Raw genomic sequence first — 57,671 nt, forward strand, 5'->3', positions numbered from 1 at the left:
CACGCGTCGTCGACAAGCTTGCCCGCGTTCAGCTGCTCATTCTGGACGACTGGGGTACCCATAGTCTCAACGATCAGCAACGCCTTGATCTGCTCGAAATCTTCGAGGAACGGTATCGCCGCAGATCCACGCTCATCACCGCCCAGCTCCCCGTGGCGGCCTGGCACGAAATGATCGGCGAGCCCACGATCGCCGATGCTATCCTCGACCGCATCGTCCACAATGCCCATCGCATCACGCTGAAAGGAGACAGCATGCGGCGACAAAAAGCTCCGCATGGCTTGACCCAGGAAGCAAATATCGAAATCACTCAACCCTGACAGCAACCAGGCATCCACTGCCTACACCAGCTGTCCCGGATTTACTGAAGCGCTTGTCCGGGATTTAGCGAAGCAGCTGTCCGACTTTTGCGAAATACGCAGTCATGGCAGACAGCGGCCACTACAGCATCGATAGCACCACCGTTCGCGCCCATGTGTCGGCAGCGGGCGGAAAAGGGGGACTCATCGACGCGCTCTTGGCCGCTCGCGGGGCGGGTTCTCCAGTAAGCTTCACTGCCTGGCTGATGCCCTCGGGCGACCGCTCGCCTTCCATCTGACAGCCGGCGAGGCGGCAGACTGCAAGGCCTATGACGCCCTGATCGGTCGTAAGCGCCGACGGAAGGTGGCGTTGACGCGGCCTGTCAGGCTTTCCGGCGTGTTCGCGGCGCCCATTTTTTCGCGAGCGCTTCCAGCCTTGCCTCGATCAGGGGGATATCGGGCTGGGCGTTGGGATCATGGTCTTCGCCGAGGGTATCGAGCGCTTCTTCATGATACTCATGCTGGGGGTCGCCGAGCGCTTCGAGCTTTTCGGCGTAACCCCATGGGCCGCCACAGTCCTCTGGAGGCCGCATGCCTACTGCGTCGAGGATGAGTGGATATGTCAGGTGCGGGCTGGCCGGGCTGACGCGCTCGATCTTGACGCTATGCTCCCAGGCGTCGCCAAAGTCATAGAGATATCGGAAGGTCTTGCGCCTCGTATCCGCCAGGACCTGGGCGAGAGTGGCCTTACGGGCATCGAGCGGCCCGTCGAAGCCATATTCAGGATCAGGGATGCCAAAGCCAGTCTGCCCGAAGCTCATTTCCCACAGGTGAGAGTCCGTCCACGAGAAGGCGGTCTGGATGACGGTGTGCAAGCGGTCCAGGCGGATATTGAGCGGCACCTCCAGCGTTCGGCTGACGGCCGGTGTGACATCGTCCAGCGCAATCTTCATCCGCACCACAGTGCCGTTGCTCACGCAGCCTTCTCCAGATCGTTGCTCAGCTTTGATGCCTGCCATTTCCACGGCAGGAAGTCATCGATCCGATTGATCGGATGGTTGCCGATGCGCTCAATGACGTCTGTGAACCACGCTTCAGGCTCGACGCCGTTGAGCCGGCATGTGCCGGCCAGGGAGTAAAATAACGCGGCCGCCTCTCCCCCCTTCATGGAGCCGACGAACATCCAGTTCCGGCGCCCGAGCGCGACACCGCGCAGGGCATTTTCCACCAGATTGTTGCTGATCTCAAGCCGACCGTCATCGCAGTAACGGATCATGGCCTGCCAGCGGTTAAGCGGATAGCGACACGCACGCGCCAGATTGCTGTCAGACGACAAGCCTCGGTTCTGGGTTTCGAGCCAGACGCGCAGCGCCTCCAGCTTCGGCACCGCCTTGATCTGGCGGATGCGTCGTCGCTCATCGGGTGGCGCGCTCTTGATGTCGCGCTCGATGGCGAAGAGCTCGGCGATCCGCACAACCGCCTCCGCCGCGATCGGTGACGGGCTCTTGTCCAAGATGTCGGTAAATTTCCGGCGCGCGTGGCTCTTATGTCGAGATCGACATAAGAGCCATTATCCAGAGCATGGTTTTATCTGGGGCCACGCGATGCTGATGTCCGGGATCGGCGAAAAAGCTCTGCGTGGACCTCGTGATAAAATCATAGGGACCGGAGGTACAAAAGCAGATCCGGCTTTGGCTTCCAAGGCGTGGCCTTTGCGGGTTCGATGCCAGCGTGCTTCCAAAAGTTCTGTAGCGCATCGCGCTTCATCTTCAGGTTCGTTAAGATATACCGGTTCGTGGTCGCGATGCTGGAATGACCGAGATAATCGCGGATCACGGTCACGTCGGTGCCTGACTGCAGGAGCGCGACGGCGCAGCTGTGGCGGAAAACGTGAGGAGTGATGCGGTCACGCGCCAACCTTGGCCGATCCTGGACGACTGGCGAGGCATGCTTGGTAAGGATGTACGCCGCTCCATCGCGGGTCAGCGGCTGGCCGTGTCGGTTCATAAAAACATGCTGCTGACCCGCGGCACCCGACAGGTTTTGCAGGCGCCGCAACGCGTCGGCCGTCTCGCGCCATAGCGGAACGAACCGCTCCTTGCGGCCCTTCCCATGTAGTCGGGCCTGGTGTGGCGGCGTCAGTTGAAGGTCCTGCCACAGCAGGCCGGTTGCTTCGCTCACTCTGGCGCCGCAATTATAGAGGAAAAGCAGCAGCGTGTAGTCGCGCCAGCCACTGCGGGTCCGCCGATCGGGATGGGCGATGATGGCCCGCACGTCGGTTGCTTCGAGGTAAGTTGCGGGCTTTTGCCTCGCCCGCTTCGACGGCAGCGCCAGCACCTGCGTGTAACGGAGGGCATTGTCGAGATCGTTGCGCAAGAGGTGCTTGAAGAAGCTGCGAAGCGCGGCACGGCGGCAGTTGCGCGTCGCGGTGGAGTTCGATCTTCCGCCCTCGAGATGATCGAGGAACCCAGCGACGGTGTCGGCATCGAGATCCTCCAGCACAAGCGCGGCGACCTCGCGGCTGCGATGCTGGGCAATGAATTGAAACAGCAGCTTGAGCGTGTCGCGATAGGCGCGCGTCGTATGTGGGCTCGCGCCGCGCTGACGCGGCAGATAGTTGGAGAAGAACGACTCCACCAGAGCGAACAGCATCTGAGGTCCGGCCTTACTCATCGTGGCTGCCGGGCGTGTCGCATATGTTGTTCGAAGCGCGTGCTCGCGAGTTCCAGGAGTTGCGGCGTCGCCTTCAGATAGACCTCGGTCCCAATGACGTTCTGGTGCCCGAGATAGGCCGAAAGCCAAGGGAGCTTGGCGTGAATGTCAGCACCTTCCTCCGCCCATGCCGTCAGGCGGTGAACCGCGAATGCATGCCGAAACTCATATGGACGCGCTCCGACGCGCCCTTGCGCAGGCTTGATATCGAGGCGGCGCAGGAGCTTGCGAATAGCTTCGGACGCAGCGTGGGTATGGAGTGGCGCGCCGTTGAGGCGAACGAACAGCGCTTCGGAATCCACTTGACCACGATCGTGAAGTAACCGGCATCGATCATCGACATAGAGGCGAAGCTCTGCGACAAGATCGTCGCGCATGGGGACGATCCGCGTACGCCGTTTGCTGTTGCGGATGAGCAAGGTCCCACGGTCGAGATCGACATCATCCATGGTCAGACGCACCGCCTCGCCGAGCCTGAGGCCGGTGCAGTAAAGCACGAGAATCAGCCTTCGCAGCATCGATGCCCATATGAAGCGGCCTTGGTGCGCTGACGCGGCGGCGAGAATGCAGCGGATCTCGTCGCGGCTGAAAATATAAGGAAAGAACGTCGACTCCTTCACCGGCGCAAAGGCGTGCTCGGGCACATAGCTGGTGGGATCGCGACGACGGCGATGCAGGCAAAGTTGACGAATGACCCCGAACTCATTGCCGAGCGTGACGGCCTTGCGGTCGGGCAAGCGGCCACACCAGCGGCTAATCGCTTCGGCCAGCGGAATATCGACATCGTCGCCCCACTGGTCTTCGACGAAGCGAAGGAAGCGTTCGATCTCAAACTCGCCGCGTCGATAGGGATGGCCCATGGCGCGCTTGAATGCCAGAAAGCTCGCGGCGTCGTTCCTCAACTCTTCCAGGACGACGACGGTGGTCATGTTGGCACCGGCAATGCGATCTCGCGCAGGGATGCGGTGGCGATCCGCACATAGGCCGAGACCGACTCTGGATCCCGGTGACCAAGGAGATCCGATACCACCTGGGGCCGCGCACCAAGGTCGATCTGGCGCGCCGCGTGAGAGTGTCGCAAGACATGGCTGCCCAGAAATGGCGCATCGATCCCCGCGATCTTCGCATGCTTCATCAAGATGTGGCGTATCGCGCTCGAAGCGACGAATGGCTCCAGCGGCATCTTCATCTGCACGAAAAGATGGCGGGTGGGTGTATCAGCGGGCCGGCCGTGGCGTAGATACTCTGCCAGCGCCTTGGCGACGGGTGGCAACAGCGGCAGCGTGAATGCGACGCCCGTCTTTGGGCGAAGGACTGACAGCGTGCCGCTATCCCAGTCAATATCCTGAAACTGCAAGCGGATGATCTCGCCGGCGCCAAAGCCATAGGTGCTCATCATCAGCAGGATCGCGTAGTCGCGAAGGCCCGACGGACTCGATCTGTCCACGGCCATCAGGAGCCGCTTCACATCGTCCCAGGAAAGGGACCGTCTCGGTCGCTCGTGCCGTCGTTGCACGGGCGCGATCACGGCCTCGCTGATATCGACCGGGCTCTGGCCACTCCAGTGCAGGAAACGGGAAAAGCAGCGTACCGTGCAAGCGAGATCGCTCACATGCGATCGGGAATATCGCGCGGCGCAGCCAACCAGAAATGCGTCGACATCGGTTAGCTGCATCGAGTGCCAGTCCTTGCCGGCCTGGATCAAATGATCCTGAAGTCTGCCGATGTGGCCCAGCTTCTTGTGAACCGTCACCTCTGGATTACCGCGGTGCTGGGTCAGATAGGCGGCATATTGCGCGAGCAACGGCGTCAGCAGAGCCTTCACCGGACGAGGCGGTCGCCAGTCAGGTGGGGCAAGCCCCAAGCGATGATAGACACGGCTGAGCGACAGCAGGGCGGTGCTGGAAAGGCGGAGAGAAAGCGGGTCGAGACCCCGTCGCTTCGCATACCAGTCTATGAACCGGCCAACTCGTTCGAGGGTCAACTCTTCTCGCTCGACCAAGCCGTGCAAGGCGCAATAGGTACGAAACTGCTGGATGCGGTTCAGATAGACAATCGTTGTTCCTGCCCCAAGCCGCCGCTCCGCGCTCCAGATGCGGCGGATATCGTCGGGGGTGGGCGCGGCAGGGTCGGCTGCGGCGATATGATCGACATGTATGGGCATGGCTTTACCTCGATCGGCAAAGCGTAGCTCGCGATGAACGCGTGATCACGCCCCGCATCGTGTTGGCAAGAGCCACCGGCGGCGTCGCCACTGCCAATCCTCTGGATAGGCCGGAATCCCAGGGGCGCCGGAATGCAGTGCAACAGCTGCGGGGAAAGAGCTCGGCGAAGCATTGCAAGGGCCGGAACGTCACCCACCGGCAAGCCCGGCCTTGCCAGCTGGGGCGCCATCACTTCAACGGCGGCAACGGATCTGCGCACCGCGACCACACGGCGGCGAAGCCAGCGCACCGCGCCTGGAAGGCAAATATCGGGCCCGCGTGCTGCGTCTGCGGCGGCTTCCATGCTCCGCGCCGACGCGGCGATCCCAGCGCTGCGATCAATCGCGGCAAGCGAACCGGGCAGGCGAGCGGCGAGAAAATCCGGGAGCAAGCTGAATGTTATGCGCCCTTGTGGGCAATAGCAGCGAGCGATCCGTACACCCGGGCTGGTCAGGCGCGCATAACTGCCGTGACGCCGAAATGCACAGCCACCGTTCGGGTGGAGCGGGCAGCGCGACAGTCGCGCGCGCCGCCACTCCTGTGTGGCGACATAGTCCTCGATCGTCGACCTGGTACGCAATGGTATCTGCAACTTCGCCCCCGCACGCGGCGGCCGCCAACAGCAAGGTCGCGGCTTTTATCTGGAGCCCAGCGCGCCGAAATCTCCGGCAAGCACGGACTATATCCCAAAATACCCCAGATAAAACCATGCTCTGGATAATGGCTCTTATGTCGAGATCGACATAAGAGCCACGCGCGCCGGAAATTTACCGACATCTTGGACAAGAGCCCGTCACCGATCGCGGCGGAGGCGGTTGTGCGGATCGCCGAGCTCTTCGCCATCGAGCGCGACATCAAGAGCGCGCCACCCGATGAGCGACGACGCATCCGCCAGATCAAGGCGGTGCCGAAGCTGGAGGCGCTGCGCGTCTGGCTCGAAACCCAGAACCGAGGCTTGTCGTCTGACAGCAATCTGGCGCGTGCGTGTCGCTATCCGCTTAACCGCTGGCAGGCCATGATCCGTTACTGCGATGACGGTCGGCTTGAGATCAGCAACAATCTGGTGGAAAATGCCCTGCGCGGTGTCGCGCTCGGGCGCCGGAACTGGATGTTCGTCGGCTCCATGAAGGGGGGAGAGGCGGCCGCGTTATTTTACTCCCTGGCCGGCACATGCCGGCTCAACGGCGTCGAGCCTGAAGCGTGGTTCACAGACGTCATTGAGCGCATCGGCAACCATCCGATCAATCGGATCGATGACTTCCTGCCGTGGAAATGGCAGGCATCAAAGCTGAGCAACGATCTGGAGAAGGCTGCGTGAGCAACGGCACTGTGGTGCGGATGAAGATTGCGCTGGACGATGTCACACCGGCCGTCAGCCGAACGCTGGAGGTGCCGCTCAATATCCGCCTGGACCGCTTGCACACCGTCATCCAGACCGCCTTCTCGTGGACGGACTCTCACCTGTGGGAAATGAGCTTCGGGCAGACTGGCTTTGGCATCCCTGATCCTGAATATGGCTTCGACGGGCCGCTCGATGCCCGTAAGGCCACTCTCGCCCAGGTCCTGGCGGATACGAGGCGCAAGACCTTCCGATATCTCTATGACTTTGGCGACGCCTGGGAGCATAGCGTCAAGATCGAGCGCGTCAGCCCGGCCAGCCCGCACCTGACATATCCACTCATCCTCGACGCAGTAGGCATGCGGCCTCCAGAGGACTGTGGCGGCCCATGGGGTTACGCCGAAAAGCTCGAAGCGCTCGGCGACCCCCAGCATGAGTATCATGAAGAAGCGCTCGATACCCTCGGCGAAGACCATGATCCCAACGCCCAGCCCGATATCCCCCTGATCGAGGCAAGGCTGGAAGCGCTCGCGAAAAAATGGGCGCCGCGAACACGCCGGAAAGCCTGACAGGCCGCGTCAACGCCACCTTCCGTCGGCGCTTACGCCGCAGCTGGGCGATATCCATTTTCTCTGAGCTACGACCGAACTGGACGCGCAGCAGCCGCGCGACGCGATGCTCGAGCTTTTCGATCCGCAAGGTCTGGGCTTTGACCGTGGCTTCCGCGGCCCTCCGTTCGGCCCGTTCCTGCTCCATGGCATCGGCCATCTCCAGCAGCATTTTCTGCAGGAGGACTGGGTCTGTGGGAAGGCGATCAAGGGCGAACCGCATGCCACCGATAATAGCCCAAGCCCACGGTAAATCCTACATAAAATGGCGGCTTTCCTGATCTTTTTGGCTATGCGAGCCTCGGCGTGATGACCTCGTCGTGGACGATCGCCTGCTTCCAGTTCATGCCTTCGAGCAACATCGCAAGCTGGGCTGCCGACAGCCGCAGCGCACCCTCATGGGCACGTGGCCAAACAAACTTTCCGCGCTCGAGACGCTTCGCATACACGCATAGCCCTGAGCCGTCCCAGACCAGAGCCTTCAACCTGTCGCCCCTTTTCCCGCGGAACAGGAAAACCGCCCCCGAGAAGGGATCAAGCTGAAGAATATTGCGCACCTGCGCCGACAGCCCATCAAACCCCTTGCGCATGTCGCACGGCGCCAGCGACAGATAGATTTTCGTCGAAGGCGGGAAAGCCAGGCTCAATGATCCAGCTCCCGCAAGACATCGAGCACCTGTTTCAGGGCGGCCCGATCGACCTCGCCATCAACCAACACCGTCAGGCCGCACCGCCCTCGAACCTCAATCCGCCCTGGCTGCCGAGCTTTGGCCGACGGAGAAGACGATGCCAGTTCGACAGGCACGAAGCCCGCCATCGCCCCGCGAAGCAGCTGCTTGCGCCAGGTATAAAGCTGGCCTGTTCCAACGCTGTGCCGCCGAGCCACGGCCGAGACGATCGCCCCCGGCACCGTCGTCTCCTTCAGGATCGCCAGCTTCTCCTCGTCGCTCCAGTTCCGACGCCGCTCCACCCGTACAAGCGCTCCGCCATCACCGCGACCGCTCATACGAGGCTCGTTTGACTGCTCGATGTCCATGCTCACACCTCCTCAAAGGCCGCGAGCTTTCCTATTCCGATGCCGGCAACAAGGCCGCCTTCCGTCGGCGCTTACGATCGGTCTGCCCGAACGCGCACCCGATGCTCTGCTCGCCGACAAGGGCTACGATGCCGATGCGATCCGCGCCAACCTCGCCGAACGAAAGATCGAAGCCGTCATCCCCGGCCGTTCAAACCGACGGGTGAAAATCGAGCATAACCGCACGCTCTACAAGCAGCGCAATCGCATCGAGCGTATGTTCGGCCATCTCAAGATTAACCGCGCTATCGCCACCCGCTATGACCAACTGGCAAACAGCTTCCTCGGCATGGTCCATCTCGCCACCATCAGATACTGGCTCAAATTTGTCCACGCGGCCTAATTCATAACTATCCGATGATATTTCATAGCCTTACGATGGGACGGGCGAATAGCTGGATGGTATCTATGGAACAACCACGCGGTTGCCGATGCGATGGTCTGTTCAAAGTCCTAGGCGCGGCTCGCCCGCTGTCTCCAATCTGAGCAGAAATACGCTCTGTTTGCGAGCAGGGCACGCGACGTTTGCAAGCGCATACACATAGCCCTGCGACGCAATCACCATCATGATGCCCTCGCTTCGAAGCAGAACGCACAGCGCTTATTTATAGAGGTGCCTTGGTGGCGCACCTTGCCGCGCTGCGCAATATAGTCATTTCAGGTCCATCAAATGCCTGTTTTACCAGAGCTGCATAATCGGGATAGCGTTTGGTGACGACATCGACCCCGGCTTTTACCAAGGCTGCCTTCTCACCTTTAAAGCTAGCCGTGCGCACATGATAGACAAAGGACCAAGGCGAAACTAGATTCAGCCATCCGGCTTTGAGCGCCCGCATGCAAAAGTCATTTTCCTCACCATAGCCGCGCGGGAATCCTTCATGGTCGAACAACCCTTGCTCGTCGATCAGCGCGCGGCGGATAAACATGCAAAATCCTGACCCGGTAGGGACTTCAGGCGGAGTGCAGCCTTGCGTCGCTTGGGTCATCAACAGGGCATATTCCTCATGACTGAGATGATCGGGCTTGTGACATGTCTCGTTGAACGTGGGGAAGGAAAAGGCGCCTGCATTGTCGCTCATGGCGGTGACCGTCGCCACCTTCTCGCGACTATACGCTGCAGCACGCAACCCTTCGAGCCATTTGGGCGTGACGATAGTGTCGGAATTAAGGAGAACGATATCGTCGGATCCCGCCTCGACAATGGCTGCATTGATGGTTTTCGTGTAGCCCATGTTGGCTGCGTTGCGGCGAATAGTCACACCCGGAATTTGGCTGAACGAGGCCAAGATTGGGGTCACGGCAGGGTCTGGGCTCCCATCGTCAATGACGACTATTTGATTGCGTGCAAGGTCGGTGTGGCGAATGACCGAAGCGATGCAGTTGCGCACCTCGTCGGGAGCGTTATAGACCGGAATTACAACTGTAGTGCGGGGCACGTGACCAAGGCGGACGGTTGTGGGAACGAGGGGTTGGCTGCGCGGGGATTCTAGAACCGACTGACCGCGCATGGGCTGGTTGAAGATTTGCTCATAGCTTTGAGCCAAGGCCGTGCGCAAACTGTCCTGCGAAAAGTAGGTGGCAATGAAAGCGCGGCCTGCCTCACCCATTGCTATGATGCGATCTGACGCCTGACACATTGTGGCGACCGCTTCGACGACGCCATCAATGTCACGATAGGGCACCAGAAAGCCGGACTCGCCATGTTGCACCAATTCATGAAGAGCTCCCCAATCATAGGCAATGACAGGCCGGCGCGCCGCCATGCCTTCCGCCAAGGTGCGGCCGAATGACTCGGCGAAATGCGACAGGTTCAGCAGAACGTTGAGTTCCGACATCGCCTTGCGCGGAGTTTCACGATAACCAAGAAAGGCAATGTTGTCCGGGCGTTCGCCGCGCTTAACCTCACTTTCCCAAAGTGCAATCTGTGGATTGTGCGGTCCCACCACTACGAAGCGCGCCCGTGGCACGCGTGTCGCGGCGCGGCGGGCGACCTCGACGAAATCAGCCACGCCCTTCTTTGGAATGTTCGAGCTTACGATGCCGAACTTGATAATGTTGCCGAATTTATTGCTCATGTCGAATTCTGACAAACATACGGCATTGGGCACGTAGAGCGTACGGTCACCCTTGGAAAAAAGCGCGCAGGTCGCCTTTGAATTGCCTATTATCCAGTCTGCGCGCTTGAACACTTCCGTCACAATGTCGCTTATGGTCAACCCTATGCGATCGCGCAGCGGCTCATCAAGCGAGATCAATTCGCGCGAATGGATCAGCGTCTGCCGCCCCATCCGTTGCGCCGCCAGCAACGGTTCCCACAGCACGATGGTATTGGCGTGAACTATGTCTACCCCATGCCGCGCAATGATGTCGGCAAAACTATGGGACAGCCAGCCATATGGCTCGCGATTGTCTAACCATTGTGGATAAGGAAGGACATAAGCTCCGATGCAACGTTTGGTGATCTCATCCAAATACGCCTTGTTGTTGCCCGACGGTAGCGTCACCACGACATTGAGCGGTAGAGTCGACAGTGCGTCCAGAACGTCCAGAAGGCTGCGCTCGCCACCGAACAGATGATGGCCCGAAATATGCGCGCACAACAACACTGTGGGCAGGCTTGTGTCCTGCTTCCTAGCGCCTTCATGCCAAGCAGGCGGGAAGATCGCAGCACCGTTTTGGCCTAACGGGGATCCGATCCGCGCAAGCGCGGTCTGGATTTGGGGTTGCAGCGCCGTGCCCTTGGCCATCGGCACCGTCCTGATCCCCGGAACCGCTTGGACGCCAGAAGCGAAGGCTTCTAGATTTGACGTGCCCCAGCGCTGGTCAGGTTCCAGATAGGTGCCTTCGGCCCACTCGTTCCATGCATTGATGAACATCAGGCTTTCCGGACCGGGGTTGAACCTGGTCTCTTGTTCTAGGATTGTCTTGACCCAGCGGCGAAAACCATAGGGTGTCGCGCCGTGGAAGATGCGTGAGTCTGTCAGCCGACGGGCGGTATTGTCCCAGCCAAGCATTGCTCCTCGATGCACTGGCCAGTCATAGCCGCCAGCATATTTCTCGATATCGCCGTCCACCACAGCGGTGTAATCGAAAATCTCGCCACCAAAATCCTTATGCAGATCATGCACCTTCCCACGGAGATCCTTGCGCGGAGCTTCATGGGGGGGGAACAGCACATAGCTGTCTAGGCCATGCTCTTGCGGCTGCCCCTGCAATGGCTCCAAACCAAAACGGACGGCGCATAAGTGAATTTCACCCAAGCCCGCCGCCCGGCATTCCGCGCGCCAGATTCGCGCCGTTTCCAGCCAGTTGGGAATGATCGAGATGCGATAGACCAGCATGACGGGCTTGCCGTTGTAACGGATCCAGCGCGGGTCCTTCATCATCGGGATCAACTCGCGCATCAGTGCGATGTTGCTCTCCAGCGAATAATCCTGCTTCATCAGGACATGGCGGTTCTGGCCATCCCAGTTGCGCGACCAGTTCTCATTGGCCCAACAGACGCAAAAACCCGCATCGGTGCGGGTGGATCGCGCCATCTGCTCGATCGGCTGATTGAGTAATTTCTTGCCGTTGAACCAATAATAATAATAGCAGAAACCATGAATACCGAATTGCCGGGCTAAATCGGCCTGTGCCGCCTGAGTATCTTCTAGCCGAAGGTCATAATAGCCCAAATCTGCGGGCACGCGCGGTTGATAATGGTTGCGGAACAATTGCTTGCCGCGCACCACATTGGTCCATTCGGTAAAGCCCTTGCCCCACCATTTGTCATTTTCCGCGATCGGGTGGAACTGGGGTAGGTAGAATGCGACAGCCTTGACCTGCCTTTCGGCGACCGTGGCGGGCGTTGTCGCTTGCAATGTTGCCGGGGGCGCTGAAGGGAGCGCCAGACGTGTAGCCATAGCGCCTTCGCGCGCTATGGCGGCTAGCATGGCGAGTACCGTAGCGCGGCCTGGAAATCCGCCTTGGCCTTCGGCCTTCATTTCGAACGGGCGTACGCTAGGGCCAAGTGCGCGTAGCAGGAGGGGGCGCAGCCAAATGGCTGAGCCGACAGGAAAGGACAGAGGGATGTCGGAAAGCTCTAGACCGAGCCGGGGCAGAGCGGTGCGGAGGGCGGTTAGCAGGGATTTGCGGGCTTCGCACGGCGCCTTGGGGTCCAGAACCTCGATCGCACCAGCTGCACAGCCCCAATCGGCATCGGCATGAAAGGGCGCAGCCTTCGCGGCGACGTTTGGATTTTCACCTTCGACGGCTTCCTCAGGTGATATCCAGAGCAGGGTGTCATAAGGGGCAAAGACGTTCGAGGCGGCGGTTCGCACGAAGCCTTGCGCATTGCCCGCAGCATCTGCGGGGCCAAGCAACGTGATCGATCGAACGGACGCTGGCATCGCCGAAAAATCGAGCGTGTCAGGCCCCAGCAAGAACAGGTCGTGCGCGGTTTCGCCGAGCTTGGCGAGTGCCTCCAGACCCTTGGACCAGCTAGACATATCGGCGGCGTTGATTACCACGGCCAGTGGTGCCATCGGTTCCAGCCCGCGTTGCATAAAGGCATCTGTGCCAAGCCGCCAAACCCAGTGCGCTTGGGTGGGCGCGCTGGCGGGATAGGAAATCTGGTCGGGCGTGCGGGCAACATCGGTTCCCGCTGCATCCTGCTGTTCCATCCCTGGCAGCGGAAATCGTCCTTCTTTCCTTCCATGACGCAGATAATGAGCAAGCGCGGACATCCGGGCAGCGGTCACATCGGGATAGCGTGCAAGATAGAAGCGACTGTCAAAGTTAGGGCCAGGGCTGCGCTTCATCGCAATGCCGAAGCGGGCGAAGTGCATCAGGGGGTCTAACCCGCTCCTATCCACGTCGTGATAGGTGCTACGATACCAGTCAGCATCGAACAGTCCCGATGTGGCGATTTCCTCGGCAAGGGTATGTTGATCTAGCATGGCAGAATTCCGGGAGGTTGAGGTAGCGCATCAGGTGGTGAAGATGATCGTCGGTTCAGTTCTCAGGCGGGTTCGCCTTGGGCAATGTCGCCATGAACCGGGCCAGATCGGGCAAGGGGTGGCGACCTTCCGCGCGCCCGTGCTGAATATAATGGATGGCGGGGTCTTCGCCTGCTTGCGTAACGTCCGGATGCGCCAGGCCATACCATTGGGCATCGAACATGCCCGATTCCCTTAGCAGGGCCGCTTTGCGCGCCAGTTGACGCTTGCCGCTTATCCAACGGCGTTCTGGCCGGATCAGAATGGCGTTGATCGCATGGTCGATCCGCTCGGATAGGGATCGCCCTTCCTCGGTCAGATGCATCAGATGGTCAATTCTCATTTCACGCTGCGCTAGGCTTTGGGTGAGATCCATGATCCTGGCTTGCCGTTCGGTCTCCGCGACATCGGCGGCGTGGCGGACGGCCTCCAATGCGGCCCGGTCTTCCGCCTGCGCCCGACGCGTATGCTCTAGTTCGGCATCTGCGGTTTCCAGCGCCTGCCGGGTCGCTGCCAGCGCCACGGCGGTTTCCTCGGCTTCTCGCTGGCGTTGATGCAGGGCGCCCTGGGTTTCCAACAACAGATGTTGCAGGTTTTGCCGTTCGGTTCCGATCGTGGCCAACGCCTTTTCGTTCGCAATTAAATCTTGCCTCAGACGCGCAATAGCTGCGGTGGATTGAACCGCCTCCTGCTTCATGGTTTTCATGGCGTCGTTCAGAGAGGTAAAGGCGCTTTCGACGGAATGAATATGCGCGGTCTGAGCCGCGATCATTTCCTCGCGATCTATCAGGACCTGCGTCAGATCCGCGACTTCATCATAACGTTCGGCCTCGGCCGCCTGCGCCACCGTGGCGGTCTGGCGTGCGGCTTCTAGAGCGGCGCGGTCATCTACCTGCATTTGTCGCAGCTCATTCAACTCAGTCTGCGCGGCTTTCAGTTCCTGACGGATTTCAGCGAGGGCGGCGGCGGTTTCCTCGGTTTCAAGCTGTCGTTGGCGCAGCGCGCTTTGGGTTTCGGACAAACTGTGCTGAAGAGTCTGTCGTGCAGCCTTGGATTTGTCGAGTTCGGTTTCATTGGCTTCTAGGCTGGCTGTCAAAGCCTTAACCTGTGCCATATGGGCTTGCTCATAATCGGCTTGCTGGACGGCGGCCTGTGCCAATTGGTTTGCTTGCTCGCGATTTTGAGCAGTAATTTCGGCTATTTCCCTCGCCAGATGGGACTGAGCCGCGTCCGATGCATCCAGCTTTCTAGTCAGATCGGCCAATTCCGCTCTCAAATCCTCTGCCTGTTTGAGAGCTGCCGACTGCTCAAGCTTGCTCTGTCGGCGTGCATGCTCCAGCGCATCGGTCAGGGTCTTTTTCTCGGCGGTCAGAGCGGTGACGGCATCGCCGCGCTTGCTCGCTTCGCCGCGTAGATTGGCCAGTTCCTTGTCAGTGGCCTCGGCCGCGACCTTATGCGCTTCTGCCTGACTGGCGGCGGTTTCTTGCGCGTTTGCCAGAGCATCGCGCAATTTCTTAATCTCGGCCCGGAGTGCCTCGCCTTCTTCCGCTTGAGCGGTCTTTTGCGCTGCCAGCGCATCGGTCAGGGTCTTTTTCTCGGCGGTCAGAGCGGTGACGGCATCGCCGCGCTTGCCCGCTTCGCCGCGTAGATTGGCCAGTTCCTTGTCAGTGGCCTCGGCCGCGACCTTATGCGCTTCTGCCTGACTGGCGGCGGTTTCTTGCGCGTTTGCCAGAGCATCGCGCAATTTCTTAATCTCGGCCCGGAGTGCCTCGCCTTCTTCCGCTTGAGCGGTCTTTTGCGCTGCCAGCGCATCGGTCAGGGTCTTTTTCTCGGCGGTCAGAGCGGTGACGGCATCGCCGCGCTTGCCCGCTTCGCCGCGTAGATTGGCCAGTTCCTTGTCAGTGGCCTCGGCCGCGACCTTATGCGCTTCTGCCTGACTGGCGGCGGTTTCTTGCGCGTTTGCCAGAGCATCGCGCAATTTCTTAATCTCGGCCCGGAGTGCCTCGCCTTCTTCCACTTGAGCGGTCTTTTGCGCTGCCAGCGCATCGGTCAGGGTCTTTTTCTCGGCGGTCAGAGCGGTGACGGCATCGCCGCGCTTGCCCGCTTCGCCGCGTAGATTGGCCAGTTCCTTGTCAGTGGCCTCGGCCGCGACCTTATGCGCTTCTGCCTGACTGGCGGCGGTTTCTTGCGCGTTTGCCAGAGCATCGCGCAATTTCTTAATCTCGGCCCGGAGTGCCTCGCCTTCTTCCACTTGAGCGGTCTTTTGCGCTGCCAGCGCATCGGTCAGGGTCTTTTTCTCGGCGGTCAGAGCGGTGACGGCATCGCCGCGCTTGCCCGCTTCGCCGCGCAAATAGGCCAGTTCCTTGTCACGCGCGGACATGTCGATGGCCTGCTGACTCAGGCTTGTCACAACCTCGCGCAGCGGCATGGCGAGATTATCCATCGTGGCGCGCATAGCATCGAGCGCGGGCCAGTCCGCCTTGTCTTCTCCAGTCTCGCTCCAGCGTTCGAAAATGGCGTTGACCTCGGTCAGCCAGGTGCGGAAAGCCTGATCCGTCTGGAATGCTGCGGATGGTTCCGCTTTGTGGTGCCGCAATGCTGGCGACATGAAAGCGTCGATCTCTGCCGCTACCTTTTCCGACAAGCGCGGCCAGACTAAGCTCAACGGTTGCTGGATCGCAGCCATGGTCTGGCTTGGCGCGGTCATCAGTCGGTCATAATTCACCACCACCCTGGCCATGCCCCGGCTGCCATATTCGGCCTCCAGCATATTGCGCAGCCAGATCAAGGCAGATTCCGCCCCGGTCATTCCATCGCGCTTGGCCAGCGATGCTGCGACCTCGACGGGATGGCGCAAAGTTATGACCACATAGGGTTCGGCATTGGCTGCCTCCAGAAGTCGGCGCCAGAATGGTACGATCCGGGTGATACGAGGATCTTTGAAAACAAAGAATCTTGATGCGCCGAATTCGGATTTCAGTAGTTCCAGGCCTTGTTCCAGATGTTCTGCAAGGCGCGGCGTCTGGTACCAGCCCGGATTAAAGGCCTGCCAGTCTCGCCAGTCCGATCCTGCCGAGGCCAGAAGCTTGTCGTTGAAGATGCGCAACACATCGGATTCCCAATAGCCGCTTTCATTATGCTCGTTCGGACCCATCAACGTCTTTGCCACATCGCAGCCCAGTAGGTTCAGCACGCGGGTAATAGCGCTTGATCCCGTGCGGTGCATCGCCAGCACCACAATGGCTTGGCGCTCCGGAATAGGGCGGCTGCTGGCCCCCTCAGACATTGCGACTTCTGGGAGCGCCAATGCTGCTCCGCCGACGGGCTTGGCGCTTGTCATGCCGCCTTTGCGTACAGCCCTATCCGTCATCGCCATTCCTAGACTTTCCTTCTTTCACCCATGCGCCTTGTCGGATGCAGCGCTCACTGTGCCTGCCTGAGGCGAAATCCGAACAAATCGGACTGGATTGAACTCATCCATCTTTCGTTTTGGATGTTTCAAACCAACAGCGATGCTAATTGTCATCAAAACGCCCCAGCTGTTTTTGCCATACAGCTTAACCCCTCTAGCGCTATCATTAATGGCAATCCGGCCCCAAGCAAGTTGGACTGCTCGAAAAGTTGTCGGATGTGATTGGCGACGGTGGCACAGATGGTAAAGCCGGGGTTGGTCTGATGGGACAGCCTATTTTTGGGCAATTGTTATGCTGTTGACGGCGTTGGAGGGCGGTTTTGTATCAAACGGGCACAGTACGCCCATCGAGCCAGGCGAGCCGCTGACAGTTATAGGCAAGGTGTACCTGCTGATCTCGATAGTGGCACGGACGATGCCGATGGTGCGCAAGATCAACCATCTGATGCCCACAGCGTCCGGCAACATCGCTACCACCACTCGGCAAGTTCACCATCCTCAGAATACCCGACTTTGCGGGGCTCCAGCTGGCTTACCGCTATTCCCTCTGCAATAGCGTGGATAAAGTAAAGCCAGTCTGTCCTTTAACGGTCAAAATTTTCGAACGGTTGAATATATAAATCCAAAAATTTCAGGATATATTATTCCACTATTCCTCTACCGCAATAATAATCATCAAGCGCAAGAGATGAAAAAAGCCGATTCTCTGCATCGGAAATATCAGAGACAAAACGAGAGAATAAAGCCTCGCATTTTTCTGTATCGATGATGAGTTCCTCAATCATTTCATCACGAAAGCGAACGGCATCTTTCAAAAAGTCCATAGCGCCCTGCTGCAGTTCATGCCGGACCTTTTGACTGGAATCGATATAATCGCCCCTTTCCCTGAACTCCGCTTGCCCTGACAGATTGTAGCGAATGACTTGTTCATCATCTGCGCTGAGCATCTTTTCGAGCAGGAAACTGTGAACGAAAAGGGGGGATGCGGAAGGGTTGCGCTCGGCACCCTGTACAAAACATCCGCTGGCTATGACATTCGCGGCTGCGCCCAGAGCATCGCCTTTCTTGTCGGTAATCATATATAATCCATGGATTTTTTGATCGAGCAGCCTGATGAGGTGTCGCTGGATGGTGGCGCCATAGCCGACATCGACGACAGCGGCGCTTTCACCTGTTCCAAGTCCTTGGGCATGATAATATGCAAGAGCCGATTCGCGTTCGATATCGGCCTGTCGAATGATATGCGGGGCAATAAACCGTAGGAACGGCCGAATATGATCGATATCGCCATTGGATATCATGAGGGGGGCGTGGCGTGGCCATAGTTTGGCGCGCGCGCACTCTGTCCATAGCACGTCGTCCAGCACCGTACCAAAGCGCTCGTTCAGGAACATTGCCATGGATGCGCCATGGAAATCGTTGGATGCGGCGATGTCGAATATATCCTCGACCGACCTGATGCATGGCACGGTGACGGCGCGCCGGGAAATGAGCAGGTAATCGCTGCGCACCGCCTCCGCGCGACCATCCTGCCAGACATCAAACGCGGCCTTGAGGAATTTCCCCTCTCGGGCCAGGAAATAAAGCTGGTCGAGGCCGTGCTTTTGCGCCTCGTCCAGCAGCCATTGCGAAAATGCGGCGGCGATGGGCCCCAGAAGGCTATAGCCGATGGCTCTGGGGGACGGGCCGAACATGTCGTCGGGGGAAAAATCCGGATAGCTGATTGCGCCGAAATTTTCTGACGCGATGGCGCCGAAGAGAAATTGGTCCGCCGCTGGTGCATCTTCGGCCGCCGGGACAAGGTCCGTCAGGCGGGGAATGGCCCGCATTATGTTCACGGGCTTGAGCAGATGGATGGTGCGGATACCCATGTTTGCCGGGATTTGGAAATCCGATCGTTCATTGTCTCCGATCATCACCATCTGATGCGGCTTTACCCCTTCCATGGCGAGAATATGCTCGTACAGCTTGCCGCTGTCCTTTCGCAGGCCCACTTCTGACGATAGGTAGAATCTGTCCCATCCTGCGATGCCACAACGCGCTAGCATCGCCTCGATCGCGCTGCGGGGCAGGAACATATCGCTCGCCAGCACGACTTTCTTACCGCTTTGCACTGCAAGATTCAGCAATGCCACAACCTCACTTCGAGTGCGCACTGACTGCATTTCCAGCGCGATCTCGCGATCCGGCGTCAGATACTGCGTTGCGCTCTCCGCAGTAGACAGCTGTCGATAGATATCGTGAATGTCGACATCGCTTCCCTTGGCCTCGCGCGCCTCGCCTTCGCTGCGCATGCGCAAGTCGCGAAATCCCCCGATGTCCTTTTTCTCATGTTCGCTATGCAGGATATGCTTCACATAATCGGCGTCCAGAAAGGGGCGCGTCAGCAAGGTATCGAAAATGTCGAAGGCAACGATTTTCGTATTCTTGTCTGTGATGGCGGCATGGATATGTTCCAGAGGCCGGTCGATGAACTGGTTCAGGCGCCAACGCGACCAACTGGGTGTCTGGATATCGCGGATAACGCCGTGCTGAAAATGGCGTGACGTCGGCACGACGCCTAACATGCGCTCAATACAATGGGCTAGGGTGCCATCGGTCTGCCCTTGTTCCGGCGGAAAATCGCTCCATTGCAGGCCGGCGTCCAGCAAAGGCCGAATGGCGTCGGTTTTGGCCCAGAACATGGACCCTATCGGAAAATCGAAATAGCCATCAGGTAGGGCGTTGACGCCAAATTGCGGCGCCCATTTCCGTGCCAATCCGCCATTCGCCAGCCAGGTAGCGGCCATATAAGGCAAATTGTGAAAAGATTGTGGATATATGATGCCATATCGTGAACGGTTGAGATTTTGAATAAAGAAAGCAATTTTTTCCTCATTCTCGAAAAGGGATTCTAGTATATATTCCCTCCAACCATCTGTAGATCCATTATTATAAAAAGATTTTTTTGTATGAATATGCGAAATTATGTCATACTTAATAATGTCATCACCAAATTCTACAAATAATGGGGCAATATCCCTGCCTATATTAGGAACGACGCGTACATCCACATTGTTGACGTTGGAAATAGTGGAGAATGTTGCCGCGACGTTGCGGCGGGCCTCTTCGGTTGCCGTCGATGCATACAGATCGAAAGTGCAGGGTATCCGGCACAGGTAGCGGGCGAACTCCTCCGCCAAATCGGCATAATATAGATGGGCATGCACGGCCACACGCAGTCCTTCGACCGCTGCTGGCTCGACACTGCCCGGTTCTATGAATTCTGCCGGTTGCTTGCGAAGCGGATCATCATGCGAGGCATAGGGTGACTGACGTCCGGGCGAAGGCGCTTTCTTAATTTCCCGAATAAGATCGTCGGCCTTGTGATAGCGATTGATGAAATTATCGAACAGGGCCGATGGTTTGCGGCCCATGCGCGCACCAATCCACAGATAATGATAGGCAGGATCCATGTTCAGTATGCGAACATCGGGATATTCCTGTAAATACCAATCGGCGTCGAAATATTCCCACTCGCGAAGTATAGAAATATGCAGATTGTCTATCACGTCAATCACAACTATTTGTCTCTGCTTATCTTGCGGCCTTCCTGGAGGCCATGATTGATATAATGCCGTAATGGATCGGCTTTGCTATCAACGACATCAGGATAAATGCTCGTATAAGCATCTGGATCAAACAATCCCTGTTCTTTCAGCAAATATTTGTGACGCTTCTGACTGTAACGGCTCGGCAACCAGGATAGCAGTCGCGCTTTGCCGGAGGTGGAAAACCCTCTGGTCAATACGGAAATCACCCGGCGCATCCATTCGATGCGTCCATGGGCTTCGGCCAGGATTTGATCCCGCTCCTGAATGACTCGCGTCAGGGCGACAATTTCGCGGAAACGTTCCTTCATCTGCTGCTCACTTGCGGCAATCCGGTCGTTCATCTCGGCGATCTTTGCCGTGCTGGCGTCCTTGATGGCGTTATGGTCTTCTCGCTCACTTTCCAGTTGGGAAAGTGCTTCCTCGTACCGACGGGTCAGGCGATCGAGGCGATTATCCAAGGATTGTCTTAATTCGTCCAAGCGGGACTGTGTCAGGCGCAATGTCTTGCCAAGGTCGGCCTTGTCAGCTGTCAATACACGACACTGGTCTGCAAGGTCGAACACCCACCGATCGGCCTGCGCCAGCTTTTGCGCGAGCGCTTCCCGCTTCGCCTCGCTATCGGCCAGCTTCTGCCGCCAGTGCGCGATTGATCGCTCGTCACTGCTCATGGGCGGGTCCGAGAATAGGGCATTGGACGGCATGATACATCCTAACCTGAAGGCAAGAACTGGCGTCTGTACGCGATCGGCGTCCATAGGAGCATCCCGCCAGCAGGCGGAGATAATATGTTCTGTTGTCAGCAGGTCTGGTCAACTTGTCAGATACCGCCTCTCTTCATCAACAATGCGATCCCGTCGTTCAACGCCACTTGGGGCCGCCAGCCTAACACCTGTGCGGCGCGGGAAATATCCAGATAGTTTTTGGGCACATCAAAGGCCCGTCCGCTGTCGAACTGGACATTTAGCGGGCGGGGGCTGTTGCTGGACACAATCTTGCAAATCTGGAGCAGGGAATGTCCCTCGCCCGAACCGATATTCAGGATGACGCTATTTCCACGATAGCCGGCCGCTAGAGCAAGCGCTCGGCCCACATCGTCGATGAAGATGAAATCCCGCGTGGTGCTGCCATCGCCCCAAATCACGATCGGTTCGCCGGCCATCGCTGCCTTTGCCGCCGCAGCAATGAAGCCCATGCGCCGCGTTCCGCTCTGGCCCGGACCGTAGGGGTTGGAAACACGCAAGATCACTATTGAGATGCCGTATTTCCGCCCGACCTCCAGCAGCGCCAGTTCAGTCAGAACCTTGATGGTGCCATAGATGTTGATCGGGGCAGTGCGGACGTCCTCATGTGTTGGCAAGGGCACGTTCGGGCCATAGACCGTGCCGCCGGACGATATGAACACGAATGTCTTGCAGCCGGACCCGGCAGCCTGTTCCGCCAGCTTGAGGACGGGCACGATTTCGTCCGAAATGCCGCTATGCACTGTTTCAAGCTTGGTCGCCGGTCCCAGCGTTCCTGCAGCATAGATGACGCTTTCAGCGCGCTCGACGGCATGGACGGCGGCTTGGCTCGCCACATCCCCATATGTCCATTCTATACTGTCTCCGCCAAGCGGCGGTGGAGCGCGGGTCACAACGGTAACGTTCGAGCCAAGCTCTTCCAAAGCCAGGGCGCCTGCGGTCGCGATCAAGCCCCCGCCTATGATCGTGCACGACCCTGCCTTGCTCACTATAACACCCCGTCAACTGATCCGTGCTGCGATATGCGCAGTAAAATGATCCGGCCCAAATAACTTGAGGAGCGGGGTCCGTATAGCCCGATTAGGTCACGACTTCAGGCCTAACCGCGATTTTATCGCCGCAACCACTTCATCTATGGCGCCAATCTCAACCTCGATCAGGTCCATCTCGCCATGGTCGGCCAGGTCGGCAAGACCTGTGGCGCCCGAAAAGGCAATGACCGGGACGTCCCGAACCGCAGCATCCAGCGCGACATTGGGAAGTGGGTCGAGCCGCGAGGTCACTAGGAATATGTCGGCTGCATCCATCAAGACGGGATAGAGCGGACCGGAAGGTTCAAAATGAACCGACAGCGCGCCCTCACTATCCCTGCTCCGTTCCATCTGGGCATGTAGCCAGACCCCGAAAGCCATATCGAATTCGCTGATCTGCTGACCGATCCAGACGACGACGAATTTTCCTTCCTCCCGTCGCAGTTGGTTGCCGATCTGCAGGAATATGTCTGTGCCTTTGCGGATCTGGATATGCCCCGCCCCCAGCACCAGCGTCGCCCCTTCTAGATCGAGGCCGGTGGCGGCGCTTACTGCAGCGCGCGCTTCGGCTTTGGGCATCGCCCGGACGTTGGTTGATGCGGTCGGTTGCGGCAGAACCATGATCGTTGCGGGATCGCGGTCCAGATCCTCAAGCATATATTGCCAGGACTTAAGCAACTGCCGGGACGAAAAAACCAGCAGGTCGCATAGATAAATGACGCTTCTGGCGTAAATCATATACTCCAGAAATTCGTGTACCAAACAAGTTATTTTGCATTGGGTTGACGAAAACGGTCTAATAAAAGGAACGCATGCCGTGCTAGAGAATATGGAATCAACTACCGGATGGTTATCCATTATATAGTCAATGAAGAAATAATTATCGTCATCTGAATGGCTGGCTACCATGACGACCGGGAAATATGATTTTGCGATCTCCGTTAAAGGGCCGTCACGCAAGGAAACGAATATTACATTATGGGAAGATATCAGTTCCTTGGCCAGGTCCATGCCTACAATAGGGGCACCGGTAGTCGATGATTCATGAACGCCGACGAGGATATTCGGGCGGTTTTTGTCGATCAGTTCCGCATTGACGTAGATGTTCTCCATCAATGACACATTTGTCACCCGCCCTTCATGCCGCCCATATTTCAGATAATGGATCAGCGGGTGAAGCGGTTGGCCTTCGATGTCTGGGTAGCGCGAAAAATAGTACCGGCCCGAAAAATAGTTCGGGTCACGATCAAGCATCCGCAAAGCAACGGCGAGGGCATGAAGATAATCCGGGTCCGATGGCGCAAGATCGGGCTGCGGGATCAATCCCTCCTCGATGGCAAGCTCGTCCAGCTCTTCCGCGATCAGGTGGGCGGCAAGGCTGCTGGATCGCCCCTCCCTTTTCCCGTTTTCAACATAATGAAGGGTGGGATCTTCCACACCACGCAGATCCGGGTTAACCCTTAAATAATATTCCGGATCAAACTCACCGCTTGGTGAAATACCTCTATACTGACCAAACTCGAAATAATGACAAGCAAGTTCAATTTCGTTGAGGTCGCGCGCTTCGGCTACCTGATCTCGATAGAAATCATATTTGAATATGCCGTTGCTGATTATATGAGCGGCATGTTTGTGATATTTACTCACGGCAGCATCCAATTTTCAAAAATGATCTTTATCTAGTACCAGCGACTTCACATTTTGATTCTGATAATCGCCTGTTCGAACACGCGCAGAGTTGGAAAGATAATCGGCAGTGCGGGCGATCGCGTTGCTGCCATTGACCGCCCTCATCCTTTTGCGCGGCGGGCACCGGCAGGTCGGGCGCCTGCGTCAGTGCTTGCGTTATCGCCATAGGGGCTATGGATCGCCGCCCATTGAAAGCCCGCATGTTCGCACGCCATCGACCACATTCGCTCGATCGCATGCAGGATCGACCCATCATAAGGGACCGGCTCACGCGGCCATTCAAAATCATGGGTGGCATCCCGCATAGCCCGCGCGACTTCCACCCTGGCAAGGAACATGTTGCCGACCGGCATGGGACCGGGATGGGAGCTTGGCTGGCGGCCGAAATATTCAGCTATTTGCTTGCAAAGCGGAAAATTCTTGCCCCAACCGACGCTGCGGGACGTATCGGGGAAAAGTAGTCCAAGCTGCCTGTCTTCGAACGCATCCACTGCCGTCTGGGTCAACAGCGCTCCGTAAAGCTGATTACGCCACTTCTCGCCATAGCTCCCGCCGACGTCGGGGCTTTTTTTAGTATGTACGTGGCAGATGACGTCCCCGTCAGATGCGTAATCGACGGCATAATCGAGGAATGGCCCAATATCGCGACCCTTATTGTCGATCAGAAGAATTTTATAGGATGAAAATCCTTGATTATCGAGGATATTGGCTATCGCGTCGTAATTTTTCTGGGTTGTTGTCGTGATGAAGAACCGGCCCTTTTTCGAATCCCCATGGAAATAGGATAGCATCTCTTCGACGACATCGGGGTAGAAGGCATGGATATGGATGATCATCCAGGATGGCAGCCTGTCGATGAACTCTTTGTCCGCCATGATGCTGCGATAGCGGATGAATTCTCCATCGTCATCGCGCGCGGCATGAACGCCAGGTTGTGGATTGATGGCTACGATGCCGAATTTCAACATCCTCGTCATTTGCTTCACGGCTTCCGATCGCTGCCGCTTGGAAATGAAGGAATCGAATGACGTGGCATGTGGGGGCCCCGTATAATCGGTGTCTATGCTGACATTTACGGGAAAATATGGCTGGTCGGACAACTTATCCATCCGTGACAGGATCTCGGATTTATACTGGCCATATGTCTTTACGGGCGGGTGGGAAACCAAGGCCAGTTGTGCAATTGCCTGATTATCGGTTCTGCTGGCTCGCGCTATCGCCGCCCGCCGACCATCGTGCGTTTGCATCGCCTCTTGTGGCGCGGTGCTGGTGGCGTCCGCGCGCACTTCATCTGTGGATCGTTCACCAGATGCCGTGCCATTCGGCTTGCGGCCGATATGCTGACCGATCCGTATGAAATGTTCAGCGGGCGACATGGCGCACTGCGCCACATCGGGATAATGCTGAACATACCAGGCCTGATCGAATGTCCCGGATTGCTCAAGCTGGAGAATTTGCTCCGACAATGTCTGCATGGTGAGGGCCTGTTTAAAAATATTGTCGGTTTTCAGCGACGCCATGATAGAAATAGTGGCGCAGAGGATCCTGACCAGAAGTAATCACATCTGGATACTTGTTCACATATGCTTGTGCATCGAACAGGCCCTTTTTCAGCAAATGCCGGTCGCGCCTTTTTCTCTGCCAGGACAAAGGTATGAAGCGCCACCACCATCTTCTGTAATCAAGGATGACCTTTCCGGTTTCTCTCAACCAGGCATTTTGCTTCTCAAATTCCAGCAGTCGGTCCTGTTCCGATGCTAGCATATTTCCCAGCATCACCAGTTCTTTGACATGCTGGTTGATGCGAAGCTCCTTGCTGACGAGAGTGTTTGTCGCTTGGGCGAGATCATCTTGAAGGCGCCTTATTTCTTCGTCGGTGCTGTCGCTTCTGGGCGGAGCTACGGTCTGGTCGGAAAGCGCGGGACGAGCGGTTTGTGCAGATAGAGACGCCACGCGGCTTTCGAGCAGGATATTGCGTTGCTGCACCCGCCCGAAATCTTTGGACAGCTTGGCCAGATCACCTTCCAGACCGGTGATGCGCCGTTCCATCTCGGTGCGCGTCAGGGCAAGTCGCATGACCCAGCCATTGGCATCGACCAGGTCGCGACGCACCTTTTCGACTTCGGCCGCGAGCATGTCGCGTTCCCGTTCATGCCCCTCTGCGCTCGTCCAGGCTTGGGCTGCTTCTTCCTCCCGCTGCGCGAGCCGGCTCTGTAATTCGCTCAGCTTATCCCTAAACGCGCGAATCTGCTCTTCACGCTGTTCTGCGTCCACCTGTGCCTGATTGTTCAGCCGCTCCAGCTCTGCTGCCAGCTCTTCCCCCCTCCGGCGCGAGACGTCCAGTTCCTGCGCTGTAGCGGCGGCATCGGCCAAGCTGGACCTGTGCTGTTCGATCTGTTGTTCCAGTTCCCTGATCTGATTGGATCGCTGCTCGATTTCGGCGGAATGGGCAGTGCGAAGTTGGGCTTCCTCCGCCTTTAAATTGGCGCGTTCCGTTTCCCACATGGTTTCACGTTCAGACAAGGTGGCGTTCAGAAATTCACTATGAGCCACCCATTTGCGCGTTTCTTCCCGGGCTTGGCCCAGCAGGCGCATATCTTCGGTGTCGTCCTTGGGGTTAATGATCCGCGACGATCGCCATGTCAGGACATTGGTGGATCGTACCTTGTCATGGACAAAATCGCGGTTCAGATCGGCGTCGCTAGGGCCAAGCCGAAAGACGGCGCAAAAATCATTCCAGATTTCGGCTTCGCGTTCGGCAACGAAGCTTTCCACCAAAGTCAGATCGAATCCTTCGCTCCGTGCCCATTGTTCGAGCGCCATCCCGGAATCGGGATAAAAGCGCCAATAATCCTTAGGATATCGGTGGACGGTCCCGTTCGATGGCGCGCTGACATAAATATGGCCGCCCGGCTTTGCCTTCCTGCACATTGCTACGAAAGTCTGCCAGAAAGCCTTATCATGCTCAAAGACAGAAGAGGCCATGACGAGGTCGAAATGGGCATCTGGAACGTTCCAGTCGCCAGTACCGGTCACGACGATGTCGACACCGCCCCCCGCCTCAAAGTCGAGGCCGACATATTCGGCGTTGCGAGGAGCATGGTCACGCAACGATCCATTGACGTTCTGGGCGCCGATTTCGAGAATTTTGGCCGGGGATAAAGGCAGGTAGATGTCCATGATCAGGCCGCCGATCTGATAGGCCGTATCATGCATGGGCATGCCCCTTGGCAAAGGATGTCGGGTTGGATTTTGTGCGGCGGATGCCATGGTTCGGATTTATGAACATGTCAAATCATTCAGCCCTTCGCCAGAATATGCGGTATTAGGCAGCCGCCTTAGGCGGCATATATTACACAAGTCCATGTATCGCTTCGATCCAGGCCTTGCCATTATGCATGGCGTAAGTCGCCTGGTCTGAGAAGCCGGTATTTCAGGATCCATGCGTTGCATCTCACAGATTTGAGGCGGTAAATCGGCTACCGGTGTCGGATGCACGACTAAGCCATGTCAGGGAAGGTTGCGTTAGTGAACGATCAAGCCATCTTCCCGCTTCTGATTGCGCCAACCGATTCGTGAATAGGCAATCGCAGGCAGGGCTATTGTCCATTCTTGGATACCGATGCTAAGGCGACCAATCGAAACTGCCAGCCTCTGAGTTCATTCCGCGATGCATATCAAGAATTTCCTCTATTTGATCTTGCTCGCAGCGTTGGCGGGTTGCACCACCCTGCCATCGAGCGGTCCGACAGGCGGACAGATCCAAAAATCGGCCAAGGCGCCCAAGAGCGGCAGCGACCCAATCCGCCTCGTGCAGGTCAAAACGGCCGCGGATGTGCCCGCAGGGGGGGCGTCGACGGCTGCGACCGCGCTCTTACCCGAGCTCACGCCGCCACCGACCGATCTGGTGGGGCCGGGCGACGTACTCGACATCAATATCTATGAAGCGGGCGTCACGCTATTTTCCGGTTCTGGCGGAACCAGCGACCAGCTGACGACCCCCGGTGTCCAGGTGCAGAAGCTTCCCCCAATGCGGGTCGACGATCTGGGCAACATCGCCGTTCCCTATGCCGGCACGCTGCATGTCGCGGGCGTGACTGTGGGCGAGGTCGAGGCGATGATCCGCAACGCGCTGCGACGCGTCTCGCAAAATCCGCAGGTTCTGATTACCATGAACCAGGCGATCACCAATTCAATCATCGTGGGCGGCGAAGTGGGAAAGCCAGGCAGGCTGGTGCTTCAGACCAATCGCGAAACGCTGTCCGACGTGGTGGCGCTGGCTGGCGGCTATCGCGGCAATGCGCGCGACCTGACACTGCGGATCAACCGGGGCGGAAGGAATGTCGACGTGCGTATGAACGACCTGACCGACAATCCGGCGCTCGACGTGCGCGCTTATCCAGGCGATAAGTTCATCCTGATCAACAACCCTCGCACCTTTTCGGTGCTGGGCGCGTCGGGGCGGGTGGAACAGGTACCCTTCAGCCGGTCGAAAGTGTCGCTGGCCGAAGCGATCGCTACCGCAGGCGGCGTCAATCCGGGCATCGGCAATCCTGCCGCCATCTTCGTGTTTCGCTACGTTGCCGACGCGCAAGGCCAAGAAGCGCCCATCGTCTATCATATCAATATGATGCAGACCGGCTCCTATTTCCTAGCCCAGCGGTTTGCCATGCAGGACAAGGATGTGCTGTATTTCGGCAATGCCGCCGCCAATCAGCCGAGCAAGCTCATCCAACTGATCAGCCAGCTTTTCTCGCCGATTCTGACGGTGACGAGCGCGGTGCAAACGGTTCAGAACAGCAGGAACTGACAGCCGGCACGGCGTGTCATTGCGCAGGGGATAATATGGACATCCAGACTTTTGACATCGCTGGCGTCACCTTGTTGACGCCCCGCCATATCGGCGACGAACGCGGTTATTTTGCCGAAGTGTTCCGTGCCGACCTGTTCATGCAACATGTGGGCGACTTCGGCTTCGTGCAGGATAATGAATCCCTCAGCGCGAAGGTGGGCACGATCCGCGGCTTGCATTTCCAGAGCAATCCCCACGCGCAGGGCAAGCTGGTGCGCTGCACCGCAGGCGCGCTGTTCGACGTGGCCGTTGACATCCGTGCCGGGTCGCCCACCTATGGCCAATGGGTCGGGGAGACGCTCACCCCTGACAATGGCAAGCAGCTCTGGGTACCGTCGGGCTTTGCCCATGGCTTCTGCACGCTGGAACCGAACACGGTCATCGCTTACAAGGTGACCGATTATTACAGCGCCGAATGCGACAAGGGTCTTGCCTGGGATGATCCCACGATCGGCATCACCTGGCCTGACGTCGCGGATGCCGGCACCCTCTCCCCCAAGGATACGCGGCAGCCCCTGCTCGCCGACCTTCCTGCCTATTTCAGCTGGAGCAACTAATCCATGCGTGTCATCGTCACCGGCGGCGCCGGCTTTATCGGCTCTGCCCTCGTCCGTTATCTGGTGCTGCAAAAGGGCTATGACGTCCTCACCATCGACGCGCTGACCTATGCGGGATGCGAAGCGTCGCTCAAGGAAGTGGAAGGCAAGAACAGCCACCAGTTCCTGCACGCCAATATCTGCGATCGCGCGGCAATGGACGCAGCGATCACCGGGTTCCAGCCCGACCGCATCATGCATCTGGCCGCCGAAAGCCATGTCGATCGTTCGATCACCGGTGCGGCCGATTTCATCCAGACCAATGTCGTAGGCAGCTTCACCCTGCTGGAAGCCGCCCGCGCCTACTGGAACGGCCTCGAAGGCGCCGCGAAAGACGCCTTCCGCTTCCTCCATGTGTCGACCGACGAAGTCTATGGCTCGCTGGGCGACGAAGGGCTGTTCGAGGAAACGACGCCCTACGATCCCTCCTCGCCCTATTCGGCGTCGAAGGCTGCGTCCGATCACCTCGCCAAGGCGTGGCACCGCACCTATGGGATGCCGATCGTGGTGTCGAACTGCTCGAACAATTACGGGCCGTACCACTTTCCCGAAAAACTCATTCCGCTCACCATCCTCAACGCGCTCGAAGGGCGCAAGCTGCCGGTCTATGGCAAGGGCGAGAATATCCGCGACTGGCTCTATGTGGACGATCATGCCCGCGCGCTCGACATCATCGTCGAAAAGGGCGAGCCGGGCGAAACCTATAATGTCGGCGGCCGCAACGAGCGCAAGAATATCGATGTGGTCAAGCGCATCTGCGCGGTGCTCGACGAACTGCGCCCCACGGATAAGCCCCGTGTCGATCTCATTGAATATGTGACCGATCGCCCCGGCCATGACGCCCGCTACGCAATTGACGCGACCAAGCTGGAGAATGAACTGGGCTGGCGCGCGCAGGAGAATTTCGACAGCGGCATCGAAAAGACGGTGCGCTGGTATCTCGACAATGAATGGTGGTGGCGCCCGCTGCGCGACGCCTATGACGGCCAGCGCCTGGGTCTTGAGAAAGCGAAGGCGTGAGGATCGCCGTCACCGGGACGGCAGGCCAGGTCGTCACCAGCCTGATCGAACGCGGCGCGGCGCAGGGGCATGAGGTGATCGCGATCGGCCGCCCAGACCTCGACCTCGCCGATCCCGCCTCGATCGCCCGCGCACTGGAAGCGGCAAAGCCCGACGCGATCGTCTCGGCCGCCGCCTATACCGCGGTCGACAAGGCGGAGAGCGAGAGCGATCTGGCCCACGCCGTCAACGGCGCGGGCGCGGGCGCGGTGGCGCAGGCGGCCAAGGCGCTGGGTGTTCCGCTCATCCATATCTCGACCGACTATGTGTTCGACGGGACGCTGGACCGCCCCTATGTCGAAAGCGACCCCACTGGTCCCACCGGCGTCTATGGCGCGTCGAAGCTGGCGGGCGAGCAGGCGGTGCTTTCGACCTACCCGGAAAACAGCGCGGTGCTGCGTGTCGCCTGGGTCTACAGCCCGTTCGGCGGCAATTTCGTCAAGACGATGCTGCGGCTTGCGGGTGACCGCGATGATCTCGGCGTCGTGGGCGATCAGGTCGGCAATCCGACCAGTGCGCTGGCGATCGCGGATGGCATCATTCAGGTGGCTACTAATATGGTAGCCGATAGCTATCCCGAGCAACGTGGCGTCTTTCACATGACGGCGCAGGGTGAAGGCAGCTGGGCCGATTTTGCCGAAGCGATCTTCGCGGCATCGGCGGCACGCGGTGGTCCGTCGGCATCGGTGCGGCATATCGGCACGGCCGACTATCCGACGCCCGCCACCCGGCCCGCCAATTCGCGGCTCGACTGCGCCCGGATCGCGAAAGTGCATGGCGTGACGCTACCCGACTGGCGCGTCTCGCTCGACGAAGTGATGGACCGGCTGCAACCGGCGACCAACTGAATTATCTGGGGAATTTTGAGCTATGAAGGGTATCATTCTTGCAGGAGGCAGCGGCACGCGCCTCTATCCCATGACGCTGTCGACGTCGAAGCAACTCATGCCGGTCTATGACAAGCCGATGATCTATTATCCGCTCAGCACGCTGATGCTGGCGGGTATCCGCGAAGTGCTGATCATCTCGACACCGCGCGACCTGCCCGCCTTCCAGTCGCTGCTGGGCGACGGGTCGGCCTGGGGCATGACCCTGGAATATGCCGTACAGCCCAGCCCTGACGGTCTGGCCCAGGCCTATATCATCGGCGCCGATTTCGTCGCAGGCCAGCAGTCGGCGCTGATTTTGGGCGACAATATCTATCATGGCCACGGCCTGCCCGAAATCCTCGCCAGCGCTTCGTCGCGCAAGGAAGGCGCCAGCGTCTTCGCCTATCATGTCAACGATCCCGAACGCTATGGCGTGGTGAGCTTTGACGCGAACATGAAGGCCGAAACCATCGAGGAAAAGCCGGAAAGCCCCAAATCCAACTGGGCGGTCACGGGCCTTTATTTCTATGACGAGCAAGTCGTCGATATCGCCGCCAACATGAAGCCTTCGGCGCGCGGCGAGCTGGAGATCACCGACGTCAACCGCGTCTATCTCGAACGCGGCGACCTGCATGTCGAAATCATGGGCCGCGGCTATGCCTGGCTCGACACCGGCACGCCCGACAGCCTGCTTGATGCGGCCGAGTTCGTCCGCGTCCTCGAGAAGCGTCAGGGCTTCAAGATCGCCGCGCCCGAGGAAATCGCCTACCGCCAGGGCTTCATCGACGCCAACGGCCTTGAACAGGCGATCGGCAAGCTCGGCAAGTCCGACTATGGCCGCTATCTGCGCGGCATCCTGACGGAAAGCTGACCGGCACTTTTGCAACAATGCAAGTCATTGATTGCAGAGGATAAAAGCCCCAAACGCGCGTAATGCAATCAGGGTATCCCGAACAAGTCCTTTATTTTCAAGGGCTTGTTCGGGTAAAGCGTTCGCACCTGTCTAACTCGCTGTCGCGGATTAGCCGATCACAGTCTCCCGTACGATCCCCAACGCCTTGGCATTGATCGCCGCCGCCCGCTCCGCCGTATCGCTTTCGGTATAGCAGCGCAGTTCGGGCGCATTGCCGCTGGGGCGCAGGTGGATGATGTCGCCCCCGGCAAAATGGATGCGCAAGCCATCGGTCGTGTCGATGCCATCGGCCTCGCCCGCCACCGCGCCGAACATCGCAGTCAGCCGCGCCAGCACCTCGGCCTCGTTCCCTTCCTCCAGATGCGCGATCAGCGCCTGGCTTTGCGCGGTGGGATAGTCCTGCAACCGCTCGCTGAACGTATAGCGCCCAGGCAACTGTGCCTGCAGCGCCGAGAGCGTCACTCCCTGACGTCGCGCATCGACCAGCGTCGCCAGCATCGGCAGCACCGCGTCGCGCGTCGGCAGCGCGCCCAATGTCCGCCCTTCTGCCGTTACCGGGCTCGCCAGCAGGAAGCCGCCATTGGCCTCATAACCGCAAACCGTCACCTGCCCCTCGTCCGCCAGCGCATTCATCGCCTCGATCACGAAGGGAGAGCCGATCCGCGTCCGCCGCACCGCATCGAACAGGCCCGACAGCTCGACCGCGCTGTTACAGCTGACCGGCGTCGCCACCGCCTTGATGCCGAGCGCCCGCGCGCACAGAATCCCCAGCACATCGCCGCGCATCCAGACGCCCGTTTCGTCGGCCAGCAGCGGGCGGTCACTATCGCCATCGGTCGACAGGATCGCGTCCAGACCATGCTCGGCCGCCCATTGCTTCGCCAGCGCCTGATCCTCGGGCCGCACGGCTTCGGTATCGACGGGGATGAACTTTTCCGCCCGGCCCAGCGCTACCGCCGTGCCGCCCAGCGCCGTGACGATCTGCGTCACGATGTCGCGCCCCACGGCCGAATGCTGATAGATGCCGAGCGTCAGGCCCGACAGCGCATCGCCCCCGAAATAGTCGACATAGCGCGCCATATAGGCGGTCGCGACGTCGATCACCGGCGGCAGTGCCTGTGCGGCCTTCAGCATCCCTTCGCGATCGAACAGGTCAGGCAGGTCGACGCTCTGGGCGCGAATGCCCTGCTCGTCGTTCTTGAGTACCTCGCCATCGGTGCAGTTGAACTTGATGCCATTGCGGTCGTCGGGGATGTGGCTACCCGTCACCATCAGCGACGGGATACCCCGCGCAAAACCGTAGCCCGCCACCGCCGGCGAGGGCACGAAGCCGCAATTGTCGACGACGCCGCCCATATGCTCGATCGCCGTCGCACAGGCCGCCATGATCCGGGGGCTGGAGGGCCGTAGATCGCCTGCGATGGCGACATGGCTGCGCGGCGCGAACTGCCCGATGGAGCTGAGATGCTGAAGGAAGGCCTGCGTATAGGCGAAGCAGACCTCATCGGTCATCGCCGTGAAAAGCCCCCGCGCCCCGCTGGTGCCAAAGGCGACGCCGGACCGGGTCATGAGGTCGGCGATGGAAACGGTATGGGTCATGGGATCCTTTGCGGACAAGCCGTTTGATCAGCGTCTAGCCATAAAGACGTTCGTCCCACCAGATTGGCTCCGGCAGGTCGTACGTGATGGCTGCCGCATCAGGATGCTGCGGATTGATGAGGATGTTGCGCTCTACCCGCGCCGGGATCGACGGTACGATCAGGATGGCGCTGCGTTGCTCCTCATACCAGGCATGCCCGAACGCCTTGCACAGCCCCTCGTCTTTCCCGTCCCAACCTGGATGCGCGGCGGTCTGAAAAATCTCGTAGCTGGTGCCGTTGGGGATGGTGATGCGGATATAATGCTGATTGGGCGGCAGTACGCTGCTAGCATGCACCAGTTTCTCCAGCATCGCGGTCGAATAATGTTCGGACGTGTAGATGACGGAGCTGAGCGGCGTATTCCACCGCCCAGGATAGAGCCGGGCGCCTTCGCTGTCATAGATCGGATGAACACCGTCAGGATCGCCGATGCGGTAAGCCGTCAATACCCGATCGGTTCGCCCGCCTTTCACACGCCCCCGCCATAAGCGGCGCGACCGAGCAGATTGATGACGAGGTCCGCGCCCGGACTGGTCGCCAGCGCGACGTCGAGCGGCGCCTTTCCGTCGAGCATCGGATGCGCGCGCCCCAAAAATTCGCGCGCCCGCTCTGGCTCCCGATAGATGTCGAGCGCGAAGCTGAACACCTTGGCAAGCCGGGCAAGCCTGTCCCCCTCCTCGCTCGTCAGGCGCTTGGACGCGGACTTGCGCCGCCGCTCGAGCGTGGCCTTGGGAATAAGCCGAAACTTGAAGCGCGCGTCGCCCGGCGCCACTTTGTCGGCCAGGCGATCGAGCGCGGCGACGGGCAGGCCGCTTTCGATGGAGGTCGGCAACGACAGGCGGGAGGTATGAATTCCGGCCCTTACGCCGAGCAGCGCCTCGATGCTGTGGGGTTGTGTTGCCATATATGCCTCTGGTTCAGATGATGCGGATATATGCATCATCTGAACCAGAGGCAAGTCGATTGCCTGATGGCTGTTGGCAGGATAGGGATACCGGCGTTCAATGTATTACATGCCTACATGCCGGCCATTCGAGTGTGTCGATTGGACAGCCTGAACGCCCCCGTAAACACGCTTGTCCCCCCGCCTCGCCCGCGCACTTTTCCAGTCGCTTTTGATGCACCTGCGTGCCCTTTTTTGCCCCGCCAGCGGCCCTTTGTCATACATTCCCGGCGTCAGGCCTATCCGGCCCTCCCTTCCGTCACCTTGATGCCAAGTCTGCTCGAGCAGACTTGGCCCGCCTTTCACCCCCCCCGCCTCAAATCCGCACCCGCTCCACCTCCGCCAGGCTGATCTCGTCGCGCCGCCGATCATAAAGCTGTGTCGTGCGGGTCGAACTGTGATTGGCCATGGCGGCGGCGTTTTCCAACGTGCCGCCATTTTTCAGGTATGTCGTGATCCCCGTCGCGCGGAAGCTGTGGTTGCCGATGCGCGTCGCGATCCCCGCAGCCTTCGCGCGGCGGCGCACCATGGCATGGGCCTCGGCCTGGCTGAGCGGCGTATCGCTCAGGCGCCCGGTGCCCCGCGCGATGGTGCGGAACAGCGGCCCCCTGCCCTCGCCCAGCCCGCAGCCTTCGATATAGGCGGTCAGATAATCGTCGAGCTGGTGATGGCAGGGCATCTCATGCCGCTTGCCGCCCTTCTCATGCAGCCGCAGCCACAGCCGCCGCCCCTGCACGAACACATCCTCGCGCTTCATCGCCAGCGCCGCGCCCACCCGCGCAAAGCTGTAGATCATGAGGCCGATCAGCGCCCGGTCGCGCAGCCCCACTGGCGTCGTGACGTCGATCGCGTCTAGCAGCGCCCGCGCTTCCTGTGCGTCGAGCACCGGCGTCTTGCCCTGGCGCGCTGAATGTGCCGGACCGCGCACGCTGGCCGCCGGGTTGGTCGCGATCACCTGCCCCGTTACCAGCCAGTCGAACAGGTGCCGCACTGCCGCGAGCCGCTGTTTGACGCTGGGCGCTGCGAGGCCCTGCCCCAGCGTCTCGATCCACGCAGCGATGTGGATGGGTGCTATGTCGGACAGGTCGCGTACCCCATGATCGAGACACCAGGCGAGACAGTCATGCGCCGCTTTCGCATAGGCGCGCCGAGTGTTCGGATTGCGGATCGCGGCGGCAAAGAATTCGAGGAAACGCACCTGCGCTCGCGGCTCAGACTGCGCGATGAGGGGCGGGAGTGGGAGTGACGATCGCAGGATGAGAGAGGAGATCATTAGAAACGCCGGCTATATGTGATAATGTCCTTTATCAAAGATATGAGAAAAATCTGCTTTCGTCTATCTTCGGATGTTTTAAAAAGCATATTGCTATTTCTCCTTGGCGTGATGATTGCAGGCGAAAGATTACAAGGGGCATTGCTTGATCACTTTATCTACGCTCCTACGCCGATGCCGGCCAAGGCGCGAATATCTGACCCATTCAGTCCGGGACTATAGGCAGCTCGTTCGGAACAAGATTAAAGCGATGCCCGATGATCGGCGTCTGGCGCTCGCGCAATCGATCGGGGCCGAGACGATGGGTAGCTTCATCTCTCAGGGCGATGGTCATGTCGCGGTGCTGCGTCATCATGGTCTGACTGACGGCATGGCGATCTATGATCTGGGGTGCGGATGCGGTCGTACAGCGCAGGCGCTGCATCGGCAGGGGTGGCAGGGGCAATATGCCGGGGCGGACGTCGTGCAGGAGTTGCTCGATGAATTGTCCTCACGCTGTCCCGGCTATCAGACGCACCTCAATGTTACGCCAAACATTATAGCGCAGGATGCCTCACTGGATATGATCTTTCACTGGTCAGTCTTCACCCATCTCTATCCGGGCGAATCCTACCTCTATATGCTCGACGCCTTCCGTGCGCTGAAGCCTGGGGGGAAGATGATATTCTCTTTTCTAGAGCTGGAAGAGCCCGCGCATGATCGGGTGTGGGAAGCTAATCTTCAGCTTATTCGTCAAGGGCGTCCAAGCCCTCATCTCGATGCTTTTCTGCACCGCGACTGGATACGCCGCTTCGCGCGCAACGCTGGCTTTCTGGAGCTACACTTCACCGATGGGCTGGATGCAAGCCACCATCCCGCCTTCTGGCAAAGCCTAGCCATATTGGAAAAGCAAGCGGCCTGAGCAAGCCTTAGGGCTTCAGCCCCTTCGCCATATTGAGGTGCGCCGTCACCATCCCGCTCGCCAGTGCCTTTAGCGCAGGCACGTCGCGTGAAGTCGAGTACCGCCTCAAGTAGTCCGCCCGCCCCCGCGTTGCCGGGGCGGAGCAAAACCAGGCCACTCCGGTCATCAACCGGAACACTGGCGAGATCTCCGCCACCTGATCAATGACGACAACGATATGAAGAGGGCCCCGATCGGGGCCCTCTTCATATCGCCGGCCCGCATCACAGCGACCTGGTTTTACTCTGCCCCGATGGCTTGGAATCTGACCGCCGTTGACACGGCCGCTCCGCCACAGAAATAGAGGTTGTTGCTGGCCTCCAGCTAACTATCATGGGCTTTCTGACGCTTTGGTTTCCCTATATCTTTGCCTGGTTCATCCAAAAATCGGAATATCCGTCGACGTTCCCCAGGGCCTTCACGACATGGGCGATCTTTCGGTACGGATGCGCAGTGATGTTCTTCGCCATGCAGTTTGCGACGGGCAATTAACCAGGAAAACGCTGAGCCTCGACCCCTTAATACGTCCCACACCGCCTAATCAAGCGGCGTGCAAGCGTAGACATCTTGATGCTTATCCCAGCCTTTCGCTCGAAAAAAGAACGGGATCATGTCGCAATCTGACAGCAGCTTCATGGTAACATCAGGACTTGAAAGAGATATTCCATATCCGTCGTGATCTGGGTAGTCTGCGTATCCCCATCCGGTTCTTTTGAATGTCTCGAAAAGGCTCTTTAGGCCATCGGTCTCCAGTCCGTAGGGTGCGCCCGCGTTAATGCGCTCAACCACATCCGTTCCATGCGTCGTGATAATTAATGCCCCAGAAGGCGACAACTGACGACGGAGGAATTTCAGCGTCCGGGCTGACTCTTCGTATGAGAGCCTGATCCGAAATTAAGTTGAGTGGTATCAGCGGGTTAGCTTGACGGCGTGCCCTGTCGTTGATTCAGCGGTTTTGCGACAAACCAAAGGAAATCAACGATGTGGACCGACACCACTCGGGCGCAGTATGCCCGTGCGGACTTGGCTTTGCCAAGCGATTTGACCGATGCCGAATGGGCGCTGCTCGAGCCGTTCTTTCCGCCGCCCTCGCATGTAGGGCGTCCGCGCAAGTGGCCGCTCAGGCGGATTGTCGAGGCGATCCTGTATCTGTTGCGTGGCGGCCTCCCGTGGCGGATGCTTCCGCCGTGTTTTCCGCCGGTCTCGACGGTGCGGCGTTGGTTCTATCTGTGGCGGGACAGCAGGCTGTGGTTGTCGTTAAACCATACCCTGCTGCTGATCGGGCGCGAAGCTGCAGGCCGCCAGGGCTCGCCCAGCGCCGGCGTGATCGACAGCCAGAGCGTCAAAACCACGGAAAGCGGCGGGCCACGGGGTTATGACGCGGGCAAGAAGACAAAGGGGCGCAAGCGCCATATCCTGACGGATACCGACGGCAATCTCGTCCATGCCGTAGTCCACACCGCCGACATCCAAGACCGTGACGGCGCTCCGCTGGTGCTGGCCGAGATCATCAGGCGCTTCCCGTGGCTGCGCCATGTCTTCGCCGATGGTGGCTATGCCGGTGACAAACTCAGGGACGCGCTGCGCCGGATCGGCAAATGGACCATCGAGATCGTCAAACGGTCGGATGCCGCAAAGGGGTTTGTCATTCTCCCGCGACGCTGGGTCGTCGAGCGAACCCTCGCCTGGCTGAACCGCAATCGCCGCCTCGCCAAGGACTTTGAACAGACCATCGCATCGGCTACCGCATGGCTCTTCATCGCCTCGATCCAGCTCTTCGCACGCCGCATCGCAAGGCCATCAAATCACGCCCGATAATTTTGAATCAGGCTCTGAGAGATGCGTAAAAAGCGAGCCAATCCAGATGAGATCGAATTTCCCGAGGTCATCGTTCAGGGCAAGATCGAGCGTCTCTGCATCAAACCCTAACTGTTTAGCGCCCGCAACTGATGGTGCGTCGGCGTCCACACCTCGGACTACGGCCCGAGGAAAAGCGACCCTGAGCCAACGATGGACTCGACCAAAGCCGCAAGCGTAATCCAGAACTCGCTTTACATCGCTTATGTGTCGATCCTGAGCCTGCAGCACCTGCCTGATGACGGAAATGGCACTTGCGCCGACCGAAAAATATCGAGTGCGCATGATGTAATCGCCAGGTATACCCTCAAGCATACTATCTTCTGGAAGAATATGACGGTTGACATCCTTAAATAGGTCGTCCTCCCCATATATTGGGAACATATCGTAAATGTCCGGCATGTTTTCCATGAATAATCCTTAGTGTATTGAGGAATTACGTTCCTATAATTCTAATATCACAATAAACTTGGTCTGCCGCAATAATCTTATTCAATATCGGGGTTGATGTCCTGTGGCCTATTGGCTGATGATTTAGGCTGTGGGTGTGAAATGACATGCTTTCCGGCCCGCCCCCCCGACAAGGGCGCGGGCCGGTCGCGTCAGAAACGGATGCGCACGCCCGCCGACGCGCTTTCACGATGGTCGTCCTCGCCACTCTGCGCATCGATCGTCGTGAAGAATTCGACGCCGCTCGTCAGGCGATAGGACAGACCCGCCGACGCGGTGCCGACCACTGCCGCCCGCTGCGCCCCGGTGGCGAGCAGGGTCAGCGGTCCGCCGGCATAGCCGCCGATGGCTTCGGTTGTGCGTCCTTTGATCTGCGCCCGCAGACCCAATCCGACAAAGGGACGGAACGCCGCGTCCGACGCGTCGGCCCGCGCGAAGCGGAAGCCCGCATCAGCAAAGCCCGAAACGTGACGATCGCGCGCGACATCAAGCGCGAAGACGCTGCCCGTCTCGCTTACCCGGTCGCGCACCGTGCGGACATAGGTGACGCCGACCTTGGGCGTCACGGCCCAGTCGCCCATCGTCGGAAAAGCATAGCCGACCGACAGGTCGCCCACCCAGCTGTGCAGGCCATAGCGGCCCGAAGCCGAACTGCCGTTGGGCAGCGCCCGGTCGGTCTGCGCGTCGCCACCATCATAGAGCACCGATGCCGTCAGCCGCAACCCACCCGCTGCATAACGCCCATGGACGCCCGCGACGAAGCCGTCAGTCTTGGTGCTGGCGCCCAGCGCGTCGATCCACTGGTGACTATCGAGATAGCCCGCGAAGGCGCCGACCGCCCAGTCGCGGTTCCCGATGCCCACGCCGCCGAGCAGACCATAACCCCGCGTACGCGCGCTCGACGTGCCGGCGTCGCTGTCGCCCGCCAGCCTGTGCCACTGGCCCAGCACCTGCCCGAAGGTGAAGGCATGGACATCGTCGCTGTCGGTGAAGGCAAAGCCCGGACCGCGCGCCGCATCGGCCAGCGTCAGCGCCTGGTCGACGCCCAGTTGCGTCGCGCTGGCATAGGGTTCGGGCGTCAGCCGCGTGAAGGCCGCCGGGTTCGATCCGCCGTTCGCCAGCAACAGCGAAGGCAGCGCCGCAAACAGCGGGCTGTTCGCCGCCTGCGTCGGAATGACGCTGTTGGCATAATCGACGCTGCGCGACACCTGCGGGTTGAACAGCGGGTCATTGAGGAAGCGGCCGAGCAGCTGGATGCGGTCGGCACGCTGGACGATGAAGCCGAACAGCGTGTCCGCTTTGTCGATCGTCGTATAGCTGCCCGTGATCCCGCCGCTCGCGATGATGAGGTCGTAGGAGGTGCCGGGCCTGATCTGCCCGTCCGCCACGATCTTGAGCGTCGAACCATTGGCGATCGTCAGCGTGCCGTTGATCATCAGCTGATCGGCGATCGTCGGCGTGATCTCGAACAGCGAGACGGAGCCGCTCGCCAGCGCGACATTGCCGTTGACGGTCATCGTACCGGGCGATGCGCCAGGGCTCAATGTGCCCGCGACGCTGATGTTGCCATTGACGATGCCCGCCGACCCGAAGGTTGCACCAGATCGCACGGCGATCTGGCCTGCGTGGATGACCGACCCGGCCAGACCGACAAAGCGCCCGCCGGTCAGGTCGATCGACCCGAAGCTGCCCGTTCCCGACAGGGTAGCAAAGCCCGCGCTCATCCCCAGCGCCTCGACATTAGCGACATTGGCGAAGGCGACCGGCGCTGCGCTGCCGCCGCCCGAAATCTGGATGCTGTCATTGCCCGCGCCGCCATCGACTGATCCGGCAAAGCCGCCCGCGATGGTGAAGCGATTGTCGTCCGCGCCGAAGATCACCGGCGCCCTGAGCGACGCCCCCGATGCGACCGCCAGGTTGGTGCCCACGTTCACGGCGTCATAGACATGCGCGTCCGTCAGGCTGAGCGTGCCAGTGCCTTCGCTGTTCAATATCTCGAACTCGGTCAGCAACGCAGCACCCAGCGTGCGGTCGCCCGCCAGTTCCAGCGTCGCGCTGTCGGTGCCTGCGCCGCCCGACACCGTGCCCGCCAGTGTCGCACCGGCGGCCAAGCGGAAGCTGTCATTGCCAGCCCCAAGGTCGATCGTCCCGGCCAGCGCCCCGCCCTGCGCGATGGTCAGCGACTGCGCGCCATCGCCAAAGCCGATGCTGTCGCTCGCCGCGCCCAGCGTGCCTGCGACGTCCAGCGCCCCGCCGGTCAGCGCGACCTGCTCGAAGCAGATGGCGCTGCCCGTCAGCCGAACCGGCGCATTGGCGGTAAAGCGCAGCAGGTCGTTGCCCGCCCCGCCATCATAGACGCCCGCTGCCTGGGTGGTGCCGAGCGCCAGCACATCGTCGCCCGCACCCATCATCGCCGCGGCGACATCGCCATCGACGCTGAAACTTTCCGCGCCGCCCGATCCAATGACGCCGCCCACGGCAAAGCCATTGAGCGCCAGCGTGAGGCCGGTGCCGTTTATCGCCACCGTCTGGAAATTCTGGTCGAGTGTCAGGGCGAGCGTCCCGTTGCCTTCGACCGACAGCCGTTCAAAGCCCGTGCGCTGGCCGATGCCGCTGCGGTCGCCTGCCAGCATCACGGTATAAAGGTCGTTGCCCGTGCCGCCGTCGACGCCGCTCGCCACGCTGCTGCCCGGTCCCTCGACAAACTGATCGTCGCCCCCGCCCAGCAGCACCGCGCCGCCGATGCGGCCATTGTTGACCACGCGGTCATTGCCCGCGCCCAGATCGACGGCGCCGGTGATGGTGCCGTCGTTCAGCACGGTTTCGGCGCCGTTGCCGCCCATGATCGTCGTCGGGCCGCTGCTCGAGAGCGTCTGCCCCGACGCCACCGTGACGGTACCGCCCATCAGGCCGATGCTGTCGAAGTTGAAAGTGCCCGAATAGGCGACCGCGCCGTTGCCGATCTGGCTGAAGCGTTCGAAGTTCAGGAACTGGTCGCCATTGACCGCCCCGCCCCGCGTCGCGTCGATGATCAGGCTGTCGTCGCCCAATCCGGCGTCGACGATGCCCGTCAGCACCGCGTCGGCGGCGTGCAGGAAGATGTCGTCGCCCGCGCCCAGCCAGACATTGCCTTCGATCCGGCCATAATTGTCGATCCGGTCATTGCCTGCGCCCAAGTCAATCGACCCGATGATCGATCCTGTATTGACGATGCGGTCGTCGGACGTGCCGATCACCTGGATCGCCCCGGCGAGGTTCGTCGTGCCGATCGCGGCGGCCAGCAGATCGTCGGCCGCCAGCAGCGTATCGCCCTGCCCCCGGATCGTGCCGCTGTTGGTGAGGTCGAGCGCGGTGTCGCTTACCATCAGCGCGATCGATTTCTCGCCCGTCGCCTCGATCGTCCCGGCGTTGCTGATCGTGCCGCTGACGCCCGTGCCGTTGCCATAGACGAGCAGGCCGACGGCCGGATCGGTATAGTTCACCTCGGTATAGATGAAGCCGGGATAGCTGTAATAGCCGTAGCTACCGGTCGACCCGTCGCCGCTCGCGCGGATCACGCCCTGATTGTCGATGGCGTAGCTTGCCGATGTCAGGTTGGCGAGATTGAGCGTCACGCCCGCCCCACCGACTGCTGACGACTCTATGGTGCCGCTGTTGCGCAACGAGACGGCGACCGGATTGTCGGGGGAGGGAAAATAGTCCCTGCTCGTGACGACCAGGCCGCTGTCCATGGCGTTGCTGATCGATCCACTATTGTCGATCGTCATCATCGCGGGCGTGTCGGCGGCGGCGAAGGTGGCAGAGATGGCCATGCCGCCATCGATGGTGCCACTGTTGATGGCGGACAGCCCGGTCAGCTCGGTGCCGTTCAGCGTAACGGCGCGCGCCTGCCCCGAAGAGGCGATGCTGCCGCTATTGTTGAACGTCAGAGCGGTGTTCGCCGCTTGTATCTGCACGGCGGTGGCGTCCAGCATAGCGCTGCCGATCGCGCCGTCGTTGGTGAAGGACTGGATAGTGCCACTTACGCCGCCTGCCATGGTGCCGCGATTGGTGAACGCTGCCAGCGCACTATAGGGCGTGAAGTTCACGCCATAGAATGGCAGGTAGGTCGAAACCAGGCCGTCGATCGTCGCGTCGTTGACGATCGTCCCGTCGCCTTGAATATAGACATCGCTGGCGATGTCGTCCGCCGCGGTCAGCGTCAGGACGGTATCGGCGCCCAAAGCTTGGACATAGTCCGCTTCGAAATTGATGCCTGCGTGGTTGCCGAGGGCGATCGTGCTGCTGCTGCTGCGTGACCGGCCATAGATGTCGAAGCCCGCGCCGCCGTCGATGGTGCCGCTGACGCCTGTCGTCTCGCCGGTCTGGAGGAAGAGATCATTGACCTGCCCGAAGGTCAGATTGCCCTCCAGCGTGCCGCCATCGGTGACATAGATGGCGGACGCATAGCTATAGGGTGACGCCGCAACATCACCCATGATCGCGCCACGATTGATGATCGTGGCGCCGTTGGACAGGTCGATGGCGGTCGCGCCGCGGATCGTGCCGCCCGTTTCGTTGGTGAGGCTGCCATAATAGCTGAGGCTGACGGCCGCGCCGGTGCGACTTGCGATCGTGCCGCTGTTGGTTACCTTCGACTGACTGTAATAGCCCGCGTCCACTGCCAGCCCGTCGACCTCGATCGTGCCGCTGTTGGTGAGCGTGGCAAAGCCTGTGATGCCACTCGCCCCGGACCCGGCGACATCAGTGATCATCCCGCTGTTCACCACATCCTGCGCGCCGGTGATGGCCGTGCCATTGCCATTCAGGCTGATCATGCCTGCATTGGAGACGGTGGTTCCGCCGAAAATGCCGCTTGCCGGATAATAGAGACCGGTAGCATTAGTGACGCTGATCGTGCCATTGTTGGTGACGTCGGCGGTCCCGGCCACGATGGCGGCAGTGCCGTAGCTGTAATTCTGCGTCGTCTTGCTGAGGCTGAGCGTGCCGTTGTTGACGATCGTCAAAGCGCGATCCGGCCCCGCCCCGCCGCCCGTCAGTTGGTCGGTCGTGGCGATCGTCGCATCGACCAGCGTGCGGTCGCTCGACAACAGGTTGCCATTCAATGTGACCGTTCCGTTCCCGGCAAGGCCCAGCGTGGTTGACAGCGGCGACGCCGTCGTCAGCGTCAGCGCGGCGCCATTGGACAGTTCATAGGACAGCGCCTCGAACCCGTTGGCAAGCGCCATCGTCGCGTTCGCGTCGGCCTTCACCCGATAGCGTAACGTGTCCCAGCCCGCGCCCGCATCGACGCCGCTCGCCGCGCCCGCCAGCGCCCGCTCCGCCGGCGCGTCGAGATCGACGATCAACTGGTCGTCTCCCCCGCCCAGCAGGATCGCGCCCGTGACGCTGCCGCCATTATCGACGAAAATATCGGAGCTGGAATCGTAGGAATAGGGCGAGGCCAGGTTGACTGCGCCGACGATCTGCCCGGCATTGGCCAACACCGACCCAAAGCCCCCGCCGCTGACGCCGCCCGTGATCGTGCCGGTGCCCGTGTTGATTAGCGTCCCGCCCAGCGCCACGCCCGTGGTGCCGCCGCTGATTGCACCGCTGTTGGTCAGTCGCCCGAAGCTCAGCGCCACGCCCGTGGTAGCGCCATCGATGCTGCCGCTGTTGACCGCTGTATTCGAATATCCGAGCGTGAGGCCCATGCCCCCGGTCGACCGGATGATGCCGCTATTGTCGATATTGCCATAGCTAACCGACGCGCCCGTCCCGCTGGCGGTGATGCTGCCGCTGTTCGTTAGGTTTGAATCGGCCGACACGCCCGATCCGCCATTGGCGGTGATGGTGCCGCTGTTGATGATCCTGCTTCCCGACACTGCATAGCTGCTGTCGTCCGACAGGGTCGCTAGGATCGAATTGCGATTGTCGAAGATCGGGCCATAGGCTCCGAACTGGGCCATGATCGCCGGGCCCACCGTCACCAGCGCAGCCTCGTTCACCAGCGTCCCCGATCCGCCGTAGCGGATCGAGGTCGTGGGCGTAAAATCGGCGGCCAGCGTCGCGATCGCATCGTTGCTGAGGAGAAGACCGAAGCGTTCGAAATTGGTCGGCAGAACGATCGTGCGGAACGTCGTGTCGCTGTCGATGCCAATTTCGACCGTATCGGTGCCCGCGCCGCCATCGATGCGCCCGGTGATCGAACTGATCCGGCCGCTTGTCGCATCATAGCGCGCCTGCAAGGTGTCGTCGCCAGCGCCCAGGATAAGATCGCCGTTGATCGTACCCGTGCGCGTGTCGATCGCGCTGCTTTGGCGACCTGTGGTGGTGACGATGACCGAGCCGTTGACTATGCCCGCATTGGAGAGGGTGATGCTGTCGGACAGTCGGATCGCGGTGCTGCTGCCGCCGATCGTCGCGCCTGTGGCATTGGTGATATAGGCACTGCCATCGCTGCTGATCGTCGGGGCCGATCCGCTCGAACGAATCGTGCCGCTATTGTCGATGTTCAGATAGCTATTAGTCGAGGCGATTGCGGCATTGCTGCCCCCGTCGATCGTGCCGGAATTGGAGACATACGACACTGCACCCGACATGCCGCCGATAAAGCCTGGAGCATAATTATAGACCGACAGTGTGCCAATGCCGGTCTGATCCACGACGATCGCCGGGCCTGCCGTCCCGCTGATCGTCCCCCAGTTGGAGATGGTAGCATAGATATTGCCGTTGCTGTTCCCCGTATCGAGCCGGATCAGGATACCCTGCGCGCCTGTCACCGTGCTGCCTTCCGCTACGGAGACAGAGGTGTTGGCCGACGGATAGGTCGTCACGGTCGATCCGGGCACGCAATAATAGGGCGTCGCACCTGAATAGGGATCGCATGGAACCGACATCGCCGGCCCGGTCGTGAAGAACAGCCCGGCCTTTCCCGTGCCGCCGTCGACCAGCCCTTTTATGTCGAAGCTCGTGTCGGTCGCGCGATTGATGATCGCTGCTGCGCTGCTGCCTGGACGCACAACGGCATCGGCTGCAACCACGACCCGGCTGCCACTGGTGGTGACGGTCAGGCCGTCGCTGTCGGTCCCGGTGCAGTCGGTGGTGCCATAGGCGGTTGTTGGATCGGGCGAGCATTGCGCATAGGCCGGTCCCGCCACCAGCATCGCCCCGAAAATCGCACTCGTCTGCAACGCACGAACCCGCACCCGCCGTCCACGCGACGCCTTCTCCTGAAACGACATGTCAGCCCCTATTAATGTCAACAGAACAGGCGTATGGGAGATAAATCATTCTGTCTATTGGATAATTATATCTTTAAATGGAGGCGGCTTACCCCCTCGCATATCTATCCTCATGCCGCACGATGTCATCCTCTCCCACATAAGGCCCGGTCTGTACCTCGATAAAGACAGTGGGGATGCGCCCAGGATTTTCGATGCGGTGCTGTGCGCCCACCGGAATGTAGATCGACTGGTTCTCGGTCAGTAGTGATATCGCCCCGTCCAGCGTCACCTTCGCAGTCCCCTCGACCACGATCCAGTGTTCCGACCGATGGAAATGGCTTTGCAGGCTCAGTGACTGGCCGGGCAGCACGGTGATGCGCTTCACCTGGAAACGCCCGCCGACCAGCAGGCTTTCGAACCAGCCCCAGGGGCGGTGGTCCTTGGGGAAGGTTTCGGCCTGCGTCGATCCCTTACGTTGCAGTGCCTCGACCACTTTCTTGACGTCCTGCGTGCGCGACTTGTCGGCGATCAGCACTGCATCGTTCATCGCCACCGCAACGATGTTGTCGAGGCCAAGGCCGACGATCTCCAGCCCTTTGGTTTCGGACCGCAGCAGCGAATTGGTACAATCGATCGCGGTCGCGGCGCCGGACAGGGCCACGCCATCGGCATCAGGCTGCATATGTTCCCACACCGCGTCCCAGTCGCCCAGGTCCGACCAGCCCGCATCATAGGGCACCACCGACAGATTGTCGGCGCGCTCCATGATCGCATAGTCGATCGCAACATTGTCCGCCCTGCCCCACGGCTCTTCGGCCAGACGCAGGAAACCCAGATCGCCTTCCGCCTGCTCTACGGCCTGCCGCACCGTCGCGAACAATTCGGGCGTATGGCGCTCGAACGCGGCGAGGATGTCCTTCACCGCAAAAAGGAAGATGCCCGCATTCCAGAGATAATTGCCTGTCGCCAGCATTTCCTCGGCGCGCGCGGCATTGGGCTTTTCGACAAAGCTGCTGAGCGCGATCGGCTGCCCGGACCCGTCGGGGCGTTCCCCGATCTCCAGATAGCCATAGCCGGTTTCGGCGCGCGTGGGCTGAATGCCGAACGTCACCATCTGCCCTTGTGGGATCGCCACGAGACCCTTGCCCACAGCCTCGTGAAAGGCGGCCTTGTTGGTGATGACATGGTCGGACGGCGCTACCAGCATGATCGCGTCGGGCTGTTTTTGCGCCAGATAGAGCGCGGCTGCCAGAATGGCTGGCGCGGTGTTGCGTCCTTCCGGCTCGATCAGGATGGCTTCAGGATCAATGCCCTCCTGTGCCAGCTGTTCGGCGATAATGAAGCGGAAGAGCGAATTGGTGAGCACCATGGGCTTGTCGAAATGCACCGTCCCACTCGATCCCGACATCCGCCGTGCCGCATCTTGAAACAAGGTGCCTTCGCCCAGCAAAGGCACGAACTGCTTGGGATAGGATTTGCGTGACAGCGGCCACAGGCGCGTGCCCGATCCGCCGGCAAGGATGACAGGCGTGATGGATGGGCCGGATAGAGCGGAAGTCGTGGCCATATATGTTCTAAATCCCTTCGAGCCGCCTTGAGCCTTAGCGCTTGCCGAACAAACTCTGTTGCTCAAACGCGGGGGCAGGGTTTTGGTGCAGCGTGCAAAGAATTTTCGCAAGCGCAACAATTGGAGCAGGAGGATAGCTGATAGCCATCTTTCTGCTATCCCTAATTCGAATGGCGGCAGCCAGCAGGGTATTAGGTTGATCAGTACATGAATTCGTGCTTTCGAGTAGAAATAGTCATTATGGCTCAATCGCGCTAAGGCCCTCCCATGGCCAACCTACAGCGCGAACTCTTTCAGCTCGACAGCCCCCTCATGGGCGAGATTCGCGGCGAGCGTTCGCTGATGGCCTTTCCCTTCTTTGCGTTGGCGAAGAATGCCTGGATGAAGCCGCTTACCTATGCGACGCCCACCGTCACGATCGAGGTGCGCCCGTCCGCGCGCGGGGTCGCGACGATCTACGACAAGGAAATCGTCCTCTACATCGCCAGCCTCATGGCCGCGAAGATCGAGGCGGGGATGGAGGTGAGCCAAGATTTCACTTTTACCGCGCACGACTTGTTCACCGTCACCGGCGCCAATCATTCGGCGCGCACCTATGCCCGTCTGTCGGACGCATTGGAGCGGCTTCAGGGCACGCAGATTCGCACCAATATTGAGGCTGGCGGCGAGGGCGAGGAGGGTTTCTTCTCTTGGCTGTCCGAAGCACGACTACAATATGCGCGCTCGGGAAAAGGCGAAAAGCGTCTGAAAGCCGTGCGTGTGCGGCTGTGCGACTGGCTGTTTCGCGCGATTTTGCGCGACGGGCAGGTGCTCGACTACGCCCACACCTATTTCCAGCTCGGCCCCATCGAGCGGCGCATCTATGAGGTCGCACGCTCGTCCTGCGTAGAGGGCGAGCCGCTGGAGATCGACCTTGATCTTTTGCGCCACCAGATCGGTTTCCAGAACCCGCTGCCCAATTTCCGCATCGCCATGCGTCAGATCGCGGGCGCCAACATCGTCCCGGATTATGACATCCGCCTGGTCGAAGATGCCCCCGCCCCGCCGCCTCCGCAAGGCGAGGAGCGCAAGGCCGGGCGCCGGGCCGCGAGCGCGCGCGTCATCATCACACAGCGTCCTCCTGCCCTGCCCAACGGCAGCGACTGGGACGGGGTCGGGAGGAGTGCGCAAGGCGCATCCGCCGACAGCTGACACCTCAGGGCCAAGCGCTTGCGATTCGCGGTACCGATTCGGATCGGCGGCGAATTCCTACTCGAAAGCACGAATGATACGAGGCTATTCCTACTCAATGGCACGAATGGTGAACATCCATTCCTACTCGAAAGCACGAATTGGACCCCTATTCCTACGCGAAAGCACGAATGATTTTCCGCATTCCTACTCGAAAGCACGAACCGCAAGCCCTTTCGGAATAGGAGATTAGCTGCAATCATGGCGCTGCGGCCGCCCTCGCGACGGCTTGCGGCTATGGCCGGCGTCCTGTCGGCGAAGGATCAACGAAGGGGCGGCTGTGACCACATAAAAGAATACCCGGCACGAAGGCCGGGCATCCACTGAAGTTTGGAGCGACGTCGCCAAACGTCGAACCGGGCGCCTCAAAAAAGGCCTAACACCCCCCTCTCCTACTTCAGTTTCCCTACGGTTTCAAGGATGCGCGCTTCGCGCCAAGCCTTCTTTTTGTCTGGTGACGGCCTTCTGCAATGGAGGGACGAATGGGAACGCTTGCCTTTAGCGAGGCGCTGCTCGGCGCGCTGGGTGGTCATGCTGTACGGGCGCGGAGCCAGAATGGGTCTGGAAGCCCGCGCAAAATCCGATCCGGCGCTCCCCACCCCACTGGCGCCCCGGTGCTGCGCGACAGCGTCGAGGAGGGGACGTTCGAGCATCTCTTCTTCACAGCGCCAGCCAAGGGGGAGACCGACCGGATGCTGCGCGCCGCGCGTCGGCTGCTCGATGCCGGGCGCCAGCTGCGGCGCGAAGCGCGGGGAGGCGCAGGGGCCGAGGCTCGCACCCTCACCCCTGTCGAGCGCACGCTGACCACCTTGACCGCCGCGAGCGTGCGCGTGCTTGAGGAAATTCTCACCCTCGCCCGCCTCAACCGCGGCCGCGTCTTTCCCAGTTATGATTATCTCGCCGACGCGACGAGCCTTGGCCGGGCGACCATCGCTCGATCGCTCAGAATTCTGGAGAGCGTCGGCTTTCTCGTGCGCCAGCGCCGTTTCAAGCGCGTTGAGGGCGATGGCCCCGGCCCGCGCTACGCCCAGACATCGAACGTCTATCGCGCCTTCCTGCCCGATCGCCTTGTTCGCTATCTGCCGCGCTGGATGCGCCCCGCCCCCCTCCCCGACGATGTCGTCCAGCGCGAGGCCGATCGGCAGGAGGAGCTAGCCATCATGCGTACCAGACTTCCCGAGCGCGAACGACACAAGGCGATGGAGCAGGGCGCGCTGGCCAAGATTCTTGCTCGACTTGAGGCGGCGCTCGATCGACAGGACATAGGAACGGAGCGTGAGTCTCAAAACCATCCTGAACCGCTAACCCAGTCTTATATAAAAAGAACAAACAGAGTTGGCCTAGACGGCCAACAAGCAAAAATTCGTGGATAAGGACGCAAAGCAAGCCCACCAACGCACCGGTCTCCCAACCCGCAAACATCGAACGCACCGCTTCGCGGCGCGAATGCTCCCCAATGGGAGCAGGTGGCTTGGGCAGTTGTACCATTCGGGCGATATGCCTGACGTGAGGAGGCTATCCGGTAGCTATCGGATATCGCTTTATATAATAGTCGATCCTACAATTGCAGCGTGGCACCCCGTCATGCGAGATGAGCGAAGGACGGTAGCGGTGCGGAGGCCAAACCGAACATCCTTTTCCAAGGCCGCAAGAGCCGTTGATAACGTCGTGCATGAGAGGGAAGCGACTATTGAGCGTCCATGTGCAGAAATTTCCTTAAACGGGAAAGGATCTGCCGACCGATCGAACGCTAGTTACCTGCCACTGTCATTTCGCTTGACCGTCCTTGTCGTTCCGGCGAGCAATCATGTCATGATCGTAATCGAAAAAGCCGCCCGCGCCCTCTGTCGGACACAGGGCCAGGATGACGCCGCCCTCGTCGATGGCAACCCCGCCTGGCGGGTCTATGTGCCCCACGTCATGACGGTACTTGCTGCGATCCACGAACCCAGCCAGATCATGAAAGAGGCGGGTGCCGAAATCGTCCGCCATGTAAGGGAGGGCGAGTCCGACTATGCGCACCAGAGCGATGCCGCCAATGTTTGGCGCTTCATGATCGATGCGATGCGCCGGGATATCTGACGGTTAGGCAATAGCTATCGGATAGCTACTTGATATCATTTGCCAATGCCGCCAAGGCCCGTTCCAGCACTGCGCCGAGCGGCACCCCCATCTTGTCCGCGATCCGGTAAAGCTCCTCGATCGTCTCTTCGGTTGCCTTGATGTTGATCTGCCGGTTGCGCCCGGTCGTATGCCGCCGCGGTGCGCGCCCAGGTGTTGGGGCAGGGGAGGGGACAAGCGTTTCCGCTGTCTCGCCCGCGCCCGCATTTCCCGCCTTGCGGCTTGGAAAACCGGCATTTTTTGCAATCGTCTCGATCGCGTCGGCAGGCACGGGCTTGGCCGCGCCGTCGGACGCGAAATCATCGAGGTCGCTGAAAGGATTGGCCCGGCTCATGCTGTCATATCCTCCTGTCGTGCGCCCTTGCCCCGGCTCTTGCGCAGCTGCTCGATCACCTCGACCGCGAACTGTTCGGCATTGGCGATCGCCTTGTCGAGATTGGCGACTTCCTTGGGATCGAGCGTTTCGAGCGTCTGGCGGAAGGAGAAGATCGCCCGGAACGCCTCGCGCTCATGCAACTGCGTCGTAAACATTGGCACGCCCGCGTCGGTCAGGCCTCCCTGGATATGCCCCATGGTCCGCGTGCGGATGATGGGACTGGTCCGCGATAACAGCACGCCATAGGGCACCTCGCGCCCCGTCATCTTCTCGTGTTGCTTGAGTACCCGGATCGCCCGGCTCGCCTGCTCGGCATCGAGCTGCGATCCCTGCATGGGGATCACCACCAGGTCAGCCTGGCTAACTGCGAGCAATACGATCTTGGCTGCCGTGCCTTCCAGGTCAACGATGACAAATGGGGTTTGTGCTGCCGCCTCCTCGATACGGTCGAGGATATTGTCCTCATCGACATCGGCCACGATCGAGAGATTGTCGGGGAGGGCGGTTCCCTTGGCCCAGGACGCGATCGGATGATTGGGATCGGCATCGATCACCGAAACCTTGGCGCCGCGCGCAAGCTGCGAGGCAAGCAGGAGGGCGGCCGTGGTTTTCCCGACGCCGCCTTTTGGGCTGATGAAGGCAATGGTAGGCACAGAAAAATATCCTTTCGGATATCATTTAGCTACCAGATAGCGACCAAGCAATCAGATATCTATCGCATTTATCTCGTCGAGTGGAGCAGTTGGCGCCGACATTGGCTTTGTGGGCGGCACGCAAGTACATCTTGCTCAAAAGTCGCGCAGTGCATTGGCTGAGACGGGCCTTGACGGTTTCGATTGATGATATGCCCAGTCCTTTTTTTGCGGGAAGTAAAAGACTGGGCATATCATCTAGCAAGATCGTCACGACGTCCTGAGTCAGCGCCACGACTGGGTAGAGTATCACCTTCACCTCGATTTTGAGGCGGGACGCCACACACATAGCCCGCAGCTAAGACCCTTCTAGGTTGCGAACGGGATACCTCCATGGTCTCCGCAAGACCACCACGCTGGTCGCGGGCCTTTGCAGGCGGGCGATGGTCGCACCCATGGTGCTAGGCTGTGCCATTCTGGTTCTAAGCCTATATGGCTCAGGTTTTCCTGCCCAAACTGCAGTCCGGCGACGTCGTCTCTGCTCCTTCAGGTCCAGACATCCGACACGGAGGCATGGCTGACTGTTAATTCGGACGGCTGCGGATTTTGAAAGCAGGAGGCATCTGGAAGACCAGGGCTACGCAGAACAAGATTGAGAGATATAGCTATTTGATAGCAAATAGATATCATAAAGCTACCTGATAGCTATCAGGTAACCTCTTTGCGCATTGAGGCGAACATGTGGCATGTCATCTACCTCTTGTCCGTGCCGACAATATCGCTAACGCACCCGGTTCATGGAAGCGAAGAGGTCAGAAGAATATGGCGCACGGGTGCGCCACGCCGGGCTGGCGCTGGCAGTGCATGCCGACGCCTTTCGCGCTGCGCCGCGCGCCTATCTCACCGCGTGTTGGTGGTGGCTAAAGCGCAAGCGGGTGCGGGCGCGCGCGCAATTCGCGACTCTGCTCGGCACCTCGCCACGCGCTTATGCACTGTGGGCGCTGCGCCGCACACGCGCAGAACGGCGCCAAACTAAAGAAGACGATAGGGCGGCTGAAGCCGGCGTGCCGCCAATCGTCGCGCTCGTCGATGCTGGCGCTGACGAGAGCGGGCTGGACACCACGCTACGCAGCCTGGCGGGCGAAGGAATAGAGGCGCTTGTCATCGGTCGCCAAGGCCCTGCCGACGCGCTGATCGACTGGAGTGCTGGTTGCTGGGCAATGCCTATCACGGCGGGTGACAGGGTCGCGACGGGCACGGCCAGCGCCTATCGCCGGGCTGTGACAGAGGCGGGCGAGGATGTACGCCTCATCTATGCCGATGATGACCAGATCGATCGCTGGGGCCGGTTTGGCACCCCGCACTTCAAGCCCGACTGGAATTCGGAGCTTTTTAGGCATTTTGACTATCTGACCGGAGCCTGCATCCTGCGCTTAGGGAAAGATGACTTGGCGGCGGCAAAGGCGGGAGACTGGGCGCGGCAGTTGGTAGCGCGCGTGGCGGGGCAGGGGACGCCTGTGCATCTCCGGGAAATGCTGCACCATCGCTGTGTGCGCGCCGCGCCGATCATACCCGCGCCGATAACCACATTTGCGCATGATTTGCCGCCTGTCAGCGTCATTGTCCCGACGCGCAATCACGTCGACCTGTTGCGCACTTGTGTTGAAGGCGTTGCGACGACCGACTATCCCGATATCGAACTGATTATTGTCGACAACGACAGCGACGACCCCGAAACCCTTGACTATCTGAATGCGGTGGGCGGGACGACGCCTGGGTTGCGCGTGAAGATACTGCGTCATGCCGGTCCATTCAACTATTCGGCGATTAACAATCGTGCGGCTAAAGTCGCTCATGGGCGACTGCTTTGCCTGCTAAATAACGACATTGAGATGACAGAGCCGCGCTGGCTGGCGACAATGGTATTACAGGCGCTACGTCCCGACGTTGGTGCGGTCGGTGCACGGCTCCTCTATCCCGATGGGCGGGTTCAGCATGCCGGCGTCGTTATCGGCATGGGCAATGCGGCGGGCCACGCCCACCGTTTCTTGGTACCTATTGAAGAGGGCTATTTCTATCGCCATGCCTTGCCGCAATTCACCTCTGCCGTGACCGCCGCCTGCCTCCTCGTACAGCGCGAGCGCTTTTTTGCCGTCGGCGGCTTTAACGAACGCGATTTCGCGGTTGCCTTCAACGATGTGGATCTGTGTTTGCGCCTCAATCAGCGCGGGTGGCAGTCCTTCTACGAGCCGCGCGCGACGCTCATACACCATGAATCCGTATCGCGCGGGCTGGATCGTGACCCAGTGGGAGCGGCCCGCTTTGCGGGTGAACTAGCTGCCTTGCAGCGGCTCTGGCGGACCGACAGCGTCACCGATCCCTTTTCCCACCCTGAACTCAGCCGCGTGACCGAACGCTTTACAATAGCGATGTGAACATGGCTTCCACCGATCCCAAGTCCCGGCTCGCGCTAAACCAGGTCACGCTATGCGCCGCGACCTCGGTCAATGTCGCCGTCACAATCCGCGCGCTGGAGGCCTGCCTCGAGCAGGTCGATTTTGCCGCCTGCAAGCTGTTCACCCATGAAAAGGTTACGCCCGATCATCCGGCTATCATCGTGGTGCCGATCGCGCCCCTGCGTTCCTCAGCAGCCTATTCCGATTTTATGCTACGCCATATGGTCGATCATATCGACACCTCGCATTGCTTGGTCGCACAATGGGACGGGCATGTTCTAGATGCTGCGCGCTGGCAGCCGGAGTTTCTCGACTATGACTATGTCGGTGCCAGTTGGCCGCAGTTCGATGATGGTTATGATGTCGGCAATGGGGGGTTTTCCCTGCGCAGCCGGCGCCTGATGATGGCTTGCCGCGAACTGGGCTTCGCGCCGTCGCATCCTGAGGATATAGCAATCGGGCGGATCAACCGTGCCTGGTTGGAAGAAAGGGGCATGCGCTTCGCCCCGCGCGATATCGCTGACCGGTTTGCGGCCGAGCGCGCCGGTGATATCGCACGGAGTTTTGGCTATCATGGTGTCTGGCATATGCCGCGTACGATCGGTGTCGAGCCTTTCTGGCGCCTCTATCGCAAGCTAGATGATCGTAGGACGATTCAGCATGATTTCACCGCAATTTATCGAGATATAGGGCAGGGGCGAGGGGGGCTGGCCCGAAGGATGCGTCTGCTCTTTGATCAAATAGGAAAATGCAAGTCGTGACCAACCCGTTTCCTGGCCTGCCGCTGCTCGAATCTCCGCTTTTTCCGAAACTGTGCGAGACACAGGGATGGAGTGAGGAAGAGATACGGATCGCCCGTGACCTACATGCACAGGGCTATGCCGTGCTGGATTTTCCTGACGTGGAGATTGATGCCCGGATCATGCGGATTCAGCAAAATCTTGGCCCATGCTATGGATTGGATTTCGCCAATCCTGCCAGCGACAAGACGATCGGCGAACGACGTGTGCAGGATGCTTGGGTCTTCGACGAAGATGTGCGCGCGATAGCTGCCAACCAGAGCATTATCGACCTTTTAAGCAAACTCTACGGCCGTGCCGCCTTCCCGTTCCAGACATTGAACTTTCCCGTTGGCACGCAGCAGGACGCGCATTCGGATTCGGTTCATTTCTCTTCCTTGCCAGAACGTTTCATGTGCGGCGTGTGGCTGGCGATGGAAGATGTCGGCCCCGACGCTGGCCCGCTCTTCTATTATCCTGGCTCGCATAAATGGCCGATCGTCACTAATGCGCTGATCGGACGGCGTGGATTTGGAAGTGATTTGAGGTCCGCGCAGGATCCCTATGGTTCGGCCTGGCGCGCCTTGTGCGAGGCCTACGGTGCACAAGAAGAGGTGTTTTTGGCAAAGAAAGGCCAGGCATTGATCTGGTGCGCGAACCTGCTGCACGGCGGCACTCGCCAAAACGACCCTAGTCTGACTCGCTGGTCGCAGGTGACACATTATTATTTCGACGACTGTATCTATTATACTCCGGCCTTTTCCGATGAAGCGGTGGGGAAGCTCGCCCTGCGCGAGATCGTTGCGATTAGCGACAAGGCACCGCGCGCGAACAGTTATCTAGGGGAGACATTGAAGGTCGATAGGACAAAGCCATCCTTCAAGCAAAAAATAGCTTCCTATTTCAGATGACGGAAACCGGATGTCAAAACGACATCCATTTTTCTCCGTCGCATTTGACATGGGATTTATATCGTCCTCCCCCGATTTTTACCATTTGACCCCATGCACTGATCTTGTCCCTAAGATCTTGGACAAAGGCAATCGATCCGGCGCCCTCGCCACTACCGCAAGGGGGCAGATCGGCAAAATTTGTCGGCGCAAGGTGGACAATCTGCGAATAAACGTCGCTATAGCGGCTCTGCGGGCTGCCGATCCGGCTTTTGAGATCGGATGTCGGGGCGATATCCTTGCCAATCATCGCGCCATTATCAGCGCGGACATAGAGCGCGGCATTGCCGTCCGGATCGATCAGTTCGAAATAGTTTTTCCAATTGGCCTTGTTCAAGCTGGCGCTTCTCAAGCCGGCTGAAAGCCCGATTCCTTCCGACGCCTGCAACACCAGGCCATATTCCCCGCCGTCACGCGGATTGACCACGCCGAGTTGCGTCCTGACTCCACGAACGGGCTGTCCTTGATCATTGGCGACGAAACTGTGGGATTCCAATGTCGCCGCGAAACCGTCGCGGATGCCGACATTGGCGAGCATGGCGGCGGCATCCCCTTTTGCCTGTCGCACGAATATGCTCATGCCATCGGCTTCCCCTGTCAAAGCGGATTTTGGCCAACCGGGACGGATGTTAACCAGCGATAAGGCATAGCTGCCGCTGTCGGCCGTAGAGGTGCCCTGGCTGGAAGGCGGGCCTTGAGCTGCGTCCGAAATCTCTATGGTGCGGCCGATCTGCGCGGCTTTCCTGTTCCCGGAAAAGACGATGCAATCACGCAAGGGGGGCGTCGCGCCGGTGCCGTCGGGAGCGATATTAACAAGACCGCCAGCACGTGACGTTTTATCTTGCCCGGAACATAGGCTTTCATGCGCCGCTGCGTTGCGTTCAGCCGCAGCGGCATTTCCCGGAGAGGCGTCATCCATCACTGCATATAAGATCGCTGGCAACGCTAGGATGAGGCCTGCCTTCCAGACAGTCGATTTGGGCTTCATCCTAATCTCCAAGGCTCGTAAAGGGTGAAAGCAAGGATCGTTACAAACATAAAGCGAGAAGGGTCCGAGCGACACGGCAAAAGCGACCAAAGACATTGCTTAGACGCGACACACCCTTGTGGGCTGGCGCCAATCTCAATAAGCAAGCCGTCTGCCAATCGCCAGACCTTCAAGATTTGGAAATCATGCATCCTTCAACAGATATGCCCGTAGAAGCTGCCGACGCGCCCACGAACGGCTTTGTCAGAACGCTACGCCGCCGGCGGTGGTTCATCCTGTTCGTCATTGTGCCCG

43 protein-coding genes and 3 pseudogenes (1 of these 46 running past the window's edge) are annotated in these 57,671 nt (G+C 59.7%); 21 read left to right on the forward strand and 25 right to left on the reverse strand.

The features are described 5' to 3' along the window. The coding region (locus tag IWY39_RS23660) for an ATP-binding protein (RefSeq protein WP_196871746.1) at window positions 1-320 on the forward strand (320 nt) is incomplete at its 5' end. Between the two features lie 362 nt (window positions 321-682). On the opposite strand, the gene IWY39_RS23665 is transcribed toward IWY39_RS23660, so the two are convergent. The 5 genes and pseudogenes from IWY39_RS23665 to IWY39_RS23685 form a co-directional block, all read right to left on the reverse strand. Further along, window positions 683-1,276, reverse strand: coding sequence for a plasmid pRiA4b ORF-3 family protein (locus tag IWY39_RS23665; RefSeq protein ID WP_229380777.1), 594 nt, complete (start codon window positions 1,274-1,276; stop codon window positions 683-685). After that, window positions 1,273-1,830, reverse strand: a pseudogene (locus IWY39_RS23670) (IS66 family transposase); the annotation flags it as partial. The gene IWY39_RS23665 and the pseudogene IWY39_RS23670, both read right to left, overlap by 4 nt. A 125-nt stretch (window positions 1,831-1,955) precedes the next feature. Then, entirely contained in the window at window positions 1,956-2,972 is a 1,017-nt protein-coding gene (locus IWY39_RS23675) for a tyrosine-type recombinase/integrase (protein WP_145169984.1), read from the reverse strand. Then, complete coding sequence (locus IWY39_RS23680; RefSeq protein ID WP_145169986.1) at window positions 2,969-3,940, reverse strand: tyrosine-type recombinase/integrase; 972 nt, start codon at window positions 3,938-3,940, stop codon at window positions 2,969-2,971. The genes IWY39_RS23675 and IWY39_RS23680 overlap by 4 nt, the downstream gene beginning before the upstream one ends. Continuing rightward, window positions 3,937-5,175, reverse strand: a complete 1,239-nt coding sequence (locus tag IWY39_RS23685; protein WP_196871299.1) for a site-specific integrase — start codon at window positions 5,173-5,175, stop codon at window positions 3,937-3,939. The genes IWY39_RS23680 and IWY39_RS23685 overlap by 4 nt, the downstream gene beginning before the upstream one ends. 800 nt (window positions 5,176-5,975) lie before the next feature. Here IWY39_RS23685 and IWY39_RS23690 point away from each other — a divergent pair. The 3 genes and pseudogenes from IWY39_RS23690 to IWY39_RS23700 form a co-directional block, all read left to right on the forward strand. Next, window positions 5,976-6,533 (forward strand): annotated as a pseudogene (locus IWY39_RS23690) (IS66 family transposase); the annotation flags it as partial. Continuing rightward, entirely contained in the window at window positions 6,530-7,123 is a 594-nt protein-coding gene (locus IWY39_RS23695; protein ID WP_229380777.1) for a plasmid pRiA4b ORF-3 family protein, read from the forward strand. The pseudogene IWY39_RS23690 and the gene IWY39_RS23695, both read left to right, overlap by 4 nt. Window positions 7,124-7,229: 106 nt before the next feature. Then, window positions 7,230-7,415 carry a hypothetical protein gene (locus IWY39_RS23700; protein WP_107126049.1) on the forward strand — a complete coding sequence of 62 codons (186 nt, stop codon included), beginning with the start codon at window positions 7,230-7,232 and terminating at the stop codon, window positions 7,413-7,415. Between the two features lie 37 nt (window positions 7,416-7,452). On the opposite strand, the gene tnpB is transcribed toward IWY39_RS23700, so the two are convergent. Further along, the gene (gene tnpB, locus IWY39_RS23705) at window positions 7,453-7,809 is read right to left on the reverse strand and encodes an IS66 family insertion sequence element accessory protein TnpB (RefSeq protein WP_409994392.1); all 357 of its coding nucleotides are present in this window, start codon (window positions 7,807-7,809) and stop codon (window positions 7,453-7,455) included. Then, the gene (gene tnpA / locus IWY39_RS23710; RefSeq protein ID WP_107126048.1) at window positions 7,806-8,198 is read right to left on the reverse strand and encodes an IS66-like element accessory protein TnpA; all 393 of its coding nucleotides are present in this window, start codon (window positions 8,196-8,198) and stop codon (window positions 7,806-7,808) included. The genes tnpB and tnpA overlap by 4 nt, the downstream gene beginning before the upstream one ends. Between tnpA and IWY39_RS23715 the strand changes: the two genes are divergently transcribed. Further along, entirely contained in the window at window positions 8,191-8,580 is a 390-nt protein-coding gene (locus tag IWY39_RS23715) for a transposase (RefSeq protein WP_196871747.1), read from the forward strand. The genes tnpA and IWY39_RS23715 overlap by 8 nt on opposite strands. A gap of 262 nt (window positions 8,581-8,842) precedes the next feature. Here IWY39_RS23715 and IWY39_RS23720 read toward each other — a convergent pair whose 3' ends face one another. Then, complete coding sequence (locus IWY39_RS23720) at window positions 8,843-13,066, reverse strand: glycoside hydrolase family 99-like domain-containing protein (RefSeq protein ID WP_196871748.1); 4,224 nt, start codon at window positions 13,064-13,066, stop codon at window positions 8,843-8,845. A gap of 166 nt (window positions 13,067-13,232) precedes the next feature. Further along, window positions 13,233-15,467: a hypothetical protein gene (locus tag IWY39_RS23725; RefSeq protein WP_196871749.1), complete on the reverse strand. Its 2,235-nt coding sequence runs from the start codon at window positions 15,465-15,467 to the stop codon at window positions 13,233-13,235. On the opposite strand from IWY39_RS23725, the gene IWY39_RS23730 reads away from it, so the two are divergent. Beyond that, window positions 15,468-15,875: a hypothetical protein gene (locus tag IWY39_RS23730; protein ID WP_196871750.1), complete on the forward strand. Its 408-nt coding sequence runs from the start codon at window positions 15,468-15,470 to the stop codon at window positions 15,873-15,875. Window positions 15,876-17,269: 1,394 nt separating this feature from the next. Here IWY39_RS23730 and IWY39_RS23735 read toward each other — a convergent pair. The 6 genes from IWY39_RS23735 to IWY39_RS23760 all read right to left on the reverse strand — a co-directional run bounded on the left by IWY39_RS23735 (window position 17,270) and on the right by IWY39_RS23760 (window position 26,897). Beyond that, a complete protein-coding gene (locus IWY39_RS23735) occupies window positions 17,270-20,179 on the reverse strand; it encodes a rhamnan synthesis F family protein (protein ID WP_196871751.1) in 2,910 nt (969 codons plus the stop codon). Window positions 20,180-20,190: 11 nt separating this feature from the next. Further along, window positions 20,191-20,889: a hypothetical protein gene (locus IWY39_RS23740; protein ID WP_095687591.1), complete on the reverse strand. Its 699-nt coding sequence runs from the start codon at window positions 20,887-20,889 to the stop codon at window positions 20,191-20,193. Between the two features lie 149 nt (window positions 20,890-21,038). Continuing rightward, entirely contained in the window at window positions 21,039-21,950 is a 912-nt protein-coding gene (locus tag IWY39_RS23745) for an NAD-dependent epimerase/dehydratase family protein (RefSeq protein WP_331274496.1), read from the reverse strand. A gap of 96 nt (window positions 21,951-22,046) precedes the next feature. Further along, window positions 22,047-23,639 carry a glycosyltransferase gene (locus tag IWY39_RS23750; protein WP_196871753.1) on the reverse strand — a complete coding sequence of 531 codons (1,593 nt, stop codon included), beginning with the start codon at window positions 23,637-23,639 and terminating at the stop codon, window positions 22,047-22,049. 143 nt (window positions 23,640-23,782) lie between these two features. Next, window positions 23,783-25,201 (reverse strand): rhamnan synthesis F family protein, encoded by a 1,419-nt coding sequence (locus tag IWY39_RS23755; protein WP_196871754.1) that lies wholly within the window; start codon window positions 25,199-25,201, stop codon window positions 23,783-23,785. After that, window positions 25,170-26,897 (reverse strand): class I SAM-dependent methyltransferase, encoded by a 1,728-nt coding sequence (locus tag IWY39_RS23760; protein ID WP_196871755.1) that lies wholly within the window; start codon window positions 26,895-26,897, stop codon window positions 25,170-25,172. The genes IWY39_RS23755 and IWY39_RS23760 overlap by 32 nt, the downstream gene beginning before the upstream one ends. A 454-nt stretch (window positions 26,898-27,351) precedes the next feature. On the opposite strand from IWY39_RS23760, the gene IWY39_RS23765 reads away from it, so the two are divergent. The 5 genes from IWY39_RS23765 to rfbA are packed head-to-tail and all read left to right on the forward strand — an operon-like array spanning window position 27,352 to window position 31,928. Next, complete coding sequence (locus IWY39_RS23765) at window positions 27,352-28,491, forward strand: polysaccharide biosynthesis/export family protein (protein ID WP_095687598.1); 1,140 nt, start codon at window positions 27,352-27,354, stop codon at window positions 28,489-28,491. A gap of 35 nt (window positions 28,492-28,526) precedes the next feature. Further along, a complete protein-coding gene (gene rfbC / locus IWY39_RS23770) occupies window positions 28,527-29,090 on the forward strand; it encodes a dTDP-4-dehydrorhamnose 3,5-epimerase (protein WP_196871756.1) in 564 nt (187 codons plus the stop codon). A 3-nt stretch (window positions 29,091-29,093) separates the two neighbouring features. Next, window positions 29,094-30,149, forward strand: a complete 1,056-nt coding sequence (rfbB, locus tag IWY39_RS23775; RefSeq protein WP_019054745.1) for a dTDP-glucose 4,6-dehydratase — start codon at window positions 29,094-29,096, stop codon at window positions 30,147-30,149. Further along, on the forward strand, window positions 30,146-31,036 hold the full coding sequence (rfbD, locus tag IWY39_RS23780) for a dTDP-4-dehydrorhamnose reductase (protein WP_107126464.1): 891 nt from the start codon (window positions 30,146-30,148) through the stop codon (window positions 31,034-31,036). The genes rfbB and rfbD overlap by 4 nt, the downstream gene beginning before the upstream one ends. Window positions 31,037-31,058: 22 nt before the next feature. Next, window positions 31,059-31,928 (forward strand): glucose-1-phosphate thymidylyltransferase RfbA, encoded by an 870-nt coding sequence (gene rfbA / locus IWY39_RS23785; protein WP_095687601.1) that lies wholly within the window; start codon window positions 31,059-31,061, stop codon window positions 31,926-31,928. Between the two features lie 150 nt (window positions 31,929-32,078). Here rfbA and IWY39_RS23790 read toward each other — a convergent pair whose 3' ends face one another. The 4 genes from IWY39_RS23790 to IWY39_RS23805 all read right to left on the reverse strand — a co-directional run bounded on the left by IWY39_RS23790 (window position 32,079) and on the right by IWY39_RS23805 (window position 35,826). After that, window positions 32,079-33,569, reverse strand: coding sequence for a phosphomannomutase (locus IWY39_RS23790; protein WP_196871757.1), 1,491 nt, complete (start codon window positions 33,567-33,569; stop codon window positions 32,079-32,081). Window positions 33,570-33,603: 34 nt separating this feature from the next. Continuing rightward, window positions 33,604-34,083, reverse strand: coding sequence for an RES family NAD+ phosphorylase (locus IWY39_RS23795; protein ID WP_196871758.1), 480 nt, complete (start codon window positions 34,081-34,083; stop codon window positions 33,604-33,606). Next, window positions 34,080-34,514: an antitoxin Xre-like helix-turn-helix domain-containing protein gene (locus IWY39_RS23800; RefSeq protein WP_095687602.1), complete on the reverse strand. Its 435-nt coding sequence runs from the start codon at window positions 34,512-34,514 to the stop codon at window positions 34,080-34,082. Before IWY39_RS23800 ends, IWY39_RS23795 begins: the two co-directional genes overlap by 4 nt. A 355-nt stretch (window positions 34,515-34,869) precedes the next feature. Continuing rightward, window positions 34,870-35,826 carry a tyrosine-type recombinase/integrase gene (locus tag IWY39_RS23805; RefSeq protein ID WP_095687603.1) on the reverse strand — a complete coding sequence of 319 codons (957 nt, stop codon included), beginning with the start codon at window positions 35,824-35,826 and terminating at the stop codon, window positions 34,870-34,872. A gap of 250 nt (window positions 35,827-36,076) precedes the next feature. Here IWY39_RS23805 and IWY39_RS23810 point away from each other — a divergent pair, with 250 nt between their 5' ends. Both IWY39_RS23810 and IWY39_RS23815 read left to right on the forward strand, forming a co-directional pair. Then, window positions 36,077-36,727, forward strand: coding sequence for a class I SAM-dependent methyltransferase (locus IWY39_RS23810; RefSeq protein ID WP_095687604.1), 651 nt, complete (start codon window positions 36,077-36,079; stop codon window positions 36,725-36,727). Window positions 36,728-37,747: 1,020 nt separating this feature from the next. Beyond that, entirely contained in the window at window positions 37,748-38,584 is an 837-nt protein-coding gene (locus IWY39_RS23815) for an IS5 family transposase (protein WP_107125139.1), read from the forward strand. Here IWY39_RS23815 and IWY39_RS23820 read toward each other — a convergent pair. From IWY39_RS23820 to IWY39_RS23830, 3 genes are all read right to left on the reverse strand, one after another. After that, window positions 38,567-39,034: a class I SAM-dependent methyltransferase gene (locus IWY39_RS23820; protein WP_196871759.1), complete on the reverse strand. Its 468-nt coding sequence runs from the start codon at window positions 39,032-39,034 to the stop codon at window positions 38,567-38,569. The genes IWY39_RS23815 and IWY39_RS23820 overlap by 18 nt on opposite strands. Before the next feature lie 191 nt (window positions 39,035-39,225). Continuing rightward, entirely contained in the window at window positions 39,226-46,296 is a 7,071-nt protein-coding gene (locus tag IWY39_RS23825; protein ID WP_196871760.1) for an autotransporter outer membrane beta-barrel domain-containing protein, read from the reverse strand. A gap of 88 nt (window positions 46,297-46,384) precedes the next feature. Continuing rightward, the gene (locus tag IWY39_RS23830) at window positions 46,385-47,845 is read right to left on the reverse strand and encodes a mannose-1-phosphate guanylyltransferase/mannose-6-phosphate isomerase (protein WP_196871761.1); all 1,461 of its coding nucleotides are present in this window, start codon (window positions 47,843-47,845) and stop codon (window positions 46,385-46,387) included. A 267-nt stretch (window positions 47,846-48,112) separates the two neighbouring features. On the opposite strand from IWY39_RS23830, the gene IWY39_RS23835 reads away from it, so the two are divergent. The 3 genes from IWY39_RS23835 to IWY39_RS23845 all read left to right on the forward strand — a co-directional run bounded on the left by IWY39_RS23835 (window position 48,113) and on the right by IWY39_RS23845 (window position 51,157). Continuing rightward, entirely contained in the window at window positions 48,113-49,036 is a 924-nt protein-coding gene (locus IWY39_RS23835) for a replication initiator protein A (protein ID WP_095687609.1), read from the forward strand. A 653-nt stretch (window positions 49,037-49,689) separates the two neighbouring features. After that, a complete protein-coding gene (locus IWY39_RS23840) occupies window positions 49,690-50,448 on the forward strand; it encodes a helix-turn-helix domain-containing protein (RefSeq protein WP_331274497.1) in 759 nt (252 codons plus the stop codon). A gap of 439 nt (window positions 50,449-50,887) precedes the next feature. Further along, on the forward strand, window positions 50,888-51,157 hold the full coding sequence (locus IWY39_RS23845) for a hypothetical protein (RefSeq protein WP_196871763.1): 270 nt from the start codon (window positions 50,888-50,890) through the stop codon (window positions 51,155-51,157). 25 nt (window positions 51,158-51,182) lie between these two features. Here the strand turns inward: IWY39_RS23845 and IWY39_RS23850 are convergent, their stop codons facing one another. Together IWY39_RS23850 and IWY39_RS23855 are read right to left on the reverse strand one after the other, a co-directional pair. After that, window positions 51,183-51,530, reverse strand: coding sequence for a hypothetical protein (locus tag IWY39_RS23850; protein ID WP_196871764.1), 348 nt, complete (start codon window positions 51,528-51,530; stop codon window positions 51,183-51,185). Beyond that, on the reverse strand, window positions 51,527-52,225 hold the full coding sequence (locus IWY39_RS23855) for a ParA family protein (RefSeq protein ID WP_095687611.1): 699 nt from the start codon (window positions 52,223-52,225) through the stop codon (window positions 51,527-51,529). The genes IWY39_RS23850 and IWY39_RS23855 overlap by 4 nt, the downstream gene beginning before the upstream one ends. A 347-nt stretch (window positions 52,226-52,572) precedes the next feature. Between IWY39_RS23855 and IWY39_RS24630 the strand changes: the two are divergent. The 4 genes and pseudogenes from IWY39_RS24630 to IWY39_RS23870 form a co-directional block, all read left to right on the forward strand. Next, a pseudogene (locus IWY39_RS24630) lies at window positions 52,573-52,687 on the forward strand (IS630 family transposase); the annotation flags it as partial. A gap of 314 nt (window positions 52,688-53,001) precedes the next feature. Beyond that, entirely contained in the window at window positions 53,002-54,639 is a 1,638-nt protein-coding gene (locus IWY39_RS23860; protein WP_196871765.1) for a glycosyltransferase family 2 protein, read from the forward strand. 182 nt (window positions 54,640-54,821) lie between these two features. Further along, a complete protein-coding gene (locus IWY39_RS23865) occupies window positions 54,822-55,421 on the forward strand; it encodes a DUF5672 family protein (RefSeq protein ID WP_331274498.1) in 600 nt (199 codons plus the stop codon). Beyond that, on the forward strand, window positions 55,418-56,350 hold the full coding sequence (locus IWY39_RS23870) for a phytanoyl-CoA dioxygenase family protein (RefSeq protein WP_095687620.1): 933 nt from the start codon (window positions 55,418-55,420) through the stop codon (window positions 56,348-56,350). Before IWY39_RS23865 ends, IWY39_RS23870 begins: the two co-directional genes overlap by 4 nt. Window positions 56,351-56,363: 13 nt before the next feature. On the opposite strand, the gene IWY39_RS23875 is transcribed toward IWY39_RS23870, so the two are convergent. Further along, window positions 56,364-57,377 carry a hypothetical protein gene (locus IWY39_RS23875; RefSeq protein WP_196871766.1) on the reverse strand — a complete coding sequence of 338 codons (1,014 nt, stop codon included), beginning with the start codon at window positions 57,375-57,377 and terminating at the stop codon, window positions 56,364-56,366. A 116-nt stretch (window positions 57,378-57,493) separates the two neighbouring features. Between IWY39_RS23875 and IWY39_RS23880 the strand changes: the two genes are divergently transcribed. Next, on the forward strand, window positions 57,494-57,671 hold the 5' end (the start) of the coding sequence (locus tag IWY39_RS23880) for a Wzz/FepE/Etk N-terminal domain-containing protein (RefSeq protein ID WP_231377901.1). The gene runs 1,052 nt beyond the window's last position; the window shows 178 of its 1,230 coding nt (coding positions 1-178); the start codon lies at window positions 57,494-57,496; the stop codon falls past the right edge of the window.

It is taken from the genome of Sphingobium sp. JAI105, from assembly GCF_015752145.1.
Classification (GTDB): Bacteria; Pseudomonadota; Alphaproteobacteria; order Sphingomonadales; family Sphingomonadaceae; genus Sphingobium; species Sphingobium xenophagum.

Coding starts and splice junctions, on each gene's coding strand:
- IWY39_RS23755 (WP_196871754.1), bottom strand. CDS start 25,201: ATGGCGTCGCTGAAAACCGACAATATTTTTAAACAGGCCCTCACCATG.
- IWY39_RS23810 (WP_095687604.1), top strand. CDS start 36,077: ATGCCCGATGATCGGCGTCTGGCGCTCGCGCAATCGATCGGGGCCGAG.
- IWY39_RS23820 (WP_196871759.1), bottom strand. CDS start 39,034: ATGGAAAACATGCCGGACATTTACGATATGTTCCCAATATATGGGGAG.
- IWY39_RS23850 (WP_196871764.1), bottom strand. CDS start 51,530: ATGAGCCGGGCCAATCCTTTCAGCGACCTCGATGATTTCGCGTCCGAC.
- IWY39_RS23675 (WP_145169984.1), bottom strand. CDS start 2,972: ATGAGTAAGGCCGGACCTCAGATGCTGTTCGCTCTGGTGGAGTCGTTC.
- IWY39_RS23800 (WP_095687602.1), bottom strand. CDS start 34,514: ATGGCAACACAACCCCACAGCATCGAGGCGCTGCTCGGCGTAAGGGCC.
- IWY39_RS23790 (WP_196871757.1), bottom strand. CDS start 33,569: ATGACCCATACCGTTTCCATCGCCGACCTCATGACCCGGTCCGGCGTC.
- IWY39_RS23765 (WP_095687598.1), top strand. CDS start 27,352: ATGCATATCAAGAATTTCCTCTATTTGATCTTGCTCGCAGCGTTGGCG.
- IWY39_RS23860 (WP_196871765.1), top strand. CDS start 53,002: ATGGAAGCGAAGAGGTCAGAAGAATATGGCGCACGGGTGCGCCACGCC.
- IWY39_RS23700 (WP_107126049.1), top strand. CDS start 7,230: ATGCTCGAGCTTTTCGATCCGCAAGGTCTGGGCTTTGACCGTGGCTTC.
- IWY39_RS23805 (WP_095687603.1), bottom strand. CDS start 35,826: ATGATCTCCTCTCTCATCCTGCGATCGTCACTCCCACTCCCGCCCCTC.
- rfbC (WP_196871756.1), top strand. CDS start 28,527: ATGGACATCCAGACTTTTGACATCGCTGGCGTCACCTTGTTGACGCCC.
- IWY39_RS23740 (WP_095687591.1), bottom strand. CDS start 20,889: ATGAGCAGTGACGAGCGATCAATCGCGCACTGGCGGCAGAAGCTGGCC.
- IWY39_RS23715 (WP_196871747.1), top strand. CDS start 8,191: ATGTCCATGCTCACACCTCCTCAAAGGCCGCGAGCTTTCCTATTCCGA.
- rfbB (WP_019054745.1), top strand. CDS start 29,094: ATGCGTGTCATCGTCACCGGCGGCGCCGGCTTTATCGGCTCTGCCCTC.
- IWY39_RS23685 (WP_196871299.1), bottom strand. CDS start 5,175: ATGCCCATACATGTCGATCATATCGCCGCAGCCGACCCTGCCGCGCCC.
- IWY39_RS23845 (WP_196871763.1), top strand. CDS start 50,888: ATGATCGTAATCGAAAAAGCCGCCCGCGCCCTCTGTCGGACACAGGGC.
- IWY39_RS23835 (WP_095687609.1), top strand. CDS start 48,113: ATGGCCAACCTACAGCGCGAACTCTTTCAGCTCGACAGCCCCCTCATG.
- IWY39_RS23815 (WP_107125139.1), top strand. CDS start 37,748: ATGTGGACCGACACCACTCGGGCGCAGTATGCCCGTGCGGACTTGGCT.
- IWY39_RS23825 (WP_196871760.1), bottom strand. CDS start 46,296: ATGTCGTTTCAGGAGAAGGCGTCGCGTGGACGGCGGGTGCGGGTTCGT.
- IWY39_RS23830 (WP_196871761.1), bottom strand. CDS start 47,845: ATGGCCACGACTTCCGCTCTATCCGGCCCATCCATCACGCCTGTCATC.
- rfbA (WP_095687601.1), top strand. CDS start 31,059: ATGAAGGGTATCATTCTTGCAGGAGGCAGCGGCACGCGCCTCTATCCC.
- IWY39_RS23875 (WP_196871766.1), bottom strand. CDS start 57,377: ATGAAGCCCAAATCGACTGTCTGGAAGGCAGGCCTCATCCTAGCGTTG.
- tnpA (WP_107126048.1), bottom strand. CDS start 8,198: ATGGACATCGAGCAGTCAAACGAGCCTCGTATGAGCGGTCGCGGTGAT.
- IWY39_RS23720 (WP_196871748.1), bottom strand. CDS start 13,066: ATGCACTTCGCCCGCTTCGGCATTGCGATGAAGCGCAGCCCTGGCCCT.
- IWY39_RS23760 (WP_196871755.1), bottom strand. CDS start 26,897: ATGCATGATACGGCCTATCAGATCGGCGGCCTGATCATGGACATCTAC.
- IWY39_RS23680 (WP_145169986.1), bottom strand. CDS start 3,940: ATGACCACCGTCGTCGTCCTGGAAGAGTTGAGGAACGACGCCGCGAGC.